Genomic DNA, 43598 nt, shown 5'->3' with positions numbered 1-43598 from the left:
CGCTTACGCGGCCGGGGTGGTTGGGGCTCGGGAGCCAGTCCCCATGGCGGCGCTTTTGCGGCCGGGGTGGTTGGGGCTCGGGAGCCAGTCCCCATGGCGGCGCTTTTGCGGTTTGAGTGTTTTTTGTTGCGGGTACAGGCACCCTCGCTTTGGGGTGATCTCTACCGCTTACGCGGCCGGGGTGGTTGGGGCTCGGGAGCCAGTCCCCCTGGACTCAGTTTGCGGGCGCGCTGGGGGGGCCACCAGACGCAGGCGGCGCGTCCGAAGAGGTCGCGTTCTGGGATGAAGCCCATAGTGCGGCTGTCGATGGCGCCTTCGACGTCGGGGCAATCGCTGATGAGGAAGAGGGCGCCTTCGGGCACGCGGTTTTCCGTTTCGGGGGCGCCGTGGCGGGCGTAGCGGTGCAGGTTGTCTTCCAGGGGGCGAATTGGGGTGGCGGCCCAGGCGGCGCCGTTGAGGGGGGCGCCGTTGACGCGCAGTCGATCGCCGTCGATGGCGACCTCTTCACCGCCGAGTGCGGCGACGCGCCCGATCAGCAGCTCGTGATCGTTGCGGGCTTCTCCGGCGGGTCGGTAGAGCACGAGATCGCCGCGCCGGGGCGCGCCCCAATGGCGGATCTTCCAGAGAGTGAAGGGGACGCGGAAACCGAAGGCGAGGAAGTTGATGAAGAGGTGGTCGACGCCGTTGCGCGCAGCGTTCAGGACGGGCCAGGAGCGTCCGGCGAAGAGGCGGACGGCGGTGTAGCCCGCGAGCAGCAGGAGCATGCCGTTCCACCACCAGGAACTTGAGAAGCCGGTGAAATCGCGCCATCGCGGGGGTGGCCACCAGATCGAGGCGACCCGGCCCACGATGTGCTCGTTGGGCAGCCAGCCGAAGTAGCGCCCGTCTCGGCTGTGCGCGCTGTTGTCGCCGAGCACGAGGTAATGGCCTTCCGGGATCCGGGAGTATTCTGGTTCCGGGAGCACGCCGTAGCGCATGCCGTAGCCGGAGGTATAGAAGGTGTCCGGCGGCATGAAGTCGGGGACCTCCAGTGGCTCGCCATCGATGTAGACGCGGCCGCCGCTGATGTGGAACTGTTCCCCGGGCATGCCGACGATCCGCTTGACGAGGGTGGGATGTTCTGCGTCGGGCTCCACGGATTTGAACACGACGATGTCCCAGCGATCGGGAGCTTTTCCATACCAGATGCGCTTGTTCAGGAAGGGGTATCGGACGCCGTAGATCCACTTGTTGACGAAGACGCGGTCGCCTTTGCCGAAATTCGGGTCCCCGTGCAGCGTGGTCTCCATCGAGCCGGAGGGTATGCGGTAGGGCTCGGCGATGGGCCAGCGGATGAGGAGGGCGAGGGCCAGGGCGAAGATGAGGCTCTTGTTCCAATCGCGCGCGGCGTCGGCGGTCATATAGCCCAGCGCCCACTGGATGATCCCGAGAAAGAGGGCGGCGACGGCGGTGTAGTAGAGCCACTCCGGCGGTTCAACGACGCCGTAGCGCCGCGCAAACAAGAGGGCGCCGCCCGCGACGGTGAAGGTCGCGCCGACGATGCGATACGCGCGCGACGCGGGCGTGTGTTCGGTTGGCTGCGGGGCCTCGGGACTATTTTGTGCAGGCGTCTGGCCCATGGGCGCTCCTGGGATGTCGGGGATGCCCCCGAAAGCCCCGTATCATAGCGGAAAACGCGGCGGATTTCGAACCGCCGCTTGCTTGATACGATTGCGGGCGCTGCGCGTGGTCAGTACACCTCCGGGACGAAGGTCTGGTCACTGATGGGCGGGCGGACGTAGCTGGTGTCGATGACGCGCTCGGGCAATTCGATCGCTTCGGGGGTCAAGTCCTCGTACGGGATCTGGCCGAGCAGGTGGGCGATGCAGTTGAGGCGCGCGCGCTTTTTCACGTCCGCGTTCACGACGAACCAGGGGGCCTGCTTGATGTCCGTGTGGTTGAACATATCGTCCTTGGCTTTCGAGTACTCGACCCACTTTTTCAGCGAGGCCAGGTCCATCGGGCTGAGCTTCCAGCGCTTGGTGGGGTCGGTCAGGCGGGCGCGGAATCGCTCCTCCTGGATTTCGTCGCTGACCGAGAACCAGTACTTGATCAGGATGATCCCCGAGCGGATCAGCATGCGCTCGAATTCGGGGCAGGTGCGGAAGAACTCGTGTAGCTCCTCGTCGGTGCAGAAGCCCATGACCCGTTCGACGCCGGCGCGGTTGTACCAGCTGCGGTCGAAGAGGACCATTTCGCCGGCGGCGGGGAGGTGGGGGACGTAGCGCTGAAAATACCACTGGCTTTTTTCGCGCTCGGTGGGCGTGCCCAGGGCGACCACGCGGCAGACACGGGGATTGAGGCATTCGGTGATGCGCTTGATGGCGCCGCCCTTGCCGGCGGCGTCGCGGCCCTCGAAGATTACGACGACTTTCAGTCCGCTCGCCCTGATCCATTCCTGGAGTTTGACCAGTTCGACCTGGAGCTTGCCGAGCGCCTTTTCGTAGTCCTTATTCGAGATGGACTTGAGTTCGGGGCCGGGCTGTTCCTCCCTTTCGCGCTTCTTTTCGTGCTTCTTCTCTTTCTTGCTGCGTTTCTTGTCGTTCATGGCGTGGTTCCCTTTGCGCCGTTGTTAATCGACTATTCCCACCAGATTGCGTCCCCATTGAGCGTTTCAGCGCGATCCCTGCCGTAGGCCGCGGCCGGTGGCGGCAGGAAGTCTCCGGTTTCATTCATCCAATTCCCCAGGGCCTTTTGCAGCGCTTCCACGCGTTCCCGTTGCTCGGGTTGACCCGCCAGGTTGTTCCACTCGCCTGGATCCGCCTCCAGGTCGTACAGCTCCACGGGAGGCCGCGAGGTTGCGTGGTACCAGCGGAGCGGGCCATCGAGCAGGTCCTGTTTTGCGAGTTCCCTGATGGACTGGAAGCTCGGCGAGCGCAACAGGTCGAGGCTCGGGATACAGCCCACGTCGAGGCGGTAGTTCTGAATGAGTTTGTAGCGGTCTGTTACGACACAGCGCACGGGATCCCAGTTGTCGTGCCAGTTCCGCTCGGAGAACACCATTTCCCGGACCGATTCGGATTCGCCGCGAAAGAGTGGGAGGAGCGAATGCCCTTCCAGGGACTCGGGGGCGGGCGCGCCGGCGGCATCAAGCCAGGTTCGCGTCAGGTCCATCAGCGACACGAGCGCGCTCGACGTGCGCCCCGGCGCGATGACGCCCGGCCAGTTGGCGATCAGCGGCACGCGAATACCGGGCTCGTAGAGCGTGGCTTTCGCGCGGGGGAAGGGCATGCCGTTGTCCGCGGACATGACGACGAGCGTGTTTTCGCGGAGGCCATTTGCTTCGAGGAGCGCGAGGATTTCGCCGCATTCGCGGTCGAATCGCCCGATTTCATCATAGTAGAGGGCCAGATCCTGGCGTGTTTCGGGGGTGTCGGCCAGGAATTCCGGCACATCGAGGGCTGCGGGGTCGTGGGGCGGATCCACCGCGCCCGGCGCGTAGTCCCGGTGGGGATCCGTCGAGCCGAACCAGAGGAAAAAGGGCTGGTCCTTCGGGCGCTGCGCGAAGAATTCCTCCAGCGGCGCGCGGTGGTTCCCGTAGTAGTCGAAGTCCTTCTGGATGTGGTTCTGGTGGACTTTCCGGAGCGCGCCGGTGTGGTAACCCGCCTGTTTCAGGAGGCGGGGGAGGTTCGGGACGTCCGGCGTGACGTTCTGGTGCAATCGCGAGGCATTCACCGCGTGGGGCGTTCGCCCGGTAAGGATGCTGGCCCGGCTCGGACTGCACTGGGGGCTGGTGACATACGCGCGATCCAGGCGCAGGCCCGTTGCCGCGAGGGCGTCCAGGTTCGGCGTGCGGATCGCGCTGTTGTCATAGCAGCCGAGATCCGGGACGCTGTGGTCGTCGGAGAAGAGAAACACGATGTTCGGGGGGCCGCCGGTGGGTTCCGCGTGCGCGGGGCTGGCTGTGATCGCGGCGGCGCCCAGGGTTGCTCCGAGGAACTGGCGGCGTGACAGGGACATGGCGGGGACACCCTCCTTTGCAGCATGCTTACCGGGCACTATAGTGGGCGCAGGAGGGGCGGCGGTTCAAGCGGGCCGCTGGAGAGCTGGTGCAGCCGTTATTCCAGCTCTTCCCGCCGGTATTCCCGGGCGTATTTTTCGCGCATGCGGATCTTCTCGGTCTCGCGGTCGTACACCGCCTCGGCGAGGGCCCAGGCGCGGTCTTCCATGGTGTCCTGCTCCATGGCGCGGTTGTAGGCGGATTCGCCGATGTCGAGAATGTAGAGCGCGGTGAGGAGCTTTTCGTGGCGGTGGTGCAGGAGGTAGCCGATCCTTTCGGCCAGGGCCTCCAGCAGGAGCTGGCGGTTGAGATCGTAGGGCGAGACGCCGAGCGGCGCGATTTCCCAGTGCGCGACGAGGGCCTGTTCCGCCTGTTGGAGGAGGCGATCTTCCATCAGGCGCTCCGGGGTTTGGCGAACTGGGATTCGCGCATCCAGAACCAGTATTCGTCGCGTTCGAGATGGTCCTCCAGGCGGCCGGGATACCCGAGGGTGCGCGCGTGATCGGCCTGGCGCGCGCCGGAATCGCCATTTTCCATCGCCGCGATCTCGCCGAAGACATACGAGAGCCACGCGACTTCCGGGGCGAAGTCCGGATAGCCGCCGATGTCGGGCCAGATGGCTTGTCCGGTTTGGGTGAGTATGCGTGTATCGAGGCCGGGGTCCACCTCCGCCAGCACCTGGATAAAGGCGTCGCGATCACCTTCGCGGCCCCAGCCGACGACGGCTCCCGGGGCGATGCCCGCGATCTTGCGCCGGGTCTCGGCGAGCAGGGTGTCGCGCATGGCGTCCAACAGCGCGCGCAGGCCGCCGCAGTCGTCGCGGGCGCGCATGATTTCCGCGCGGAGGAGTTGCGTGCGAAAGTTGTCCGGAAAGGGCGCGATCATATCGAGAGCATCGTCCGTTCGCCCGCAGGCGCAGGCGGCGCGGACGGCGGGCTCGAGGACATGCTCCAGGGCGTCGGGCATTTGCTGGCGCCAGGCCTTCAGCAGCGCATCCGCGCGCGGTGCGTGTCCCTGGCGAATCCAGAGATCCGCGAGGCGTCGCACGGCTTCGTAGCCGGCGCTGGCGCCCCGCACGGAGAGGGCCTTGGAAAGCTGCTCTTCCTCTTCCCGGCGATCGCCGGCGCAGTGGAAGTAGGAGGCGAGGGCGAGATGAAAGGCGTAAGGGCTTTCCTCTTGCCCTTCACGGAGCTTTCGCATGTGGATGGCCTGGTCGTAGCCTTCCAGCAGCGAAATGGAGCGCATCTGCGCGGCGATCTCCGCCGGGGTGGGGCTGGGGTCCGGGATTTCGCGCGGGTGGAGTCCCAGGCTGTCCATCAGGCTCAACACCGCGACGCCCAACTCCTCGTAGCTGCGCCATCGTTCGCGCGGGTCCTTTGCAAGGCAGCGCCGTATCAGGGCGTCGAGCGCGGGGGGACAGGCCGCGCCCATCACCTCGCGCAGGGGGCGCGGCGGTTCCACCAGGTGCATGCGCTTGATCGCCAGGAGGCGCTCGATGGTGCTGCCGCTCGGCACGATGAAGGGGGGCAGGCCGGTCAGGCATTCGTAGAGGCAGCAGCCGAGGGCGTAGATATCGGCGCGGAAGTCCACCTCGCCCGCTCGCGTAAACTGCTCGGGGGCCATGTAGGCGGGGGTGCCGAAGATCGTGCCCGCGTGCGTGATGTCCTGCGGCAGATCGGTGAACAGATCGGACTGCGCCCACTGCTCCAGGCTGTCGTCCGCCAGGGCCTGCGTGCGCACCAGCCCGAAATCGGTAATCTTGACGATCCCGTCGGGGCCGGAGAGCAGGTTCTCGGGCTTGAGATCGCGGTGGACGAGTCCGGGCACGGCGCGGGTGGCGTGGCACATGCCCTGGCAGCACTGGTGGGCGACGTCGAGGGTTTCGGCCACGGAGAGCGGCCCGCGCGCGAGGCGCTGCGCGACGGAGTGTGCGCCGTGCTCGTCGGAAGGCACCCACTCGATGAACAGGCAGGGGGCGGCTTCGATAATTTCGAGGCGCTCGGCCCGGACGATATTCGGGTGGTCGCCGGCGAGCATCCAGGTGCGGGCCTCGCGGACGAAGCGCCGCAGGAGGTAGAGCTCGCGCCGGAAGCGGCGCTGGAGGGTCTTCACGGCGTGGCGCCCGCCGCGATCGTCCTCCACGATGAAGACGATGCCCATGCCGCTGGAGCCCTTGCCGCCGCGAATCTCCACGATCTCGAAACGGTCGTCGAGGCGGTATCCCAGATGCCAGTTCTCCGCGATCTCCACCACCTGGGGGTCGCCGACGATGAACGTCGAGATATTCGCGTGCCCTTTTTTAAGCAGTTCGGTCTTCTGGTCGTGCGCGGCGATCGCCTCGAATAGCTCGGGTCGGGAATGGTGGGGCGGGGCCTCGTTCTCGGGCGTGTCGCCGATCATTGCGGCGGGCCGCCGTTCAGGCGTCGCCGGACGCGCGCTTTGCGGCGTCGAGGCTGTCGTAGATGTCGAAGAGTACGGCGAAATTGCTCACTTCAAAGACCTCGGCCACGAAGGGACTCAGGTTGCAGAGTTTCAACGGGCGCTGCTGGTTCTTCATGGCCTTCATCAGCATGAGGAGGACCCGAAGGCCGCTGCTGCTGACGTATTCGACGCCCGCGAGGTCCACAATGAGGCCCTGATTCTCGTTGTTCAGCACATTGGTAAATGCCTGTTCCACCTCGGCGGTCGCCAGTTCGTCGAGGCGACCGACCAGGCTCAATAGGCTGGCGTCGGGCATGGAATCGCGGGAAATCTGCATGGGTCCTCAATCATTCGGGCCGGGATTTGGGTATGCGGGCAGTGTAGCGAATTTTGTTTGCCATGGGCCACTTTGCGATTGTTCCCGGGGTACAGCCACCGGCTGGTTTGGGCTTGCTTGCCAGCCGGACGCAGTCCCCCTGGGCCGGATGCAGTCCCTTTTTTGGGGTACAGCCACCGGCTGGTTTGGGGGTGGATTGCTGCGGGTGTGGGCTTGCTTGCCAGCCGGATGCAGTCCCCCTGGGCCGGATGCAGTCCCCTTTTTTGGGGTACAGCCACCGGCTGGTTTGGGGGTGGTTGCTCCGGGGGTGGGCTTGCTTGCCAGCCGGATGCAGTCCCCCTGGGCCGGATGCAGTCCCCTTTTTGGGGGTACAGCCACCGGCTGGTTTGGGGGTGGTTGCTGCGGGTGTGGGCTTGCTTGCCAGCCGGATGCAGTCCCCTTGGGCTGGATGCAGTCCCTTTTTTGGGGTACAGCCACCGGCTGGTTTGGGGGTGGATTGCTGCGGGTGTGGGCTTGCTTGCCAGCCGGATGCAGTCCCCCTGTTTGCTTGAAATTCTCGTTCGGCATCCATCAGGATGCCCGAAGCACCAACGAGGAGGCTACCCATGTCCAGCACGTCCCGCCCGCGCGGCGTCAGCCGCCGCGCGTTTATACAAGCTGGCGCTTTTGGCGCCGGCGCGGCAACTCTGGCGCAATCCCCGGCAACCGCCGCGCCGCGCGCGCACACGGCCCGGCCGAACATTCTGTTTCTGATGTCGGACCAGCACCGGGGCGATTGCGTGGGGGCGGATGGGAACGCGGCGATCCACACGCCGAACATGGACCGGCTGGCGCGGGAGGGGGCGCTGTTTCGTTGCGCGTATTCGACGACGCCGACCTGCACGCCGGCGCGGGCGGCGCTGCTTACCGGGATGAACCCGTGGAACCACGGTATGCTCGGGTATTCCAAGGTGCCGGAGCAGTACCCGGTCGAAATGCCGCGGGTGCTGCGGGACGCGGGTTACCACACGCTGGCGGTTGGGAAGATGCACTGGTCGCCGCAGCGCGGCGGGCACGGATTTCACAACCTGATCCTCGACGAGGCCAGCCGCGAGGATTCCCCCGAGTTCCGCAGTGACTACCGGGCCTGGTTCGCTTCGGAGGCGCCGAATCTGGAGGTGCGCGCGACGGGCATCAGCTCGAACTCGTACCGGGCGGCGCCCTACGCGCTGCCGGAGGCGCTGCACCCCACGCACTGGACCGGGGAGGTCGCGCGGCGCTTTATCGAGACGTACGAGCGCCCGGAGCCTTTCTTTCTGAAGGTTTCGTTTGTGCGCCCGCATTCGCCCTGGGATCCGCCGAAGCGCTGGATGGATTTTTACCAGGACAAGAAACTGCCCGCCGCCCATGTCGGAAAGTGGGCGGAGCGCTACCGTCCGCGGAGCGATGACAGCGAGAACATCTGGCATGGCGACCTGGGCGCGGATCAGGTCCGCCACTCGCGCCAGGGGTACTATGGCAGTGTGTCCCATGTGGACGAGGAGATCGGTCGTGTTTTGGAGGCCCTGGAGGCGCGCGGGATGCTGGAGAATACGCTGATCCTGTACACCTCCGACCACGGCGACATGACCGGCGATCACCACCTCTGGCGGAAGTCCTACGCCTACGAAGCCTCCGCGCGTATTCCGATGATAGTGCGCTGGCCGGAGGGCATGGTGGATGCGCCGCGCGGCCAGACGCTGCGTGTGCCGGTCGAGATCCGCGATATCCTGCCTACTTTCGCGGAGGCGGCCGGTGCGGCGATTGAACATCCGATTGACGGTCGCAGTTTGATCGACGCGATTCGCGGCGCGGACGACTGGCGCCCATGGATCGACCTCGAGCACGATATCTGCTACGGCGAGCGCAACCATTGGAGCGGGCTCACGGACGGGCGGATCAAGTACATTTTCCACGCGTTCGACGGGGAAGAGCAACTGTTTGACCTGGAAAAGGATCCGGGCGAGATCCATGACCTGGCCGGCGACCCGGCGCACGCGGATACGTTGCACACGTGGCGTGAGCGATTGATTGCGCACCTGGAGCATCGGGGTGAGGAATGGGTGAAGGACGGCAAGCTGGCGCTCCGGCCGCAATCGATCCTGAAGTCGCCGAATTATCCGGTTTGAGGGGGGAGTACCGTCGCTCTTGACGCGTGGCGACAACCTGGAAGGTCGACCAGCCTACGGCGGACTTCCAGCCCACGTTGGCGCCCGATGGTGGCAATAGGTGGATGCGACCAAGGGACGGACTCGCGCCGGTGGGCTTGGGTTGGTATCGTCGGATGGGCGTCCATGGATCGGCGCGGGCGTTGTCCACGTGAGCCGCAGGGCGCGTGCCCGTCCCGGTTGAGGTAGGCCGCGGAAGCTTGATGATGCGGGGTGGATTGGCGCTACCCCGGCCGGGACGTACCCCCGCATTGGCGGCGATTGCCGTTTGGAATGCAGGTGTTCGTTTGACGCCACCGTGCGCTTTCCAGGATCGCGCGTTTGCGCGCGGGTACGTCCCTTGTCTGCGTGGGCTCCACAGGGCCTGAAGGCTGCAGGGGTGTACCGAATCAGGGCTATGTGGTCTTGTTTTAATGTTGTTTGTGCTTCGATTCCACGTTGGCTCCTCCGGGCGGCTGTTGCCCGTGTGCTGTAAGGTATGTTGTGTCAATAATTTACGTAGTTATTAGATTTTGGCACGAAAGCCGCTTTGCGTTGGGCATGCGCGTCGCGCAGCAGTGAACGCAGCAACAACCGAGTAGTTTGGATATAACGAGGTCCCTGAGCAGGGGACGGAGGATTGAACGATGGCTGAAATTACGATCAACGACCTGAACGAAGAGTTTACGATGACCGAGGAAGAAGTGAGCCAGGTGAAGGGCGGCATTCTTATTGGGCTGCTGCTTCCGGCGGTCCAGAAGGTCCGCTAGTCCCGACGCCGGGGCCGCGCCCACCGCGCGGCCTCGATTGAATCCACGAGCGCGTAATAAGAGATTAACCAGGTCCCCGTGCAGGGGACAGAGGAAAGAACCATGGCAGACATCACGATCAACGACCTGAACGAAGAATTCACGATAACGGAAGAAGAACTCCAGCATGTCAAGGGCGGGATTGGCCTGCTGCTTCCGGCGGTGCAGAAGGTGCGCACGGCGTCCATCACGGACGGCACGTCGAACACGTTCCTTCTGGGCGATGGCTCGGTGCGCACATTCTAATTCGGGCGCGGAACGAAAATAACCACGGAGGACGCCGCCATGGCCCAGATCGAAATGAATGAACTGAAGAACGAAGTGACCCTGAGCGAAGGCGAACTGACGGATGTGCGCGGCGGCCTGCTGCTTCCGGCGGTGCAGAAGGTGCGGGAGGCGGCGGCGCGGACGACGACCACGGCGGCGCTCGGCGACGGTTCGGTGCGCACGATCCAGGACAACATCACCGGCTTCTAACGGGAGCCCGCGGGGATACTGAGGAAGCCGCGCCGGGGGGCGCGGGAAACGAAACGAGGAGGTCAACACCATGGCCCAGATCGAAATGAACGAACTGAAGAACGAAGTGACCCTGAGCGAAGATGAACTGAGCGGCGTGCGCGGCGGCCTGCTGCTGCCGGCGGTGCAAAAGGTGCGCGAGGCGGCGGCGCGGCTCGAATCGAGCAACAACCTCAAGCAGATCGGAATTGCGTTGCACAGCTACAACGACGTCCGCTGATTTCCGCGCGGGCCAATGGCCCAGGCGCGTTCGAGATAGATTTGCGGGGCCCCGGTTAACGAATCGGGGCCTCGCCTTGTATTTCGGGGCGAAAAAAGTGATTGACGGCCCCGCCCGGATGGCCTACACTGAAGCGGAGGGACGATTCGCAACGGGATGCGGCAGGAGGAGGACATTCGCCGCCGTCTCAATTGAAATGCGAGGGTCCCGGCCGCGGAGGAGACTATGTGGGCAATGCCGTAGGGGAGTATGCGGGTGGACACGATTCCTTCACCAGAACGGCTGTGGCGAACGCGGGTTCTGGCGCGCGGCGCTTTTTTCATGCCCTGGCGTGTCTCGCGGCGGTAATCCCCTGCGCGGGATTGAGCGGGTGCTTCCTGTTTTTTGACCCGTTGGCCGAATGCGGGCCGGATCCCGCGGAATGGATCCGCGCGCTGGCGGAACCCGGCGCGAGCGACTTCGGGCGGACCATCGCGCAGGCGAGCAACGGTGATTTCCTCGTTGGCGGGTTTACCTCCATCGGGGATTCCGCCTACGACGTGTTGCTGGTTCGGACGGATACCGCGGGCAATCCGAAATGGCGTCGCGTATTCGGGAGCGATGGTGAAAGCGAGCGCGCGGTTCGGGTCGCCATCGCGCCCGACCGGGATATTCTGGTGCTTGCCACCATCGGTCACGCGTACGACACGTTTCAGCAGGCCGATTACTACCTGATTCGCACCGACCCCTCGGGGGAAGCCCGGTGGGAACGGCGCTTTGGCGGCGATTACAACGATGTGGCCGCAGACATGCTGTTAACCGGGGATGGCCCCCTCGTACTCGGAACCGCCGACCTGGCGGGGGACGGCAACTTCGATATGCAGCTCGTGCAGCTGGACCAGGACGGCAACGCGCTCTGGTCGGCGGCGTACGGCGGCGACGGAAACGAACGGGCGATCGGCCTGGCGCCCTCCGGTGATGGCGGCTTTGCGCTGTTGGGTGAATCGGCGTCCGCTGGCGTTGGCGATCCGGAGCTGGTTCTCGTGGCGGTGGACGCCTCGGGGGACCAGCGCTGGAGCCAGTCCTACGGCGCGATCGGGGAGCGCGATGTGCGCGCCATCCAGCCGGTTCCCGGCGGGGGATACATGGTGGCCGGCCACGAGCGCAACACCCCGTACCTGTTGAAACTCGACGCGTCGGGGGCTGTGGCGTGGGAGCGGCGCCTGCGGGTCGATCTGTTCCGTACCGTCGAGGCCGTGGCCGCGGCGCCCGATGGCGGCTTTATGCTCACGGGGATGAACGCGGGGTTCTGCGGGAGCACGGCCCACCTCACCCGGACGGATGCGCAGGGCAATGTGCGCTGGACCCGCAACTACGCGCCGCTGTTCGGCCTGGCGGGCGGCCATGGTGTCATCACCGCCCACGATGGCGGTTGGGTCCTGGCGGGCGACTCCAGCGAATACCTGCTGGAGGGCGGCCAGGAGCAGACCGTGCTCTACCTGGTAAAGGTCAACGCCGATGGCTACTGACACCTGTGTGCGCAGAAACCTTTACGTGGCGGCTTTGTGCGCCGTGGGGCTTGCGGGCTGCCCGGAACTGCCCGAACCCCCGGAAGACGCCGCGGTCGCCAGCGTTTCACCCCTGCTATTCCGCTCCCACCCCGATGGCCTCCGGAAAAGCGTCTCGGACCTGGCGATCGCGCCCGACGGCGCCATGTACGTGACCGGGACGCGCAATGTGTTCAGTCTTGGAGAAGCGGCGCAGTACGTTATGAAACTGGACAGCGCTGGCCAGTTGCTCTGGACGCGCACCTACGGCGGTCCCGGCGTGTCGGAGGGCTTCGAGATTCTTGCCGAGCCGGACGGGGGCTTTGTGGCCGCGGGCGCGACGCGATCCAGCGGGGCCGGTCGCTTTGACGCGTACTTCGTGAGCGCGGGCCCCGACGGCGAGGAACGGTGGAGCCATACGTACGGCGGGGACGGCTACGATTTTGCCCACACGGTTGTCCGCACGCCGGATGGCGGCTACGCCCTGGCGGGCTATACCCGGTCCTTCGGCGCGGGCAAGATGGACATGTACCTGATAAAGACCGATGGCGCCGGCAATGAGGAATGGAGCCAGACCTACGGGACCGCGCGTTACGAGGGGGCCCACGGCCTGTGCGCGACGCGTGACGGCGGCTACGCGCTCCTTGGCTTTCAGGGGGACAGCGAATTCGACAGCTACAGCAGCGCCTCCCGGACGTATCTTGTGCGGACGGACGCTTCCGGCGCGCAGCGGTGGGCGCGCGCCCTGCCGCTTCTGGAGTTTTCGGAGGGCTACGATTTACAGGAGACCGACGACGGGGGCTTCATCATCGTTGGCGACGCCGGCTTTTCCGGCTTTTTCACCAAGGTGGACGGGTCCGGGAACGTGATCTGGACCCGCGAACCGGGGCTGTACCAATACGGCACCGATCTAGTGCGAATTCACCCCGCGCGCGATGGCGGATTCATGCTGGTTGGCAATATCGACAAACATATCGCCGAGGGCGGCCGCGAAGTGTTCCTCATGAAACTGACTCGCGCCGGAAATGTGTCCTGGCGCGCGCGGGTCCGCACGGCGCGCAACACGTACGGGACCAGCGTGATCGAGGGGGAGGACGGCGTCTATACCGTTGCGGGGTTCGAGTTGGACGATATGTATACGAGCCCCGAGGAAGTTTTCGTGTTGCGCGCCCGCGCGCCATAGCGCGCTGACCCATCCGGAGAAGAAACGTGCAAGAAACCAACCCGAGTGATACCCCGAAGGGCCGCGGCCGGATGAACTGGCACGGCGCGCTCCGCTTAGCATTCGTCGTCAGCCTGGCGATTCCCCTCGGGATCCCGCTCGGGAACTGCGGCATCTGCACCGAAGTGCCCGAAACCGAGTCGCCGGATTGGGAGATGACTATCGTTAATCCGAATCGTTATCTCGTGGGCCGGGGGGTCGCGGAAGGTCCGGGGGGCGATCTCTTTGTGACCGGCTATTCCTATCAGGGAGAAACCAGGGACATGGCGCTCGCCCTGCGCCGCACGGAGTTTGGTAATCCGCGCTGGATCCGGCACGTGGGCATGCCGGGCCTGCACCTGGAGGGGGTGGCCCTCGCCGCAACGCCCGAGGGCGGCGCACTCATATTCGGAAATGCGATCCCGGGCAGCGACTTTCGGGCGGAATCGGACTATTTTCTGCTCATGATGGACGGGGACGGGAACACCCTCTGGCAGCGGCGCTTTGGCGGCGCGCGCGATGACCGCGCCGTGGCCATTGCCGCGCTGGCGGATGGCTACGCGCTCCTGGGGACCACCAACTCCACCGGATCCGGCGGCACGGATATGGAGCTCATCCGGATCGGCGGCGACGGCGCCGTGCGGTGGGCGCGCACTTACGGCGGTTCCGCCAACGACGATGCCGCGGACCTCGCCGTTACGGCGGATGGCGGTTTCGCAATGCTCGGCGAGACGGAGTCCTTCGGCAGTGGCGAAATCGATCTGTACCTGGTGAAAGCCGGCGCGGATGGCGAGGAGGAGTGGCATCAGTCTTACGGCTTCACCAACTACAACTTCGCGGGCGCGCTTCAGCAGACCGCCGACGGCGGTTTCATACTGGCGGGCAACGTCGGGCCGGCCTACCTTGTCAAGACCAGCGCGGACGGTAGCCGCGAGTGGGAACAGGTGCTGGGCGGCAATGGCTACTACAACGTCCGCGCGATCGCGTCCGGGCCGGATGGCGGCTTTGTGATCTCGGGCTCCGGGAATACCGAGGGCGAGTACTTCAGCATTTGCTCCGCGGCGTTCGCAATGGAAGCGGACCGGGACGGGGCGCATATCCGTACGCGGTTGTTTGGCGAGTTGGATGAAACTAACAGCTGGCGCATGGTTCCCGTGCGCGACGGCGGTTACGTCCTGGCGGGTGTTGCGCGTGGCGGCTTCATGCCCGATGATGACCCCGAGGATTTCCAGAGCGCGGTCTACCTGGCGAAGTTCCGCGCGGGAGGGGAGTGATCCATGTGCGCGGAATCGACGAGCGGTCAAGGATCCGCCATGCGCTGGCGCGGTACGGGGCGGCTGGCGGCGCTGTTGTTGCTGGCCATTCTGCTGAAGCTTCCGCTGGCGAATTGCATCTGTGGCGAGATTCCCGCCACGGAAACGCCGGCCTGGGAGGTTGTCATCTCGGAGGCAAACACGTCGCGAACGGCTTCCAGCATCGGGGAAGCCAGCAACGGCGATCTGTTTCTGGCCGGATCGGCCACGGACGGCGCCGGAATTGGCAGGCCCTATCTCATGCGGCGCACACCCGAGGGCGAGCCGATATGGGAGGCGAAAGGCGAGACCGGCCTCAGGCTGGACAGGGGGTTCCGTCTTGCGGTGCTTCCGGACGATGGGGTCGTGGTATTCTTCAGCTCCCTGAGTTTCCCGCGGGGGGCGGTCGAGAAAGAGACCGACAGGGTGGTGGGTGACTACTACCTGGCGCGCATTGATGGCGACGGGGCTTTGCTCTGGGAAAAGAAGTTCGGGCGTGAAGGGTTCAACGAGGCCGTGGATGTCGTGGTGCTGGAGGATGGATTTGCCTTGCTGGGGACGACCGATTCCCGGGGATCGGGCGGTACGGATTACGAGTTGCTGCGGACCGATTTTGACGGCAACATACGCTGGTCGCGCACGTATGGCGGCGCCGCCAACGACCATGCCGTGGACCTGGAGGTCACCGATGACGGTGGGTTCGCGCTGCTGGGTGATTCCGAGTCGATGACGACGGGGTTCTCTTCGTTGTACCTGGTGAAAACCGACGCCGAGGGCCGGCAGTTGTGGCGGAAGAGTTATGGCATCGGGCTTATAGGCTACGCGGGCGGACTCGTGGAGACCGATACGGGGGGATTTCTCCTCGCTGGTTACGCGGACCTTCAGCCTTTCGGCTTCAGCGAACCGCAGGCCATTCTGGTGGACGCGAACGGGGAGGTGATCTGGGAAAAGCTGCTTGTTCTGGAGCGCTACCACCGGATTCAGGGGGCCATCGCGGTAAGCGGCGGGGGCTATGTGCTGGTGGGCACGGTCGAGGAGAACAATACCGACGCCGCCTGCGAAACGATCGCCGTGCTGGAGGTGACGGGTGACGGCGGGTTCGACCGTTCCCGCGTTTACGGCGCGCACTACGGCACGCAGGGGTATCAGGTCATCGAAGCGCGGGATGGCAATTTTGTGGTTGTTGGGACGTCCATGAATTTTCGAGATAGCTATTCGCATAACGAAGCTTATCTTGCGAAGGTCGAGCGGGAAGGGGGGTAGGTGGCGGGGGTGGGTACAGCTGCTTATCGGGCGTAGGGTTTCGGGTGTACAGCCTTTCATGAACGGCTGTACACCCGGGGACTCAAAAAGAGCCACGGGCGCCACGTTCAAGCTCCGCGGCTCCGCCGCGAAGGCTTGAGCGTGCGAGACTCCAGAAGAGCGCCTACGGTCAGGGTCCCTATTTCATCCTTAATGGGTGACGCGAAGCGTTACCCATTAAGGAGGAAAATGGACGGCGGCTTCGCCGCCTGGCAGGCGGGGACGCCTGCGCTCCCAGCCTTTGCCGCTTCCTTGTTTGTGATGCTGTAACCTGGTTTGTATGAGGTAGTCGTGGTGATGCTGAGGCGTGTTTTGTCAGCGCAGCAGGCGCCAGCTGGTTTGGTCTCCGGGGGTACAGCCACCGGCTGGTTCGGGGGTGGTTGCTGCGGGTGTGGGCTTGTTTGCCAGCCGGATGCAGTCCCCGTCGGGCCGGATGCAGTCCCCTGGCTATTCCTTGACCTGCGTCAGATTTGAGGAGACGATGCAGCCGCGGTTGTCGGTGAGGTTGATGTAGTACCAGGTGCAGCCTTCGGGGAGGGTGGCGGTGACGGTTTGGTTTGCGGTGTCGATTTGGGCGGGGTGTGGCTCGAAGTGGGTGGCGAGGTCGAAGTAGTTTTTGCCTTCGGGTTTTGCGTATTCGTAGGGGGCGGTCAAGGCGTAGAGGGTTGCCCCGGCGATGGGGACGGCGCTTTCGAAGCGCAGGGCGATCTGGTTGCCGTCCCGGCGCGCGGGCTGTTCGGTGATGCGGGCGAGGGGGGCGCCGGATCCGTTCAGGAGGTGATCCGCGAGGGCGTAGATTTCCGGGGCGTACTTTTCTTCCCAGCCGGGGCCGTGGCCGTGGGGCATGCGGGGGCGAATCGTGAGGGTGGAGTCGGGTCCCGCGCTGACGTGTGAGCGGGTCAGGATATCGGCGGAGAAATGCGGGTCGTTGTCGCCGTTGACCCAGAGCATGGGCCTGGGGGCGCCGGTGAAGTAGCGCGCGGGATCCCAGAATTTGCGCAGCGCGAGGCTGGCGTCGTCGCCTTCTTCCGCGCCCATGCGGCGGAAGTGGCCGAGGGAATCGTAGAGGTAGCCGCAGCCGTAGACGGGCGCGGCGAAGACGAAGCGTTCGTCGACGCCGGCGGCGAGGCTCGACACGACGCCGCCCCAGCTGATGCCGGTGAGCCCGATACGATCCGGATCGACGCCGGGCAGAGAGCGCAGGAGCGAATTCGCGAGGAGGACATCGGCCACGGCGTGGAACATCCATTGGTCTTCCCGGGGGCGGTCCATATCGTCGAACATGCCGGTGCGGACGGGTCCGCTGAAATCGTGGCGCGGGCGATCCGGGTGGTTGTTGCGCGGGAGCTGGCCTTCGAGGTCCATTGCGATGGCCGCGTAGCCGCGATCATGCCAGACGCGCACCCATTCGAGGTAGGCGGTACCGCCGCCGCCGTGGACGAGCACCATGCCGGGGACTTTCTCGCCCGGCGGGACTTCGGGCAGCGCGAGGTAGGCGAAGACGCGCGTGGGCTTGCCCTCGAAGGGGAGCGCGTCGTAGAAGATGCCCTGGATCGGGCCTTCGTCGAAGTCCGGCGCGGGATGCGTGGCGGGCGCTTGAAACACGGCATCGCCCAGGGCGGCGCGGAGCTCGGCCCGGGCCGCGGCGGGATCCGCCGGGGACGGCGTGGCAATGGAGAGCGCGAACAACGCAATGAATGCGTGTTTCAAGGAGATTCTCATGGATTGGCTCCGTCTGGCGCGCGGATCGCGCCGGTTTTTTTATTCGGGGAGCGCGAACGCCACCCACGCATCGCCCGTTTCCGTGCCGAGCTTGCCGCCGCCGGTCGCCGCGATAACGACGTATTGCCGGCCATCGACTTCGTAGCTTGCGGGCGGGGCGTAGCCGCCGAAGGGCAGTTCATGGCGCCAGAGCTCGGCGCCGGACTCGGCGTCGAAGGCGCGGATGAGGTTGTCCGGCGTTCCGGCGCAGAAGACGAGCCCGCCCGCCGTGACCATGGCGCCGCCGAAGTTCTCGGCGCCCGTATCGTCTTCGCCCCAGATCGCTAGTTCGGGGTAATGGCCGAGGGGGACCTTCCACGCGAGCCGGCCCGTGTTCAGGTCGATGCAGTTCAGCGTGCCCCAGGGCGGCTTCACGCCGGGGTAGCCTTCGTGGTCCAACAGCTTGTTGTAGCCGTTGAAGGTGTAGCGCGGCACGCCGCCGTCGGACGGCTGCACGACCTCCAGCCCGGGCTCGCGCAGGAAGACGTAGTCCAGCAGCGCCTGCTCGTCCTCCGGGGTGAGGCCCTCCGCCGCCGGCATCGCGTTGCGCCCGGTTTTCAGGAGCGCCCGGACGGCCGCGTCGTCCAGGCGGCCCGGCAGGCCGATCAGCGGCGGGGAGATGCTGTTGCCCTCGAAGCCCGCGCCGTGGCACTGCATGCAGCGCTCCTCGTAGAGCCGCTGTCCCCGGCTGGGGGGCTGTCCCGGCGCGCGGCGGATCTCGGTGGCCCGGATGACGGTGATGCTCCAGGCCATCTCGTTCGCCGTGACGTAGAGGCGGGAGGACGCGGGGTCATAGGCCGCGCCGGTCCATTCGGCGCCGCCGTGCAGCCCGTAGAAGATGGTGGGCTTGCCTTCCGTGAAGGGCTCGAAGAAGCCGTGATTGCCCTGGTTCACGATGTTGCTCACGTAGGTGTGGGCCTCGTCGCTGCGCCGCGTGATGTCCTCCGGCGAGAAATTCAGGCGCGCGAAGGGTTCGGGCAGGTCAATGTCCGGCTGGTAGGACCAGGTGCGCTCGCCGGGCAGGGCGGACCCCGGCGCGCGGCGGAGGCGGACCGGGTAGAGCGGCTCGCCGGTCACGCGATCGAGCAGCAGGGTGTTCCCGATCTTGGTGACCTGCGCCACAGCGTCCACCCGCTTGCCGTCTTTTGTCACGGTGACCAGGTTCGGCGGTGCGGGGATGTCCAGGTCCCAGATGTCGTGGCGGATTTCCTGAAAGTGCCATTTCCGTTCGCCGGTGAGGGCGTCCAGCGCGATGACGCTGTTGGCGAATAGGTTGCGCCCGGTGTGGTGTACGCCGACGAAGTTGGGCTTGGGCGATCCGGTGGCGATGTAGGCGATGCCCCGTTGTTCGTCGAGCGCCATGCCGCCCCAGCAGTTCGCGCCGGTCTCGATGTTTTCCCAGGTGTCGGCGCCGAACTGATCGCCCGCCGGGATGGTGTGGAAGGTCCAGCGGCGTTCGCCCGTGACGGCGTCGATGCCCCAGACATCCCGCTCGAAGCCGGGGAGCACCAGCACGCGCCCGTAGACCGCGCCGGCGACGACCGAAACGCCCGCGGCGACCTTGCCGCCGTCGCCGAACGCTGTGATGGGCGCGCCGGTTGCGGGGTCGAGGGCCCAGAGGTCGGACCCGATGCTCACCAGGAGGCGGGGCGCGTGTTCGCCTTCACCGGGCCAGTAGACCAGCCCGCGGTGGGCCGGGCGGCCTTCGCCGCGGAAGCGCCACAACTCCGCGCCGGTGCGGGCGTCGAGCGCGGCGAGGGCGTTGCCGGGCGTGGGGACGTAGAGGGTCGCACCCACCACGATGGGGTTGCATTGGATGTGCCCCTCTCCGTCTCCACTGCGGTAGGTCCACGCGACCTGAAGGTTCTTGACGGTGTCTCGGTTGATCTGTGCGCTCGCCGTGTAACGGCTGTTCGTGGCGTCGCCGTGCGAGCGGGTCCAGGTTTGATAGGCGTCCGGCGCCGGAGAGCCATTCGCCGGGGTCAGCCGATCCGCCGGGGCCGCCGGGATGACCTGAAATTCGGGGAGCGCCGCGCGGAAGTCCGGGTTCTCCACATCGGGTGTGCGGGCCTCGGTTTCGGCGGACCGATCATCGAAGTTCCAGACGCCGATGGTATGCTCACCGGGGGCGGGCGGTCCGGCGTTCATCGGGTCGGGCGGCTGGATGCCGCGGGCGATGTGCACATCATCCACGAGGCCGTCGCAGCCGAACCCGCCTTCCACGAGGCGCCCGAAGGCGAGTCCTCCGGGTACGGCGGGGAGGCCGCGCGCGCGGATGGCGGTCTCGCCGGCGAGGGCGCCGTCCAGATAGAGGCGGACGGCATCCGGGGCGTATTGAAAGGTGACGCGCCGCCACTGGCCGTCGGCGATGGAGACGCCCGTGCGGAGGTGATCGGGGTCCATGCCCGGGAGGTAGGCGGACAGGTGGCCGCTGCCGGCCTCGGTGAAGATCTCCCAGTGCGCGCCAGAGGCTTTGGTGTGGTGGGCGGCGAGAATATTGAAGGAGGCCGCGCCGTCGATCCGCGCGTTGAGGCCGACGGTGAGGGGCGGCGCGGCGTATTCCGGTTTGCCCTCGACCACGAGACCGCCGGACAGCGCCATGCCGTGCGCGGCGGAGAGGGAGGGGGCGCCCTGCGCGGCCGAACGCAGGCTGGCGCGCTGGGGCACGGGCTTCGGTCCGGGCGGCGCGCCGCCATCGAGTTGCGGCAGGAGCCAGTCCAGGCCTTCCAGGTTGTCGCGGAGCGTGTCCTCCGCGTCGTCGTCGGTGTGGCCCAGGATGCCAACGGGACCGGCGTAGCCGCTGTCCTTCAGGATCTTGAGGAGCTGGAGGTCCAGTTCGCCCTGGGCGATCGGCAGGATCTTCTGGCCCTTCTTGTCGCCCTCCGGGTTCATTCCGTTGAGGTTGAAACAGTAGAGGTAGGGCATCATGCGTTCCAGCAGGCCGGCGAGATCATCCACCTGGTCGTGGCCGTGGTGGAGGTTGTAGACGATGCCCACGTTCGGCAGGTTCAGCACCTGGATGATCGCGATCTGGTTGTCTGGCTCGCCGAACCAGGCGCCGTGGTTGTAGAGGCCGACCGTGCAACCGATCTCCGCGGCGGCCTCGGCGATGGGGCGGATGACATCCGCGTGTTGGCGGACGCGCGCTTCCTGCTCCTCCGGCGTGCATTCGATGTCGCCGCCGCCCATGGTGATCCAGAGCTGGGTCTTGATTTCGTGGCGCTTGAGCAGGTCGAGGATGATGCGCGCCTCGTCGTTCAGCGCGCCCGGGAACCAGAAGGCGGTCAATTCGATCCCGTAGCGCTTGAGCGCCTCCATTTCCTCGTCGAAGGTGGGGATGTGCTCCGCGCGCCAGTCGTAGGCGAAGCGCTTGATGCCGAGGCGCGCCATCATCTCGGCGCGTTCCTCCGGGCCGCGCTTTCGGTTGTCGAAGGGCACGATGCACCAAGCCACGAGGTTGTCGCGCTGAAAGAGGGCCTCACTACCCGCCTGTGCGGCGAGCGTGGGGGCGCGGGGAACCGCGAGCAGGGCGATCAGTACGGCAAGCAGGACCCAGGGTCGAAACAGGCGTTGTGTCATGGCGGCAGTTCTCCGGGGAAGGTTGGAATCACGCTCGAAATGCTGGCACACGCGCCCCGGTTGAATCCACCTGGCGCGGTTCAGCGTGGTCCGGGAAATACGAAACGGGCCGCGGTCACGATGACCGCGGCCCGTTAAGGGAATGTTACTCCATTGTGCGGGTCAGTCCGCGGCGCGGCCCACCTGCCGCCGGCTGCACCAGAGCAGGCCGGCGAGGATGAACAGCATCATGGCGATGTCGCTGCCCGAGCCGCCTTTGGCTCCGGGAACGGGCGCGCACGCGGGATTCGGCTTTGGTGTTTCGCCTTCGCCCTCACCTTCGCCCTCGCCTTCGCCCTCACCTTCGCCTTCGCCCTCGCCCTCGCCCTCACCCTCACCCTCGCCCTCGCCCTCGCCCTCGCCCTCGCCCTCGCCCTCGCCTTCGCCCTCGCCTTCGCCTTCACCCTCACCTTCGCCCTCGCCTTCACCCTCCGCCGCGATCGGGGTCATCACGAGGTTGGCCTCCTCGATGATGTTGTTTACCCGAACATTCACGGTGTTGGTGATATAACCCGGGCTCTCGCAGGTGACCGCGTACTGGCCGTAGGCGCTGACCGACATCTGGCAGATGCCGTGCCGGTTGGTCTTGCCCACCTTGCGGCCATTGAACATGACATCCGCGTTCGCCACGCCGGCATTTACGCTGGAATCCACGACGCTGACGATCAGCGTGGTGGGGATAAGGTCCGCGCCGCCGGTGCCCATGGCCACCAGCAGGAGGTACGAGGTGCCCTGCCCGCTGACGCTCGGGTCGGCGTTGGCCACGCGCAACAGGTATTGCTCCGAGTCGGTGAAGTGGTGTTCGAAGGTGAGGCTTTCGCCCGGCAGCGCGCTTTGCTCCACGCGAACGGGCGTGGCGCCCGCGCCCAGTTCGAGGACGTCCTCCGCGCGGTACATCGTGACCACCGGCTGGTTGTTCGGGCCGGGATTTACGATCGCGATGGTCGCGGTCTGGTCGGGCAAGGGCGAAAAGCGGACCCAGTCCTCGTCGCCGGTGTCGTGGAAGTTGTGGCCCTGCACCGAGTTTATGGGTATCCACTGGGCGCGTTCCGGCGTATCATCGTCCTCCCAGGCGTCCGGAATATTGATCCGGTCGACGAAGCCGATGCGCGGCGAGGCGTGGAACTGGCCACCCGACCGGATGAAGTACTGGATCTGGTAGAGGCCGCCCTGGTTGAACCCATTGTAGGTTCCGGACCAGCGCCGGCTTGTGCTGTCGAAGGTGAAATCGATGAAGTCGAGGCCGGAGATGGGCTGTTCGTCATCGTTGACAAGCGACGGCCGCTGGAAGTTGGGCGGGACGATGAGCGCGCCGGCGCCTTCCACCGGGAACGGGGAGGAGATGTCGCCGAGCCCGAGGGTGGCGCTGTTGCTGTTGATGGCCTGGTCCGTGGTGACCTGGCCAATGAAGACGCCGGGCACCTGAATATCGAAGCGGGCGCCCGGGCGGTGTCCGGTGGCCAGGGCGCTGTCGGCGCCCTCGTTGGCCACGCCGTTGCCGTCGCTGTCGATCTGGGGGACCTGGAGCGGGTTGATCGCCTCGATGGCGATCTTGGCCTCGTCGAAGGCGGGCCCGTAGTCTTTGCCGTTGAAGATGTTAAACCAGAAGTTCAACGAGAAGCTGATGTACTGCGCCTGATCGAAGAGGGCCACGCCCTCGACCGGCCCCACGCCGGAACTCGTCATGGTGATGCGCTGCAGGGTCTCGATGCCCTTCTCGTCGGCCTTCTGGGCCTTGCTGAGCGCCAGGTTGTCAATGAAGGATCCGGCCTCGCAGGTGTCGATCAGCGTGGTAATGACGGGCCGCTCGTCCAGGGGCACGTTTTGCAGGGCGTCGTACCACGAATCTAGATCATTCGCCTCCAGGTATTCCGTGGCGTTCATGCGGAAGCGATCGCGCTGCCCGTGATCGACCAGGTACACCAGTAGCTTCTCCGTGCCACGCGCCCACTGCGTGATGGACTCCTGCAGGCTGGCGAGCGAGGGGACGCCGTTCACGTCGTTTGTTCCGTCGCCGTCGCCGTCCACGGGGCCGTCGGCGTAGAAGCGAATGCTCTCCGCGGGGAGCCCCTCGGAGCGCAGCACGAAATAGGCGAAGCCCGCGAGCGACGAAAACGTGTCGTAGAGCACGTCGTCCGCGGTGTCGCCGACGACGATGATTGCCTTGGACTCATTCGGGCCCACTTCCGGGAGTACATCCAGGAAAACGCGGGCGTTCCGTTCGAGGCCGATGCTCTGCAGGGCGTCGATGGCCGGGGCGTTGCCGCCGGTCTGGTAGAGCGCCTGGTCCACGAGCGAGCCGCCGCTATTGTTCAGGATCTGGATGTAGTCGGGCTGTTCGCCATTCACGCTGAGGTCGACCAGCTGGTTCGTAATGAGGCGGGTGCGATAGACATCGAGCCCGGAGTCGACCACGTTTCGGTAGTAGCGGAGGTAGGAGCGCAGGTTGCTCCCGTGGTTGTCCGGGTACCGGTGGGCGATGAACAGGTCGTTGTCGCCGTCGGCGTCCAGATCGGCGATCTTCGGCATGCGCCCGAAGCGGTGGTCGGTGTTGTACGCCTCGTCGAGCCGCCCGCCGTAGACGAAGCGAAACGCCGGGATTTCGAAATTGTTGTGCTCCTCGAAGTCGAGCGGCTCGTTGATGTAGAAGTGAATCTCCGTGTCTTCGTAGTCGTTGGTTTCCGACATGGTGATAACGAGGTCGGGGAAGCCGTCGAGGTTCAGGTCGCCGCTCGTCATCGCCTCGATCAGGATCGGGTCAAGCGGCTGCGACGGATCGTCGGGATCCGGGAGGAAGTCGGGGGGCAGCGTGCCCTCGTTGAGGTCGTAGGCGGTGCCGAGGTAGGTGTCGATGACCCGCAATGTCGTGTTGCCGGGATAGGAGTACGCGGTGATCAGTTCGGCGTATCCATCCTCGAACTGGTCAAAATCGATGATGGTGAATCCGCGCGGCGTGGTCACCTCGTCATCGGGATGCACCGAGCCGGCGAAATCGGTGTCCAGCAGCGTAAAGACGGGCGCGACACCGGGCGTCTGTACGGCGGGCGGGTCGTACTGCCGGATGTAGCCGTCGAGGCCCTGTACAAACAGGGAGACCCGGCCGTCCGCATCGTGATCGACGAAGGTGAACAGGTCGTTGCGGTAGAAGTTTTCGGCGGAACCCGCGTTCAACGGGACGGAAGTGATGCTGAACTTGGACTCGAACTCGGCCCAGGCCGGGGCGTAGGGCGCGCCCTTGTTTTCGAACATGATCAGGTTGGTTTCCGCGGTCGAGCTCACGCCCGTGCGGAACATGTCCAGGTCGCCGTCTCCGTCGTAATCCCAGAAGGCCACGTCGCCCTGGCCCGCGGGAAAGGCGACGGCGTTTACGCGGTTGAGGCGGTAGGCGCCGTTCTCGCCTTCGTTCACGAAGAAGCGGTAGTTTTTCAGGCGGCTGTTTACCGACACGAAGATATCGCGGGTCCACTCGGCTCCGGGCCTTGCGGAATCGGGATTCTCGCGGATAGCGAAGGTTCCCTCGGCATAGGTCAGATCGTCGAGGACGCTGTGCTCGTAGATGTAGGTGACGAAATCCGTGCCGATGTCATCGTTCCATGCCGGTTCGGTTTCCGAGCCGATATTGCGCACCAGGGTGAGGCCGTTGGTGCGATCATAGAACATGAAATCGAGCAGCCCGTCGAAGTCCCAGTCATACAGCGCGATATCGCCGAGGTTGTACGAGAAGGAGGACTGCTTGGCGGAGCGGCTTTTGGCCGGTTCGGCGGGCGGGGCGGCGTAGGTGTCGCCCAGCGCGGCCTTCAGGTCCTTCGATTCGATCCGCGCGGGGAGCAGTTCGCCGAGTTCGGGGATTTCGTTAAACTCGCTGAACACCGGCGCCTCCACCGTGCCCTCATTCCGGGCCAGATACACGCGGTGCTGGCGTTCCGCCTCGAAGATCCACGCCTCGGCCACGAAGAGGTCGGTCAACCCGTCCGCGTTGATATCCGCGAGCGCGACCCACATGGCCCGCTGGTCGTCCGAGTGCTGCGTGCTGGTGTAGATGATGCCCTGAAACGCAAACACCGGTTCCGTGCGCGGGCCCTCGTTGAAGTAGAGCGCGATCTGCTTGGTAAAGGTGCCGGCGCCGTTCTCGAAGTTCACGACAGCCACCAGATCCGGCAGGCCGTCGCCGTTGAGGTCGGCGAAGTCCATGTTCAGGTCCCACGTGGTGAACGCCGGGAGGGGATCCGCCTCCAGTGTCGCCGAGCCGCCCGGGAAGAATGCGCTGTTCGAACCCAGGTTGCGCACCAGTTGCGGGCTGGTGATGATTCCCGGGAAGACGAAGTCGTTGTCCCCGTCGAGGTCGATATCCACCATGGTCATGCCGGAGCGCCGATTGGTCGGGCCGTAGACGAATCCGTCGCCGTAATTGGTCTGTCCCCATTCCTCGTGGCGGAGCCGGTCGGTCGCCTCGACCTGTTTGGCGGCCTTTGGCCGCGCCACGCGCGCGCCCTTGAGGGGAGCGGTTGGGGCTTCGGCGGCTCCGTGGGCGGGCGCCGAATCGGGCCCGAATGCAAGGGCGGCGGCGGTGAAAACCGCGATAATGGTGAAAACTGCGATCTTTTTCACGTAATCTTCCTCTGTTTTCGGTTCAGCCGTGCAGCCCCAGCACCGCAGGCTTTCCCTGATTATACTGCAAAGCGCCGCATTTGTCGCGTGGGTGGGTGGGCGGCGGGTGCGGGTATGAGACGCGAGTTGCCGCAGGGCCGCCTCTGGCCGCGCCCGAAGATTTTGAACCGCGAATGAACGCGAATGAACGCGAATCGCGTGGGGCAGCCGCTGGCCGCGATCAGGAATTTTGAGCACGGATTACGAAGGAAAGAAGTTGGAGTAGGAAAGACATTCACGCGAAGGCGCGAAGGCGCAAAGACGCCAGGGAGACGATCCGGTGCGCGACGCTCGGTCACGGCGGGGGGGATTGAATTTGGAGCCACAAAGAGCACAAAGAACACAAAGAACAACCAAAGAAATGATCACCACGAAGGGCGCGAAGGTCACGAAGAAAAACAGAGAATAGCTCTAACCGCAGAGAGCGCAGAGAGCGCATAGGGTGATTTCTTGTATGCAGAGGGATTGGGTGGTTGAATGAGGGTGTGTTTTTGACCACGAATGGACACCAATGCACACGAATGCGCCGGGAGCGGCGGCCGGCCGCGATCAGGAGTTGTGACCACGGATTACACGGATGACACGGATAGAAAATAGGTAATACGTTAGCCGTATGAAGCAGGGAGCAGGTATAATTGCAAGCGCTCCGGTAATTCTGAGAGGAAGCACGGCTAAAGGATCGCGGGCATTTCCGCCACGGCGCACCTTCGGCCTGCCTGCGGCAACGCCTGCGTCGGCTTTCAACGGGCAAGGCTGGCCTGGAATAGATTCCCGGCGTCCCCAAAACTGGAATCCATTCGGGACCGGGGTCTATACACAAGCGCAGCAATCACATGAAGTCTTGCGCTCCTCCTGCCGCAGACAAGAATGTCCGCGACCCTCGCCTGCGGCGCTTGGACTGCCGGGACGGCTGTGCCACTTTCCCTTCGGGGTGGTTTTGGTGGGGTGAGGGGAACTTTTTGGAGGTGGGCTCACTTTGCCGCGGACAGGAATGTCCGCGATCCTTCGATTCACGCTCTCTTGACCGAGACATGCTCTCCCACCAGGGGTGCTTCATACGGCTGAAGTGTTACGATATTTCACAGCGGCAGCTACTCCGATGCTTCTTATGCGAGGGCAGGCGGCGCGGGTTCCGGGCGGATTGACTCGATCCCCGGGGCTGTGCGTTAATGTGCCGGGACGGTAGCGTGTCGCGCCGCGCGCCGGAATACGGGCAAGGCGGTGCGCGTTTTGCGTTCGCGCGGGCGTGGAGCCTCAGGGAAAGGAAGCGATACTCATGGCCAAGACGGTGGAACAGTTGATGCAGGGGGCGCTGGAGCGCAGTGCCTCCGATATCCATCTGAAGGAGGGCAACCCGCCGATATTCCGGATCGATGGCAAGCTGGTCCGTCTGGAGGGCGAGGCCGCCTTGACCGAGGACGATCTCCAGCATATGCTCAAGGAGATCGCGAGCCCGAGCGATATTGCGAAGTTTCAGAAGGTGATGGAGTTGGACAACTCGTATTTTTACGAGGGCAAGGCGCGATTTCGCATCAACGTGTGCAAGGACGACGGCGACACGCGGATTGTGATGCGCCTTATCCCGCTGGATATCAAGACGATCGAGGAATTGAACCTGCCGGCGGTGCTCAAGAAGCTCTGTGTGCTGAAGAACGGCCTGGTGCTCGTGACGGGCCCCACCGGCAGCGGTAAGTCGACGACGCTCGCGGCGCTCATCAACGATATCAACGAGAACCGGCCCGACCACATCATCACGGTGGAGGATCCGGTGGAATTCCTGCATCGCGATAAGATGGCCATTGTAACGCAGCGCGAGATCGGCCACGACACACTTTCCTTCGCGAACGCGCTGCGCGGGGCGCTTCGCCAGGACCCCGACGTGATCCTGATTGGCGAAATGCGCGACGCGGAGACCGTGCGCACGGCGCTGGCGTCCGCCGAGACGGGCCACCTGGTGTTCTCTACGCTGCACACGGTCGACGCCGTGGAGACGCTCAACCGCGTGATCGATTTCTTCGAGCCGCACCAGCAGATCCAGATCCGCAAGCAGCTCGCATCGGTGCTGCGGGGCGTGGTTTCGCAGCGCATTATACCGCTGGCGTCCGGCACGGGCCGGTGCGTGGCGGCGGAGATTCTGCTGGGGACGCGCACGGTTCGCGATTTCATCGAAAAGGGGAAGTCCTTCAAGGATATCGTGCAGCTGATCGAGGAGGGCAACGACCAGTACGGGATGCAGACCTTCGATCAGGCGCTCTACGATCTGTACAAGGAGGGCAAGATTACGGCGGAGATCGCGCTGGCGAACGCGACGAGCGCGAAGGACCTCAAACTGCGGATGCAGGGGATGGGCAAGGGCGGCTGAGATGCGTTTGTTGTGTGCCGGAATTGCAGTCGCCGCCGTTCTGGCCGCGCCCGCGCTTGCGGAGAACCTGCTGGCCAACCCCGGCTTCGAGGAACTCTCGGGGGACAAGCCCGCGCGCTGGGATCATTTCGTGCAGCCGATGCCCGGGGCCGTTGCGGCGCTTTCCGACGCCGCCCGATCCGGAAAATACAGCGTCTGGCTGCACACGCCGGCGCCCTATGAAAAGGAGCCCGTCAACAACTGGAGCCAGAACATTATCGCGGCGCTCGGTGGCGAGACGCTGCGGGTGACGGGGCATATCCGGGTGGAGGACGCGAAGGAGGCGGCGATCTGGGTGCAATGCTGGCGGAAGCGCCCCTGGGGGGTGCTCGCGGCCTATTCGACCAGCACGGACAGCCCGGTGTATGGCACGGAAGACTGGCGGGAGGTGGTTCTGGACGCCGCTATTCCCGAAGGGACGGACTTCATCACGGTCCGTTGCGTGATACTGGGAACGGGGTCGGCCTGGTTTGACGACATTGCGGTGCGCCGCGCCGGTGTGTCCGGGGCCGGGACGCCAGAGGAGCCGCAACGGGAGCGTAAGGATTCGCGCGCGACCGCCGCGGTCGAGGAACCGGATCCGAAGGCCGCCGAGACACCGACGCCGCCCGCCCCGGAGGCCGATGGCGGCGTGTTGTCCACGGTGAACCATTTGGAGTCCGAGGTGCGGCGGCTCCGCGAGACGAATATTCTCCTGACGGACACGCTCCAGCAGATGCAGCAGGTGAATCAGGCGCTCCTGGAGGAGATGCTGGCCGTTCAGGCGGAGGTTCGGGCGCTCAAGGCCGAGAAGGATGCCGAGGCGCCCGCGCTGGATCCGGCGCAGCCGCGCGTGCCGCCGCTCGTGCCGCTGAGCGCGCCCGATCCGGAGGCGGCGCCGTGAGCCAGTTCGGCCTGATGATCGCGGTTTCGCTTCTTGCGGGTCTCTTTGCCGCGGGTTGCACGTGGGTCTTTATCGACGCCTCGGGCGTAGTTGGCGCGCGGATTTCGGCCTGGCGCGAGCGGCGGCGTCTGGCGAAGGAGGCGCGCGCGGTCGAGGAAGCCGAAAAGGAGGCCGATGTCCGGTCGACCAACCGGTAGACATCGGAACATCGCGATGGGTGAGACGCCAGAAAAAAAAGCGCGGCCCTTCATTGGGGTCCTCTTCAAATGCTGCAATGTGTACAGCCGGGTTTACCTGAACCGGCAGGGGACGGCCTATTCGGGCCACTGTCCGCGTTGCGCCCGCGCGCTGGAGGTCAAGGTGGCTCCGGGCGGCTCCCGCGCGCGCTTCTGGACGGCGGAGTAGGGGGTATTGGCGTATTGCGGACCCGGTGGAACTCCGGCGGCCTTCCGGGCATAGTATGCATGAAGCCCGGTCTGCTAAGATCAGGGGGCATTCCCCAACCATCCCAACGCCAATTAACCCGCCGCCTATTGCGGCCGCGAGTCCGAGCATGTCATCGTCCGCCCGACCAGAACCCGCCGAGACCACGGCGTCCCTGCGCGATCAGCTGGGGCGCTATGCGCGCGAGGCGGAGGCGTACCGCGAGGAATACCTGCGGTTGCGTGCGGAGCTGGATCTGCGGGAGCGGGCGATGGAGGCCAGCAACGAGGGCATTGTTATTTTCGACGTCCGCCGGGCGGGAAATCCGATTGTCTACGTGAACGCGGGGTTTGAGCGGCAGACGGGTTACGGGCGCGAGGAGGTGCTCGAGCGGAGCGCGCGGTTCATCCACGGGCCGCAGACGGACCCGGGGACGCTTACGCGCATCCGGGACGCGATCGAGGAGCGGCGCGCCTATACGGCCGAGATTGTCAGCTACCGCAAGGACGGGTCGCCGTTCTGGAACCGGATATCGCTGAGCCCGGTCCATTCCGACAGCGGCGAGATCACGCATTTCGTCGCGATCCAGTCCGACGTGAGCGATCGCACGCGATCCAACGCGGATGTGCAGACCGCGCTTGAGCTGCTCGAGAAGACCAACCAGCAGCTGACCCGGATGAATCGGCGGATGAAGCGGAACCTGGAGACGGCGGCGCGCGTCCAGCATTCGTTGCTCCCGGAGCGGCTGCCGCGCGTGAAGGGCGTTGATTTTGCGTGGAAGTTCAAGCCGTGCGACGAGCTTGCGGGCGATATCCTGAACATTTTTCAGATCAACCGGAAGACGGTGGGGCTGTATCTGCTGGACGTGTCCGGCCACGGCACGGCGGCGGCGCTGCTGGCGGTCTCCGTCAGCCGGATTCTGTCGCCCAAGGCCCTGTCTTCCTCACTGGTGCGCGAGGAAGATCCGGAATCGCCGGACTATACCGTCGTCCCGCCCGCGCGCGTCGCGGATGAGCTCAATGTGCATTTCCCGTGGGATCCGGAGACGGGCCAGTTCTTCACGTTTATCTACGGCGTGCTGGACACGGAGACGCTGGCGTTCCGGTATGTTTCCGCCGGTCACCCGGGGCCAATCCATTTTCCGCGGGACGGCGAGCCCTCGGTGCGGCGGAGCGGCGGACTGCCGATCGGGCTGGCCAGCGAACCGTACGAAGAGCAGGTAATCCAGCTGGCGCCCGGCGATCGGCTCCACCTGTATTCCGACGGGCTTACGGAGGTCATGAACCGGGATCGCAAGCTGTTTGGCCTTCCCCGATTGATCGGGGAACTCCAGTGCGGCGCGGGCTGTCCGCTTGCGGCCTGCCAGGACCGGCTTATGGAGGCGCTGGAGGCGTTTCGGGGCGGATCGCGGTTCGACGACGACCTGTCATTGGTGTCGTTGGAGGTGAGGGCCCGGTCCTGATGGTAGGGTTGGCGGAAGAGGGCGCGGGGGTTTTCGGGAACCTGGGCTTACGTTGCCGCGGACAGGCCGAAGGTCCGCCGCGGGCGGAAATGTCCGCGATCCTTTGCGCCTTTGGCGCGGTGGACAGCCGGGACGGCCATCCTACATTTGCGCCATTCGGCGCTGAGCACAGCCGGGACGGCTGTGCCACTTTCTTTTCGAGGTGGTTTTGATGGGGGCAGGGGGAGTGTTGGCGTTGGGCTCACTTTGCCGCGGACAGGCCGAAGGTCCGCCGCGGGCGGGATGGTTGTCACAATAAAACCGGGCCGCGCGGTGGCGGCCCGGTTTTTGTTGTGGGGATGAATGGTGTTGGATCAGGTTCCCCACTTTGCCATGGCGAATACGAACCAGACCATCAGGCCGACGCAGGCCCAGATGGCAAAGAATCCGATCATGCCGATGGCGGAGGGCTTGGGGAATTCGAAGTCCGAATTCGGGAAGAGCTTCTCGGCGCGGTCCGGCAGGACGCCAGGGGGCAGGGTGAAGGGTTCCGGGGCGTGTGGCTCGTTCTCCTGAATTGGCGTGTGGAGACAGTCATAAAACCGGTCCAGCTTGGCCTGGGGGAGGCGGGGCGTAACGAGGCTTACGAGAATACACAGCCCGAAGCCCGTGGTGAGGTAGGAGAACATCTGCCAGGAGACCCGGAATTTGTCGCCCCATATCATGAATTCGGGGAGGTTGGCTAGAGCCCAGGCGTGGAAAGCGGGGGTGTTGGTGAGGTACATCACCGCGAAGGCTCCCAGGGTGCCCGCCCAGGCCCCCTGGGGCGTGGCGCGGCGCCAGTAGAGGCCGACCCAGAAGGCGGCGCCCATCATGGCCTGAACCTTCCAGAAGGTTTCGAGGCCCGACGGAACGTCGGAAGCGGACATGGCGAAGGCGATGCTGACCACAACAATGATGAGCGCGGCGATGCGGCCCACGGTCACATAGTGGTCTTCCGGCGCGCCCCGCTTGATGTAGCGGCGGTAGAAGTTCTGGGTGAAGAGGCCGGAGGACGACACCATGGCGGCGTCGCAGGAGGACATGACGGAGGCCAGGAGCGCGGCGAGGAACACGCCGACGAGGCCGGGCAGGATCGTGGGGAGCAGCTCACGGGCCATGGCGCCGTAAACGAGGTCGGGCTCGATGGCGGGTTCGCGGTTCATATAGAGCGCGACGCCGCAGAGGGCGGTGAGCATCCAGGCCACGGTGCAGACGCGCTTGAGCAGGTTGCCGCAGGAAAAGCCGACCCGCCCGTCCATTTCGGTGCGGCCGGCCGCGCACACGCTCATGATGTGGGGCTGGGTGACGATGCCGATGAGGGCGTTGAGGCCGAACATGGCGATGTGGAAGCCGTTTATCTCGCCGGGGGCCACGAGGCTGAACATGTGATCGTCGGTGATTTTTTCATGGAGCCCGGAGAAACCGCCCACCAGCTTGAGCGCCACGGGGAGGATCATAAACGAGAGTATGATGGTCAGGATGCCCTGGAGCAGGTCGGTAATAATCGCCGCCGCGAGCCCGCCGGCCATGCCATAACCCACGAAGAGCACGGTGGTTATGATGATGGCGGGTGTCTGCCCGATGGCGCCATAGGAGATCGCCTCGATGAATTTGGAGGAGGCCAGCAGGATGACGCCGATATTCACGGAGAGCTGCATCACGCCGACGAGGGTGTAGAGGGCGGCGGTCAGCGGGCCGTAGCGGTATTCGAAGTAGTCGCCGGTGGTAATGGCGCGCATGCGGCGGAAGGCGGGCGCGATGAGCCAGTAGAAGGGGGTGGCGAAGAGCCATAGCCAGGCGTACCAGATGCCGGAGAGGCCGTTGGTGTAGGTCTTGGCGGCCACGCCCACCGCATCGTTGCCGCTGGTGCCGGCGCCGAAGGAGTAGAAGATCATGGAGACTTTGCCGAAGCCGCGTCCGCCCATGAAAAAGTCGGCGGTGTCTTTGATCCGGCGCGCGCTCCAGACACCGATGACGACGATGGAGACCAGATAGGCGCCGAGCGCCAGCCAGTCCCAGGCGGAAAGTCCGAGCATTGTACTCCTCCCGAAAGGCCAGGTTGGATAATTCCAAGTACTTAGCCGCCTATGGTATTCCATGGAACGAGGCGCATGTCAAACCTGAATTACGCCTGGTTGAACTCGGGGCCCGCGACAAATAATGGGTGAAGTTCTGATATTACCGCTCACGCGGCGCACGGCAGGTTCATATACTCTTGCCAGAACGCGTCCCATCGGTTTGACTTTGCGTAGCATCGCAGTTCGAGGATTCTCTGTCCGCCTTCTCTGGACCAGCGCATTCCGCTCTGGCACATCCGCTGCTTGATGAGAGTTTTGCACGCGGCCTCGACGGGGCCGCTACCTATGGGCAGGCCGCGGCGCCGGAAGTCGGCGTAGGTCATTCTTGCCTTGTTGCGCTCGAAGAAGGTCTGTTGGACCTTGATGTCTGCCAGGCGGCTCTTGGAAAGCTCGCGTGTTCTGGCGTAGTAGGCCATGGACTTGAGCGCGGCGCTGGGACCGTCGTCGCGTTCGAGCATTTTGTCCGCGTACTCGTCGTACCACGCTGTGGCTTCATCCGTGCCCTTGCCGAAGAGGGCCTCGGCGGCCAGGGACAAGTGCTCGACCGCGTGCCAGTAGTCGATGAGGGTCTCGTAACCCGCGAAGCGCGGGTTCCCGTCGATATAGTTCCAGATGCTGCGCGCGCCGTCGCACAGGGCGACCTTCATCACATCGGGCGCGCACAGGGCCTCGGCGGCGGAAAGCTCCTCCTCGAAGCGGCGCTTGAAGGTTGGCGCGAGGTGTTCGGGCATATGCGCGACATAGCGGGATCGCAGGCGCTGCGGGCACTTTTGGCCTTCTTTTACGGCCCCGTAGAACGAGATGCATCCCGCCATGGCGTTCTTATAGGTCGTCTTGGCCACTTCACTGTCATCGTGTCCGGGCCGCTCCTTCGGGCGCCCCTGCTTCTTCCCCGGCTCCCTGAGCGGAACGTTCGCCCCGTCCACGCTAATCACCAGCGCCCGCCCCTCCGGCGGCGCCGCCTCCGCTTCGCGTATGCGCCGGTCCAGCACCTCCCGGTGCTCGCCAACGCGGGCCGCAATGCCCTCGAGCGCGCCCAGCATCTGCGTGCGGTGTGGGCGGAACTGGGCGCATTTCCCGAAGAGGCGGGCCGCTTCCACCGGCGGGACATGGAGGCAGGCAAAGGCGACCGCTTCGCGCACCTCGGCCATCATGAACTCGCCAGCCATGCCCCACGCCGCATCCAGAGGGAAATGGGTCTTGTCCCTGGCATTCTGAAAGAGCCTGCGTTCGATCCGAACGGGGCCCCACGGCGAGAGGATCTTGCGCTCGCTTACACACTTCACCCTGTACGTGTCCCCGCCAACCTCGATAACATCGCGTTGCTCGTCCTTGGACGCGATGAAAACGCGCAGCGCGGCCTTCGACGCCGCGTTCGCCGCTTCGTGAAGGCCCGCAACCACCGAAGCAGAGGAGGCGGGCGTAAGCGGGGATTCGGCCGCCTCCGCGCAATGCGCGAGCAATTTTATCTTGTATTCGGCCACGGCGGAATCTATCATCTCTTCTACAATCATTGTGGGTTCCTCGTTGAGTTGGTCTAAGTTCTTGAGAACACTTAGTATAGCTGACTCAAGCCTGGAACCCACAACTATATTTCTCTAGCACTATTAGCGGTAATATCAGATCTTCACCCCAAATAATGCACTGGCGCCGCCCCGTGTGTCATACTTTTTGCCCCGGCCGCGGAGTCGCCGCGCGGAAGTCGCCGCGCCCCGCCGCTCCAAACGCCCGATTATCTCACCCGAGTCTTTTATCAGAGGCCACCCCATCATGAACGTACCCGATCACATCCGCGGCAGCATTGCGCCGACGTTTACCGCCTTCAACGAGGACGGATCCCTGGACGATCCCGGCCAGCGCAATTTCCTGGACTTCCTCGAAGGGCAAGGCGGTATCAACGCGTACTTTATCCGCGCGGGCATGGGCCAGATGTACGCGTTCAATGTGGACGATGTAAAACAGCTCGCCGCGAACGTGTGCGGGCATCTGGCGGGGCGTAAGCCGGTGCTGGTGGGCTGCAACGGCCACTGGAACCGCGACTATACGAAACGGCCGGACGAGGCGCTCTTTATCCGGCAGGGCATCGAGCTGGGCAAGTACGTTCAGGATCTGGGCGCGTCCGGGGTGGTGCATACCATTCCCGAGGCGCTCGACTTCAACGGGCGGAGCAAGGAAGAATTGTTCCTGCACTATTTCGGCGCCATCGCGGAGGCGGTGGACCTGCCGGTGTACATTTACCAGCCGCCCGCGTCCAATTCCGCTTACCATCTGGACGGGCCGCTGCTCGCGAAGCTGGCGGAGATCGACAATGTTTGCGGGGCCAAGGTCTCCTCGCCCGACGGCGAGCTGATCTTCAACCTGACGTACGCGACGCGCGACCATGATTTCAGTTATATCGTGGGCTGCGAGACCGCGTTCTACGCCGGGCTTTACGCCGGAGCGGCGGCGGCCATCGGCCAGGGCACGATTCTGAACCCGCACATTCTCAATGCGGTGCAGGAACGCTTTGACGCGGGGGATCGCGCGGGCGCGCTGGAAGCCCAAGCCTCGGTTAACGCGCTCTGCCAGGGGTGCGGGAACCCGGTCGATTTCCTGAAGCGCTATTCCACGGAAAAGGGCTTCCCGATCAAGCCCTGCTTCCGTACGATGAACCCGAATCCCTACGGCACCGATCCGCAGCCGCTGTCGGACGACGCCTACACGCGCTTCAAGGCCCTCTACGAAGGCGAACTGGAGAAGTACGCGCCGGCCACGGTTTAGCGGCGGGCCGCGGCGTCCAGCCGCAACCGGAATTCTAAGCTGGTGGACCCTTCGGGCCACCGCCATTGACGCAGTGCCGCCCGCCCGGGCGGATCCAGGGAAGTACCCATGAATATCCATTTCACCAAACTCCACGGCCTCGGGAACGACTACCACTTCATCGAGGCGGATCACTATCCCGACGTTGACTGGCCGGAACTTTCCCGGCGGATGAGCCACCGCCACCTGGGCGCGGGGTCCGACGGGATTATTCTAGTGCAGCCGGGCCACGGCGGCGATTTCGCCATGCGCATTTTCAATGCCGACGGCAGCGAGGCGGAAACCTGCGGGAACGGCATTCGCTGCTTCGCGAAATACGTCTACGAGCGGTCCCTGACCGACAAGACGGAGTTCGTGATCGACACGCTCGCCGGCCCGAACACGGTGCAGCTGAAGGTGGAGAACCACCGGGTGATTTCGGTGCGGTCCAACATGGGCCGCCCGAAGTTTGAGCGGTCCGAAATCCCGATGATCGGCGCGCCGGGCGAGGTGAAGGAGGAGGCGATCGAAGTGGACGGAACGACGATGCATGTGACCTGCGCGAATATCGGCAATCCGCACGCGGTGTTCTTCGTGGACGACGCGACGGCGGTGAACCTGGCGGAAATCGGCCCGAAGATCGAGACGCACCCCAGCTTCCCCGCAAAGACCAACGTGGAATTCGTCAACGTGGTGGATCGCGATAATATCGTGATGCGTATCTGGGAGCGCGGCAGCGGCATTACCATGGCGAGCGGCAGCGGATCCTGCGGCGCGGCGCTGGCGTCGATGATCACGGATCGCGTCAACCGGAAGGTGAACGTGCACCTGGTGTATGGCGTGCTGACCATTGAATGGGCGGAGGATGGCTGCGTGTACCAGGAAGGGCCGGCGGCGGAGGCGTACAGCGGGCTCTGGGACCATCCGTTGCCGATGGCGTAGGGGTGGAGGCGCAAAGAGCACTGTTATTTCTGGACCACGGATGGGATGGTGGCGGCTGGCTGGGTCCGCAGGGGGATTCACCCTGGCGGTGCGGTGGGTGGTTTTGCATCACCGCAACAATTTAGCTGAACAATGCTGCTGCCTGATTCCCAAAGGAAGCTCGCGAAAGACAAGATGGCGTTCGACAGGGCTCAGACATTCTTGTCTGAGACAAAACGCTTCAAGCGTCCAAATCGCTGAGTCGCCGGAGCGTTCCCTCTCTTGACACCATCCACTGGGGCGGTGCATCGGCCGATATGCGTACTCCGCCTATCCAATCGTCAATGGGGTTGGTTGACCACGAGCATGCCCCGCCTTCGACGACGGCTTTTCCGAAATCGGTCAATGCGACGCTGGTATCTCGGTACAGTTGCGTCGGACCATGGATTTCGACGAGGGGCCTGGGCAGGTCGCGGGAGGCCATGCGAAGTAGCCGCTTGTAGAGCGTGCTATCGCCACAATTGTCACCGGCGACCCAGATGTCGCAGAGTGTTTCGCCGATAACTCTTGCGGTCGCGGGGCCGTGTTTTGCTACGCTTTTGAGTAGCCATTCATCGAACAGAGGGAGTCCTGAATCCAATTGTGGGTGGCGGCGTAGTAGACGCTCCAAGGCATGTCTCACGTGCGGGCTGGCGTTTTGACTCCGATCAAGAAAGCGCATGATTTCAGTGGGCGTATCCGCCGTTACGGCTGCCCATGCGGACTGGTAGTTCTCAAGTATGTCCCGGCTCGGCTGTGTAGGTGTGGGAATTACACGGAGATCCTTTGGCGCGAGACATGCCATCGAGAGGCACGGCAACGTCCATTTGGCAGGTGGCTCGAACTGCACGATGCGAATCAAATCACTATCGACACCGAGCGTAGAGAGCAAGTTGATGGCGAACAGATTGAACAACTGATCACCGATATCGCTACCAACCCAGAGATAGATAGGCCCATCACCTTCCAGCCTTTCAGGATTGGCCATCAGATCCAGTGCGAGGCAGCGTTCGTCGGGAGTGCCGAAAAAGTCGTGGTAACTTTCTGCCAGCGTTTCGCGCCAGTAGTTGTCGCGGTGCTCCTCCCACCTCGCGATATCTCGGGTCTGAACAAGTGGCCCTGTACAAAGGGCGTCCCGGTGGACGAGAAGGCGCCGCTCCGCGTTGAACGCCGCAATCCATGTGCCCCCTGCGGAGTCGCCGGAAACAATGTGGAGTCCGTGGTCGGTTATGCTCATGGATATCGCCCCCCGTGGGTCGTTGAACACAGTTTGGCCCCCTGATTATATGAAACGCCAATGGGCGGGGCAATGGAAGGTGGACAGTGCAACGAAGGGCATACAATGAAGGAAAGTGACGGTTCTCCTGCCACGCGAGATTGGGGCTGTCCCGCCCGTACGTCGAATGCGGGGTATACCGCAGCGGCCCCGCACCCACAAAGCCGCTCGTTTCAATGTGGAGTAAGGGATCCACGCCGACCGCTTCGCAGGGACGACAGGGACGAAAGGGACTACAGGGACTACAGGGACTACAGGGACTACAGGGACATAAGGGACATAAGGGACGACAGGTTGTCCACTTCTGAGGCCCCTGAAGTCTCTGATGTCCCTGCAAACGTGCAACGCCGCCCCGCCCCAAGAAAAGCGGCCCGGAAGACGCGACGTCCTCCGGGCCGTGGTGTGTATTGTTTTACTTCGCCAGTTCCTTGCCGGCGTCGCCGCAGATGCGGGTTTTGATGCCGAGGTGGCGGCAGAGGGCGATGAGTTCTTCGAGGATGTCGCCGTAGCCCATGACGATGTGGTTGGACATGTGGGTGGCCATCATCTCGTTGCGGTCGTAGCCGGGGATGTGGACGTTGGCGATGGGCCAGACGGGCGTGGTCTTGTTGAGGCGGTCCTGGACTTCCTCTTCCGGGAGTTCGAGGACTTCACCGCGGCCGACATCCATGCCGAGTTCGCCGAACTGCTCGTAGCAGCGCGCCCAGGTGATGACGCCGGGCTTGGAGACGCCGGAGCAGGTGCCGCCGCCCTTGGGGAAGTACATGGCGGCCTGGCGGAAGATTTTGGTTTTCTTCCAGCCGCCGTAGTGCGCGGGCGGCGCGGCGCCGGAGATGAGGAAGACCCACACGAACTTGCCTTCCCACTCGCGGCCCCAGCGCACGTCGTGGAGCGTGGTTTCGGTGGGCATGCCCTTGCGCTCGTAGATGTCGTGCATGAGCAGCTGGGGAACGCCCGCGCCCATGTCGCCTTCGTTGAAGTGGGGGATGGCCTTGCCCTTTTTGACCACCTGCTTCGTCTCGGGATCCTTTACGTCGGGCCGGTCCATGTTGTTGAGCATGCCTTCGACGAGGTCGGAGGCGGCGCAGCAGCGCATGAGGCCGAGCTGGTAGGGGATGCCGATCGCGCTGAGGCCGTAGCGCGCGACGAAGCGGCAGGCGGCGGCGTACATCTTCATCTGCTCGATGACCTGGCTGTGGACGAGGTTCTTCGCGGGGTCGGTGCCCCAGTCGAACCACGCGCCCTTCTTGACGAGGTAGTTGAGGTATTTCTGGGCTTCTTCATCGCTCACCAGGGCCATTTCGGCCAGCAGGTCGGACTGGTTAAGGTATTCGATGGGGAGGCCAATCTTGCCGAGGTGGGCGGGGTCCATCACGGCGTTGAGCATGCCCATGCAGCCGGGGTCGAGCTGGCCCATGATGCGGCGGTTCTTCTTGATGTCCGCGGCGAGTTCCTTGCCCAGTTTGTCCGCGGCGGCGCCGACTTTCGCCTTGTCCGCGTCGGTGAGGTGCTTCGTGGCGTGCTTGATCTCGCCCTTTGCGCACCACTCGCCCAGTTTCTCCATGAAGTAGTCGTCCTTCAGGAAGCTGTCGGTCCAGATGCGGGAATGCTTGACGTGGAGGCGCTCCAGGGTGCCCGCGTGGTTGAGCAGCGCCACGAGGCCCGGCCAGGTGCCGTCGAAATTGCCGAGCAGGAGCTTGGGGCCCTCGTGGGACTGGAGCGGGCCGCAGACGTGGTGGGCGTAGGCCCAGCAGCTGAGGACGATGACGACCGGGGCCTTGGAATCGATCTTCGAGAAGACCTCGGCGCCTTCCGACTGGCGGCGGATGAAGCCGTGCTTCTTCTTCTTGTCGTACTTCGTGGCGATTTCGGTCTTGTAGCCGAGCTTCTTGAAGGCCTTCTGCACCTCCTTCAGGGTGGCGTCCTGCATGGGCCAGCAGACTTCGCAGGGCGCATCGCGGAAGTCGCCGTTTGAGACGAGATAAATGGTATCGTTCTTGTTCATGGTCACCTTCCCGGGCGGCCGGATCGCGGCGGGAGGCCGCGCGGCGCGCATTGAGTTCCACCGGCGCCCACCACCGCGGACGCCGGACACAGCAACAGCCTTTCGCGCGGGAACCTGGGCTCCGCGCGCATCGGTAGTTACCCGCAAGCATAGCATAAAACCAGTTGACAGATGACACCAGAGCGTTGACAATGGGGAGAGGTTGGTCTGCACGGGGCAGGAACGCAATGGGACGGCGGGAGCCCTGAAATCCATGGATGTTTCCATTATCATACCCGCGCGAAACAGCGCGGACTGGCTCTGCGCGCTGCTGATGTCCATCGCGGATGCGCGTCGCGGCGGGCATACGGTGGAGATTGTTGTTGTGGACGATGCGTCCACGGATGGGACGGTCTCCGCCATTCGCGAGCGCTTTCCGGAGGTACGCGTGCTTGAAACGGGACAGCCATCGGGGCCCGCGCTCGCGCGAAACATCGGCGCGCGCGACGCGACGGGCGAACTGCTGTTGTTTCTCGACGCCGACGGCGAGGTGGACGCGGGCTGGCTGGAGGCGATGGCCGCGGCGCACGATGGGCGGACGATTCTCCTCGGGAACGTGGTGGACTATCACGTTCCCCGCGCGCAATCCGTGCCGCGGCGCGCGACCTTTCTCGGCAAGAGCCTCCACTGCCGGCCGGAACGCGCGAACACGGGTCCAAGCTGCAACCTGGGCGTGCCCCGGGCGGTGTTTGAGTCGCTGGGTGGCTTCGACGAGGAACTGACGTACTATTTTGAGGACAGCGACCTTTGCATTCGCGCGCGCCGGGCGGGTGTGCCGTTTCGCTTTGTGGAGGGGGCCGTCTTTCGGCATCACGGGACCGAAAAGAAGTCCGGCGACGCGATTCGCCTCCAGGAACGCCACAGCACCTACGCGATGCTGAAGATTTACGAGGATGAGTGGTTTCAGATCGCGGCGTTCAGCGTGCTCAATGCCGGCTGGATGATTGCGCGGTATGCGTGGTGGACATTGCGCGGCCGGCGGGAGGACGCGGCGCGGCTGGCGCGGGGCTGGTGGGAGGCCACGATGAACTTCCTCGGGCCTCGGATATAGCGCGCTCCAACCGTTCCGGCTGTCGGGGACAGGCGGGACGCCTGTCCTACTTTGGTTGAAAAGCCCAGAGGAATTCCGCGAGCGCGCGGTAGGTCCACGCCACACCCCAGCGGGGATAGGCGATTTTCGACGTGAACCCCCGGTATTTCCGGTAACAGGGGGCGCCCGTTGCGGGATCACGCATGGCGCTCCAGGCGGCGCGCAATGCGAGAATGGCCTGCCGGTTTGCGCCCATCGCCACGTCCTTCAGCGCGGACGGGCAGAGTATGGCTTCCGCGCAGGCGTGGATGTCCACGGGGCGCGTTCGGTGCGCATCGCGCGGGAGGCCCGAAGGCGTGTACAGCGTCTTGTAGAACCGGTAGCCGCGCTGGATGGCGTCGCGGAGGACGGCGTTTTCCGCATGCCGGTTTATGGCGTGGAGTGATCGCAGGACGAAGCCCGTGTGGTGGTGGTCCACCAGCGCCATCAGCGCGGGGTCGCCGGTCTGGCCTGGAAGCACGGCGCCGTAGGGGAAGGCGCCATCGGAACGCTGTGCGTTCAGCGTGAACTGCACCGCCCGAAGCGCGAGCCGCGCCATCGTCTCGTCACCCATTCGCGCGGCGACTTCCAGCAGGTGCTGCGCCACGAGGAGGTTCGCGTTGTGCACCGCGCGCTGGTCGCGGGCGCCGTAGGCGAAGCAGAGCGCCTCCGTCGTTTCGGCGAGGCGCGGGATGTCCTCCAGAAAATGTTGCGCCACCGCGGCGGCGGCGTCGAGCTGCGCCGGGTCTCCGGTGAGGTCGTGCGCCAGCAGGAAGGCTTCGCCCGCGATCGCGCTGGCCACGCTGACCGGCGTGTACGCGGGCAGGTCCACGCCTGCGCCACGCACCGGGAAGGGGTAGCCCCAGGCCAGGCCGTGCGCGCCCGGCGCCGGGTGTTCCCGCAACCAGCGCAGGTGATATTCCGCGCCCGCGCGGTATGCGGCGTCCCCGGAGAGGTCGTGAAGGCGCAGCTTGCCGATGGCCAGCAGCGCGTGGGTTTTCGGATTCTCGCTGGGCGCGATGCGCAGCGCGCGGCGGACCGCATGGGGGAAGGCGTCGCAGAGCACGGTGCTTGCCCGGCGGAGGGCGGGCCTGGATTGGAGGCGGCGGAGGGCGGGATGGGCCTTGATATCGAAGGGATCCGGACCCGCCACGCCGTGCTTCGCCAGCCATGCTTCCAGCTCGCCGAGCCACTCCTGCGCCAGCGCGAAATCGGGGTCGTTCGCCGGTGTCAGCGGCATGGTCCGGCTCCGGCGTTTGCTCGCCATTTGAATCCGTTACTCGCCACGCGCAACCCTTTCCAGAGTGTCCTTCAGCACCGGATAATATACCGCATGGCTGTAGCGCGCGCGGACCCGCTCCCGGGCCGCGCGGCCCATCCGCTCCCGCAGATCCGGATCGGCGATCAGCTGCCCGAGCCGGTCGCGCCATTCCTCCGGCGTATCCGCGAGAAAGCCGGTCACCCCGTCCTCGACCACCTCGGCGTTCATGCCGACGGGCGAAACGACGACGGGCGTCCCCACAGCCATGTATTGAAGCGCCTTGAAGGCGCACTTGCCCCGCGCCCGGGGCGTGTCATCCAGCGGCATCAGGCCGATGTCGGCCTCCTGGAGGCAGCCGATCTCGCGCCCGAGGATCCAGTGTTCGTTTACGACCGCGACGCCGTCCAGGGCATAGGGCGCGCCCGTGGCCACGTGCAAACGGATGGGATATTCCCGCGCCAGATCCTGTAACGCGGGCGCGATGTGGCGCAGATAGCCGAGGTTGTCCTTCAGCCCGGTCCAGCCCAGGATTACGGGCGCGTCCGGCGACCGGGCGTAGTCCTTTTGCGTGTGCAGGTCCATGTCGATGCAGGTTGGGATCACGGTGACGTGCGGGTTCATCGGCGCCACGTACGCCTTCAGCGACTCGTTGCCCGCGATACCGTGGCGGCAGAGGCCGGCCATCTTGCGCGTCCAGCCGAAGTCCACGAAGCGCAGGAAGGCGCTGTTTACATGGGCGGGCGGCTCCCAGATCGCGTCGTCAATATCGAAGACCAGCCTCGGATTCAGCCACCGGCAGATGCGCTCCAGCACGGGCGGGCCATAGGGAAGGAGGGGTCCCCGAAAGAACACCACATCGGCTCCGGGCACATGCCGCAGTTGCGCCAGGCGCCGCAGGGCTGCTTTCAGGAGGAGCCAGAGCTTGCCCCGCGCCGAGATTCCGCTGAAGTATCGCTCCTCCTCCGCCGCGGACATAGGCAGGCAAATCGCGCAGGAATGCCCCTCGGCTTCCAGCATCCGGGCGAATGTGCCGATCCGGTAGCGGATGGCCGCGATCCGCTCCGAGGCATTGCCAAAAAAGACGACTC

Annotated in this window: 30 protein-coding genes and 1 pseudogene (1 of these 31 only partly in view); 16 read left to right on the top strand and 15 right to left on the bottom strand. The window is 64.8% G+C overall.

What is annotated here, in order from left to right; genetic code table 11:
• Positions 1 to 161: 161 nt before the first annotated feature.
• The 6 genes from lepB to KF886_21980 form a co-directional block, all read right to left on the bottom strand.
• Positions 162 to 1619: a signal peptidase I gene (gene lepB / locus KF886_22005; GenBank protein ID MBX3180033.1), complete on the bottom strand. Its 1458-nt coding sequence runs from the start codon at positions 1617 to 1619 to the stop codon at positions 162 to 164.
• 110 nt (positions 1620 to 1729) lie between these two features.
• On the bottom strand, positions 1730 to 2587 hold the full coding sequence (gene ppk2 / locus KF886_22000) for a polyphosphate kinase 2 (GenBank protein ID MBX3180032.1): 858 nt from the start codon (positions 2585 to 2587) through the stop codon (positions 1730 to 1732).
• 32 nt (positions 2588 to 2619) lie between these two features.
• Positions 2620 to 3999, bottom strand: coding sequence for a sulfatase (locus tag KF886_21995; GenBank protein ID MBX3180031.1), 1380 nt, complete (start codon positions 3997 to 3999; stop codon positions 2620 to 2622).
• A gap of 98 nt (positions 4000 to 4097) precedes the next feature.
• A complete protein-coding gene (locus KF886_21990) occupies positions 4098 to 4433 on the bottom strand; it encodes a hypothetical protein (GenBank protein ID MBX3180030.1) in 336 nt (111 codons plus the stop codon).
• Complete coding sequence (locus KF886_21985) at positions 4433 to 6439, bottom strand: protein kinase (protein ID MBX3180029.1); 2007 nt, start codon at positions 6437 to 6439, stop codon at positions 4433 to 4435. Before KF886_21985 ends, KF886_21990 begins: the two co-directional genes overlap by 1 nt.
• A gap of 16 nt (positions 6440 to 6455) precedes the next feature.
• Positions 6456 to 6797 carry an STAS domain-containing protein gene (locus KF886_21980; protein MBX3180028.1) on the bottom strand — a complete coding sequence of 114 codons (342 nt, stop codon included), beginning with the start codon at positions 6795 to 6797 and terminating at the stop codon, positions 6456 to 6458.
• Positions 6798 to 7402: 605 nt separating this feature from the next.
• Here KF886_21980 and KF886_21975 point away from each other — a divergent pair.
• From KF886_21975 to KF886_21940, 8 genes and pseudogenes are all read left to right on the top strand, one after another.
• Positions 7403 to 8944: an arylsulfatase gene (locus tag KF886_21975; protein MBX3180027.1), complete on the top strand. Its 1542-nt coding sequence runs from the start codon at positions 7403 to 7405 to the stop codon at positions 8942 to 8944.
• Between the two features lie 890 nt (positions 8945 to 9834).
• Complete coding sequence (locus KF886_21970; GenBank protein MBX3180026.1) at positions 9835 to 10017, top strand: bacteriocin; 183 nt, start codon at positions 9835 to 9837, stop codon at positions 10015 to 10017.
• Between the two features lie 39 nt (positions 10018 to 10056).
• A complete protein-coding gene (locus KF886_21965) occupies positions 10057 to 10248 on the top strand; it encodes a hypothetical protein (protein MBX3180025.1) in 192 nt (63 codons plus the stop codon).
• A gap of 85 nt (positions 10249 to 10333) precedes the next feature.
• Positions 10334 to 10498: pseudogene (locus KF886_21960) on the top strand (DUF1559 domain-containing protein).
• A 236-nt stretch (positions 10499 to 10734) separates the two neighbouring features.
• On the top strand, positions 10735 to 12015 hold the full coding sequence (locus KF886_21955) for a hypothetical protein (protein ID MBX3180024.1): 1281 nt from the start codon (positions 10735 to 10737) through the stop codon (positions 12013 to 12015).
• Positions 12016 to 12040: 25 nt separating this feature from the next.
• The gene (locus KF886_21950; protein ID MBX3180023.1) at positions 12041 to 13216 is read left to right on the top strand and encodes a hypothetical protein; all 1176 of its coding nucleotides are present in this window, start codon (positions 12041 to 12043) and stop codon (positions 13214 to 13216) included.
• 26 nt (positions 13217 to 13242) lie between these two features.
• Positions 13243 to 14508, top strand: coding sequence for a hypothetical protein (locus KF886_21945; GenBank protein MBX3180022.1), 1266 nt, complete (start codon positions 13243 to 13245; stop codon positions 14506 to 14508).
• A gap of 39 nt (positions 14509 to 14547) precedes the next feature.
• Entirely contained in the window at positions 14548 to 15789 is a 1242-nt protein-coding gene (locus tag KF886_21940) for a hypothetical protein (GenBank protein ID MBX3180021.1), read from the top strand.
• 486 nt (positions 15790 to 16275) lie between these two features.
• On the opposite strand, the gene KF886_21935 is transcribed toward KF886_21940, so the two are convergent.
• The 3 genes from KF886_21935 to KF886_21925 form a co-directional block, all read right to left on the bottom strand.
• A complete protein-coding gene (locus KF886_21935; GenBank protein ID MBX3180020.1) occupies positions 16276 to 17550 on the bottom strand; it encodes an acetylxylan esterase in 1275 nt (424 codons plus the stop codon).
• Positions 17551 to 17589: 39 nt separating this feature from the next.
• Positions 17590 to 21168: a PQQ-binding-like beta-propeller repeat protein gene (locus KF886_21930; protein MBX3180019.1), complete on the bottom strand. Its 3579-nt coding sequence runs from the start codon at positions 21166 to 21168 to the stop codon at positions 17590 to 17592.
• Positions 21169 to 21330: 162 nt separating this feature from the next.
• The gene (locus KF886_21925) at positions 21331 to 25815 is read right to left on the bottom strand and encodes a VCBS repeat-containing protein (protein MBX3180018.1); all 4485 of its coding nucleotides are present in this window, start codon (positions 25813 to 25815) and stop codon (positions 21331 to 21333) included.
• Between the two features lie 1315 nt (positions 25816 to 27130).
• Between KF886_21925 and KF886_21920 the strand changes: the two genes are divergently transcribed.
• The 5 genes from KF886_21920 (at position 27131) to KF886_21900 (ending at position 31023) form a co-directional block, all read left to right on the top strand.
• Complete coding sequence (locus tag KF886_21920; protein MBX3180017.1) at positions 27131 to 28216, top strand: PilT/PilU family type 4a pilus ATPase; 1086 nt, start codon at positions 27131 to 27133, stop codon at positions 28214 to 28216.
• 1 nt (position 28217) lies between these two features.
• Positions 28218 to 29138 carry a hypothetical protein gene (locus tag KF886_21915; GenBank protein ID MBX3180016.1) on the top strand — a complete coding sequence of 307 codons (921 nt, stop codon included), beginning with the start codon at positions 28218 to 28220 and terminating at the stop codon, positions 29136 to 29138.
• Complete coding sequence (locus KF886_21910; GenBank protein MBX3180015.1) at positions 29135 to 29335, top strand: hypothetical protein; 201 nt, start codon at positions 29135 to 29137, stop codon at positions 29333 to 29335. The genes KF886_21915 and KF886_21910 overlap by 4 nt, the downstream gene beginning before the upstream one ends.
• A gap of 16 nt (positions 29336 to 29351) precedes the next feature.
• Positions 29352 to 29543: a hypothetical protein gene (locus KF886_21905; protein MBX3180014.1), complete on the top strand. Its 192-nt coding sequence runs from the start codon at positions 29352 to 29354 to the stop codon at positions 29541 to 29543.
• Between the two features lie 148 nt (positions 29544 to 29691).
• Positions 29692 to 31023 carry a SpoIIE family protein phosphatase gene (locus KF886_21900; protein ID MBX3180013.1) on the top strand — a complete coding sequence of 444 codons (1332 nt, stop codon included), beginning with the start codon at positions 29692 to 29694 and terminating at the stop codon, positions 31021 to 31023.
• A 353-nt stretch (positions 31024 to 31376) separates the two neighbouring features.
• Here the strand turns inward: KF886_21900 and KF886_21895 are convergent, their stop codons facing one another.
• On the bottom strand, positions 31377 to 33080 hold the full coding sequence (locus tag KF886_21895) for a sodium:solute symporter family protein (GenBank protein MBX3180012.1): 1704 nt from the start codon (positions 33078 to 33080) through the stop codon (positions 31377 to 31379).
• 149 nt (positions 33081 to 33229) lie between these two features.
• Positions 33230 to 34636: an ISKra4 family transposase gene (locus KF886_21890; protein MBX3180011.1), complete on the bottom strand. Its 1407-nt coding sequence runs from the start codon at positions 34634 to 34636 to the stop codon at positions 33230 to 33232.
• A gap of 256 nt (positions 34637 to 34892) precedes the next feature.
• On the opposite strand from KF886_21890, the gene KF886_21885 reads away from it, so the two are divergent.
• Positions 34893 to 35882: a dihydrodipicolinate synthase family protein gene (locus KF886_21885; GenBank protein MBX3180010.1), complete on the top strand. Its 990-nt coding sequence runs from the start codon at positions 34893 to 34895 to the stop codon at positions 35880 to 35882.
• A 108-nt stretch (positions 35883 to 35990) separates the two neighbouring features.
• On the top strand, positions 35991 to 36842 hold the full coding sequence (locus KF886_21880; protein ID MBX3180009.1) for a diaminopimelate epimerase: 852 nt from the start codon (positions 35991 to 35993) through the stop codon (positions 36840 to 36842).
• 220 nt (positions 36843 to 37062) lie between these two features.
• Here the strand turns inward: KF886_21880 and KF886_21875 are convergent, their stop codons facing one another.
• Both KF886_21875 and KF886_21870 read right to left on the bottom strand, forming a co-directional pair.
• The gene (locus KF886_21875; protein MBX3180008.1) at positions 37063 to 38097 is read right to left on the bottom strand and encodes a DUF1835 domain-containing protein; all 1035 of its coding nucleotides are present in this window, start codon (positions 38095 to 38097) and stop codon (positions 37063 to 37065) included.
• A 451-nt stretch (positions 38098 to 38548) separates the two neighbouring features.
• A complete protein-coding gene (locus KF886_21870) occupies positions 38549 to 40141 on the bottom strand; it encodes a fucose isomerase (protein MBX3180007.1) in 1593 nt (530 codons plus the stop codon).
• A 253-nt stretch (positions 40142 to 40394) separates the two neighbouring features.
• Between KF886_21870 and KF886_21865 the strand changes: the two genes are divergently transcribed.
• Complete coding sequence (locus KF886_21865; GenBank protein MBX3180006.1) at positions 40395 to 41231, top strand: glycosyltransferase family 2 protein; 837 nt, start codon at positions 40395 to 40397, stop codon at positions 41229 to 41231.
• Positions 41232 to 41277: 46 nt separating this feature from the next.
• On the opposite strand, the gene KF886_21860 is transcribed toward KF886_21865, so the two are convergent.
• Together KF886_21860 and KF886_21855 are read right to left on the bottom strand one after the other, a co-directional pair.
• The gene (locus KF886_21860) at positions 41278 to 42489 is read right to left on the bottom strand and encodes a hypothetical protein (protein MBX3180005.1); all 1212 of its coding nucleotides are present in this window, start codon (positions 42487 to 42489) and stop codon (positions 41278 to 41280) included.
• A 36-nt stretch (positions 42490 to 42525) separates the two neighbouring features.
• Positions 42526 to 43598: the 3' portion of a glycosyltransferase gene (locus tag KF886_21855; GenBank protein ID MBX3180004.1), read on the bottom strand. The gene runs 4 nt beyond the window's last position; only the last 1073 of its 1077 coding nucleotides appear in the window; its start codon lies off the right edge, out of view; its stop codon occupies positions 42526 to 42528.

Source organism: Candidatus Hydrogenedentota bacterium, assembly GCA_019637335.1.
Taxonomy (GTDB): Bacteria; Hydrogenedentota; Hydrogenedentia; order Hydrogenedentales; family JAEUWI01; genus JAEUWI01.
Note: the sequence above shows the minus strand (reverse complement) of the source record. Positions and strands in the feature narration are given on the sequence as shown.

Coding starts and splice junctions, on each gene's coding strand:
- lepB (MBX3180033.1), bottom strand. CDS start 1,619: ATGGGCCAGACGCCTGCACAAAATAGTCCCGAGGCCCCGCAGCCAACC.
- ppk2 (MBX3180032.1), bottom strand. CDS start 2,587: ATGAACGACAAGAAACGCAGCAAGAAAGAGAAGAAGCACGAAAAGAAG.
- KF886_21995 (MBX3180031.1), bottom strand. CDS start 3,999: ATGTCCCTGTCACGCCGCCAGTTCCTCGGAGCAACCCTGGGCGCCGCC.
- KF886_21990 (MBX3180030.1), bottom strand. CDS start 4,433: ATGGAAGATCGCCTCCTCCAACAGGCGGAACAGGCCCTCGTCGCGCAC.
- KF886_21985 (MBX3180029.1), bottom strand. CDS start 6,439: ATGATCGGCGACACGCCCGAGAACGAGGCCCCGCCCCACCATTCCCGA.
- KF886_21980 (MBX3180028.1), bottom strand. CDS start 6,797: ATGCAGATTTCCCGCGATTCCATGCCCGACGCCAGCCTATTGAGCCTG.
- KF886_21975 (MBX3180027.1), top strand. CDS start 7,403: ATGTCCAGCACGTCCCGCCCGCGCGGCGTCAGCCGCCGCGCGTTTATA.
- KF886_21970 (MBX3180026.1), top strand. CDS start 9,835: ATGGCAGACATCACGATCAACGACCTGAACGAAGAATTCACGATAACG.
- KF886_21965 (MBX3180025.1), top strand. CDS start 10,057: ATGGCCCAGATCGAAATGAATGAACTGAAGAACGAAGTGACCCTGAGC.
- KF886_21940 (MBX3180021.1), top strand. CDS start 14,548: ATGCGCTGGCGCGGTACGGGGCGGCTGGCGGCGCTGTTGTTGCTGGCC.
- KF886_21935 (MBX3180020.1), bottom strand. CDS start 17,550: ATGAGAATCTCCTTGAAACACGCATTCATTGCGTTGTTCGCGCTCTCC.
- KF886_21930 (MBX3180019.1), bottom strand. CDS start 21,168: ATGACACAACGCCTGTTTCGACCCTGGGTCCTGCTTGCCGTACTGATC.
- KF886_21920 (MBX3180017.1), top strand. CDS start 27,131: ATGGCCAAGACGGTGGAACAGTTGATGCAGGGGGCGCTGGAGCGCAGT.
- KF886_21915 (MBX3180016.1), top strand. CDS start 28,218: ATGCGTTTGTTGTGTGCCGGAATTGCAGTCGCCGCCGTTCTGGCCGCG.
- KF886_21905 (MBX3180014.1), top strand. CDS start 29,352: ATGGGTGAGACGCCAGAAAAAAAAGCGCGGCCCTTCATTGGGGTCCTC.
- KF886_21900 (MBX3180013.1), top strand. CDS start 29,692: ATGTCATCGTCCGCCCGACCAGAACCCGCCGAGACCACGGCGTCCCTG.
- KF886_21895 (MBX3180012.1), bottom strand. CDS start 33,080: ATGCTCGGACTTTCCGCCTGGGACTGGCTGGCGCTCGGCGCCTATCTG.
- KF886_21890 (MBX3180011.1), bottom strand. CDS start 34,636: ATGATTGTAGAAGAGATGATAGATTCCGCCGTGGCCGAATACAAGATA.
- KF886_21885 (MBX3180010.1), top strand. CDS start 34,893: ATGAACGTACCCGATCACATCCGCGGCAGCATTGCGCCGACGTTTACC.
- KF886_21880 (MBX3180009.1), top strand. CDS start 35,991: ATGAATATCCATTTCACCAAACTCCACGGCCTCGGGAACGACTACCAC.
- KF886_21875 (MBX3180008.1), bottom strand. CDS start 38,097: ATGAGCATAACCGACCACGGACTCCACATTGTTTCCGGCGACTCCGCA.
- KF886_21870 (MBX3180007.1), bottom strand. CDS start 40,141: ATGAACAAGAACGATACCATTTATCTCGTCTCAAACGGCGACTTCCGC.
- KF886_21865 (MBX3180006.1), top strand. CDS start 40,395: ATGGATGTTTCCATTATCATACCCGCGCGAAACAGCGCGGACTGGCTC.
- KF886_21860 (MBX3180005.1), bottom strand. CDS start 42,489: ATGCCGCTGACACCGGCGAACGACCCCGATTTCGCGCTGGCGCAGGAG.